Origin of the sequence: Rhodococcus sp. Leaf247, assembly GCF_001426185.1 — a bacterium.
In the GTDB taxonomy this organism is placed as follows: domain Bacteria; phylum Actinomycetota; class Actinomycetes; order Mycobacteriales; family Mycobacteriaceae; genus Rhodococcoides.
The window spans coordinates 401,299-458,969 of record NZ_LMRP01000003.1; the positions used below are offsets into that span (position 1 = coordinate 401,299).

53 protein-coding genes and 1 tRNA gene (2 of these 54 only partly in view) are annotated in these 57,671 nt (G+C 67.9%); 29 read left to right on the top strand and 25 right to left on the bottom strand.

Annotated features, from left to right (window positions below):
* The 5 genes from ASG64_RS17190 to ASG64_RS17210 all read right to left on the bottom strand — a co-directional run.
* Positions 1 to 678, bottom strand: the 5' portion of a protein-coding gene (locus ASG64_RS17190; RefSeq protein ID WP_056075154.1) for a CoA transferase. The gene continues 699 nt to the left of window position 1, outside the view; 678 of the gene's 1,377 nt are visible here — the first part of the coding sequence; the start codon lies at positions 676 to 678; its stop codon lies beyond the left edge, outside the window.
* 5 nt (positions 679 to 683) lie between these two features.
* Positions 684 to 1,949: a saccharopine dehydrogenase family protein gene (locus ASG64_RS17195; RefSeq protein WP_042572502.1), complete on the bottom strand. Its 1,266-nt coding sequence runs from the start codon at positions 1,947 to 1,949 to the stop codon at positions 684 to 686.
* A 20-nt stretch (positions 1,950 to 1,969) separates the two neighbouring features.
* Positions 1,970 to 3,466, bottom strand: coding sequence for a glutamate-cysteine ligase family protein (locus tag ASG64_RS17200; protein WP_056074798.1), 1,497 nt, complete (start codon positions 3,464 to 3,466; stop codon positions 1,970 to 1,972).
* Positions 3,467 to 3,490: 24 nt separating this feature from the next.
* Positions 3,491 to 4,948, bottom strand: a complete 1,458-nt coding sequence (locus tag ASG64_RS17205; RefSeq protein ID WP_056074800.1) for an SDR family NAD(P)-dependent oxidoreductase — start codon at positions 4,946 to 4,948, stop codon at positions 3,491 to 3,493.
* Between the two features lie 78 nt (positions 4,949 to 5,026).
* Positions 5,027 to 5,112 (bottom strand) — tRNA-Leu (locus tag ASG64_RS17210).
* Between the two features lie 195 nt (positions 5,113 to 5,307).
* Between ASG64_RS17210 and ASG64_RS17215 the strand changes: the two genes are divergently transcribed.
* Complete coding sequence (locus tag ASG64_RS17215; protein WP_056075157.1) at positions 5,308 to 6,621, top strand: M20/M25/M40 family metallo-hydrolase; 1,314 nt, start codon at positions 5,308 to 5,310, stop codon at positions 6,619 to 6,621.
* Between the two features lie 38 nt (positions 6,622 to 6,659).
* On the top strand, positions 6,660 to 7,187 hold the full coding sequence (locus ASG64_RS17220) for a YbhB/YbcL family Raf kinase inhibitor-like protein (RefSeq protein WP_056074802.1): 528 nt from the start codon (positions 6,660 to 6,662) through the stop codon (positions 7,185 to 7,187).
* A gap of 4 nt (positions 7,188 to 7,191) precedes the next feature.
* On the opposite strand, the gene ASG64_RS17225 is transcribed toward ASG64_RS17220, so the two are convergent.
* Genes ASG64_RS17225 through ASG64_RS17235 form a run of 3 tightly spaced genes read right to left on the bottom strand, consistent with a single transcriptional unit; the run spans position 7,192 to position 9,526 of the window.
* The gene (locus ASG64_RS17225) at positions 7,192 to 8,274 is read right to left on the bottom strand and encodes a quinone-dependent dihydroorotate dehydrogenase (protein ID WP_268793339.1); all 1,083 of its coding nucleotides are present in this window, start codon (positions 8,272 to 8,274) and stop codon (positions 7,192 to 7,194) included.
* A 26-nt stretch (positions 8,275 to 8,300) separates the two neighbouring features.
* Positions 8,301 to 8,540, bottom strand: a complete 240-nt coding sequence (locus ASG64_RS17230) for a DUF5703 family protein (protein WP_156148720.1) — start codon at positions 8,538 to 8,540, stop codon at positions 8,301 to 8,303.
* A 20-nt stretch (positions 8,541 to 8,560) separates the two neighbouring features.
* Positions 8,561 to 9,526, bottom strand: coding sequence for a YncE family protein (locus ASG64_RS17235; RefSeq protein WP_056074804.1), 966 nt, complete (start codon positions 9,524 to 9,526; stop codon positions 8,561 to 8,563).
* A gap of 220 nt (positions 9,527 to 9,746) precedes the next feature.
* Between ASG64_RS17235 and ASG64_RS17240 the strand changes: the two genes are divergently transcribed.
* Positions 9,747 to 10,088 carry a hypothetical protein gene (locus ASG64_RS17240; protein WP_042572519.1) on the top strand — a complete coding sequence of 114 codons (342 nt, stop codon included), beginning with the start codon at positions 9,747 to 9,749 and terminating at the stop codon, positions 10,086 to 10,088.
* Here ASG64_RS17240 and ASG64_RS17245 read toward each other — a convergent pair whose 3' ends face one another.
* Positions 10,089 to 11,018 (bottom strand): aldo/keto reductase, encoded by a 930-nt coding sequence (locus tag ASG64_RS17245; RefSeq protein WP_056074806.1) that lies wholly within the window; start codon positions 11,016 to 11,018, stop codon positions 10,089 to 10,091. It lies immediately after the preceding gene.
* 164 nt (positions 11,019 to 11,182) lie between these two features.
* Here ASG64_RS17245 and ASG64_RS17250 point away from each other — a divergent pair, with 164 nt between their 5' ends.
* The 5 genes from ASG64_RS17250 (at position 11,183) to mshC (ending at position 15,542) form a co-directional block, all read left to right on the top strand.
* The gene (locus ASG64_RS17250; protein WP_200933495.1) at positions 11,183 to 12,028 is read left to right on the top strand and encodes an undecaprenyl-diphosphate phosphatase; all 846 of its coding nucleotides are present in this window, start codon (positions 11,183 to 11,185) and stop codon (positions 12,026 to 12,028) included.
* Positions 12,029 to 12,043: 15 nt separating this feature from the next.
* Entirely contained in the window at positions 12,044 to 12,760 is a 717-nt protein-coding gene (locus ASG64_RS17255; RefSeq protein ID WP_042572495.1) for a histidine phosphatase family protein, read from the top strand.
* Positions 12,761 to 12,827: 67 nt separating this feature from the next.
* Positions 12,828 to 13,424: a DUF3090 domain-containing protein gene (locus ASG64_RS17260; RefSeq protein ID WP_056074808.1), complete on the top strand. Its 597-nt coding sequence runs from the start codon at positions 12,828 to 12,830 to the stop codon at positions 13,422 to 13,424.
* The gene (locus ASG64_RS17265; protein WP_268793344.1) at positions 13,421 to 14,257 is read left to right on the top strand and encodes an SCO1664 family protein; all 837 of its coding nucleotides are present in this window, start codon (positions 13,421 to 13,423) and stop codon (positions 14,255 to 14,257) included. The genes ASG64_RS17260 and ASG64_RS17265 overlap by 4 nt, the downstream gene beginning before the upstream one ends.
* Positions 14,258 to 14,303: 46 nt before the next feature.
* Complete coding sequence (gene mshC / locus ASG64_RS17270) at positions 14,304 to 15,542, top strand: cysteine--1-D-myo-inosityl 2-amino-2-deoxy-alpha-D-glucopyranoside ligase (RefSeq protein WP_056074809.1); 1,239 nt, start codon at positions 14,304 to 14,306, stop codon at positions 15,540 to 15,542.
* A gap of 168 nt (positions 15,543 to 15,710) precedes the next feature.
* Here mshC and ASG64_RS17275 read toward each other — a convergent pair whose 3' ends face one another.
* From ASG64_RS17275 to ASG64_RS17315, 9 genes are all read right to left on the bottom strand, one after another.
* On the bottom strand, positions 15,711 to 16,100 hold the full coding sequence (locus tag ASG64_RS17275; protein WP_156388451.1) for a hypothetical protein: 390 nt from the start codon (positions 16,098 to 16,100) through the stop codon (positions 15,711 to 15,713).
* A complete protein-coding gene (locus ASG64_RS17280) occupies positions 16,101 to 20,243 on the bottom strand; it encodes a TIGR02680 family protein (RefSeq protein WP_056074813.1) in 4,143 nt (1,380 codons plus the stop codon). It lies immediately after the preceding gene.
* A complete protein-coding gene (locus ASG64_RS17285; RefSeq protein WP_056074814.1) occupies positions 20,240 to 21,571 on the bottom strand; it encodes a DUF2398 family protein in 1,332 nt (443 codons plus the stop codon). Before ASG64_RS17285 ends, ASG64_RS17280 begins: the two co-directional genes overlap by 4 nt.
* The gene (locus ASG64_RS17290; RefSeq protein WP_235579641.1) at positions 21,568 to 23,058 is read right to left on the bottom strand and encodes a TIGR02677 family protein; all 1,491 of its coding nucleotides are present in this window, start codon (positions 23,056 to 23,058) and stop codon (positions 21,568 to 21,570) included. Before ASG64_RS17290 ends, ASG64_RS17285 begins: the two co-directional genes overlap by 4 nt.
* Positions 23,059 to 23,075: 17 nt before the next feature.
* Positions 23,076 to 23,393: a Rieske (2Fe-2S) protein gene (locus ASG64_RS17295; protein WP_042572489.1), complete on the bottom strand. Its 318-nt coding sequence runs from the start codon at positions 23,391 to 23,393 to the stop codon at positions 23,076 to 23,078.
* Positions 23,390 to 25,909, bottom strand: coding sequence for a nitrite reductase large subunit NirB (nirB, locus tag ASG64_RS17300; RefSeq protein ID WP_056074816.1), 2,520 nt, complete (start codon positions 25,907 to 25,909; stop codon positions 23,390 to 23,392). The genes ASG64_RS17295 and nirB overlap by 4 nt, the downstream gene beginning before the upstream one ends.
* Positions 25,909 to 26,256, bottom strand: coding sequence for a hypothetical protein (locus ASG64_RS17305; protein ID WP_042572487.1), 348 nt, complete (start codon positions 26,254 to 26,256; stop codon positions 25,909 to 25,911). The genes nirB and ASG64_RS17305 overlap by 1 nt, the downstream gene beginning before the upstream one ends.
* Positions 26,257 to 26,346: 90 nt before the next feature.
* Complete coding sequence (locus tag ASG64_RS17310) at positions 26,347 to 27,480, bottom strand: MFS transporter (protein ID WP_056074818.1); 1,134 nt, start codon at positions 27,478 to 27,480, stop codon at positions 26,347 to 26,349.
* A gap of 16 nt (positions 27,481 to 27,496) precedes the next feature.
* Entirely contained in the window at positions 27,497 to 28,408 is a 912-nt protein-coding gene (locus ASG64_RS17315; protein WP_056074819.1) for a PAC2 family protein, read from the bottom strand.
* Positions 28,409 to 28,495: 87 nt separating this feature from the next.
* Between ASG64_RS17315 and metH the strand changes: the two genes are divergently transcribed.
* Genes metH through hisG form a run of 4 tightly spaced genes read left to right on the top strand, consistent with a single transcriptional unit; the run spans position 28,496 to position 33,928 of the window.
* Complete coding sequence (metH, locus tag ASG64_RS17320; protein ID WP_056074821.1) at positions 28,496 to 32,065, top strand: methionine synthase; 3,570 nt, start codon at positions 28,496 to 28,498, stop codon at positions 32,063 to 32,065.
* The gene (locus tag ASG64_RS17325; RefSeq protein WP_156388452.1) at positions 32,058 to 32,726 is read left to right on the top strand and encodes an HAD family hydrolase; all 669 of its coding nucleotides are present in this window, start codon (positions 32,058 to 32,060) and stop codon (positions 32,724 to 32,726) included. The genes metH and ASG64_RS17325 overlap by 8 nt, the downstream gene beginning before the upstream one ends.
* Before the next feature lie 39 nt (positions 32,727 to 32,765).
* Complete coding sequence (locus ASG64_RS17330) at positions 32,766 to 33,029, top strand: phosphoribosyl-ATP diphosphatase (RefSeq protein ID WP_042572482.1); 264 nt, start codon at positions 32,766 to 32,768, stop codon at positions 33,027 to 33,029.
* A gap of 47 nt (positions 33,030 to 33,076) precedes the next feature.
* Positions 33,077 to 33,928: an ATP phosphoribosyltransferase gene (gene hisG, locus ASG64_RS17335; RefSeq protein ID WP_042572481.1), complete on the top strand. Its 852-nt coding sequence runs from the start codon at positions 33,077 to 33,079 to the stop codon at positions 33,926 to 33,928.
* A gap of 6 nt (positions 33,929 to 33,934) precedes the next feature.
* Here hisG and ASG64_RS17340 read toward each other — a convergent pair whose 3' ends face one another.
* Positions 33,935 to 34,741 (bottom strand): thioesterase family protein, encoded by an 807-nt coding sequence (locus ASG64_RS17340; RefSeq protein ID WP_056075170.1) that lies wholly within the window; start codon positions 34,739 to 34,741, stop codon positions 33,935 to 33,937.
* Positions 34,738 to 35,616 carry a RecB family exonuclease gene (locus ASG64_RS17345; RefSeq protein ID WP_056074824.1) on the bottom strand — a complete coding sequence of 293 codons (879 nt, stop codon included), beginning with the start codon at positions 35,614 to 35,616 and terminating at the stop codon, positions 34,738 to 34,740. The genes ASG64_RS17340 and ASG64_RS17345 overlap by 4 nt, the downstream gene beginning before the upstream one ends.
* A gap of 137 nt (positions 35,617 to 35,753) precedes the next feature.
* Between ASG64_RS17345 and ASG64_RS17350 the strand changes: the two genes are divergently transcribed.
* Positions 35,754 to 36,635 carry a tRNA (adenine-N1)-methyltransferase gene (locus ASG64_RS17350; RefSeq protein WP_056074827.1) on the top strand — a complete coding sequence of 294 codons (882 nt, stop codon included), beginning with the start codon at positions 35,754 to 35,756 and terminating at the stop codon, positions 36,633 to 36,635.
* A 116-nt stretch (positions 36,636 to 36,751) separates the two neighbouring features.
* The gene (arc, locus tag ASG64_RS17355; protein ID WP_042572478.1) at positions 36,752 to 38,551 is read left to right on the top strand and encodes a proteasome ATPase; all 1,800 of its coding nucleotides are present in this window, start codon (positions 36,752 to 36,754) and stop codon (positions 38,549 to 38,551) included.
* 9 nt (positions 38,552 to 38,560) lie between these two features.
* Here the strand turns inward: arc and ASG64_RS17360 are convergent, their stop codons facing one another.
* Positions 38,561 to 39,061, bottom strand: a complete 501-nt coding sequence (locus ASG64_RS17360; protein ID WP_056075174.1) for an NUDIX hydrolase — start codon at positions 39,059 to 39,061, stop codon at positions 38,561 to 38,563.
* Between the two features lie 74 nt (positions 39,062 to 39,135).
* Between ASG64_RS17360 and dop the strand changes: the two genes are divergently transcribed.
* The 4 genes from dop to prcA all read left to right on the top strand — a co-directional run bounded on the left by dop (position 39,136) and on the right by prcA (position 42,550).
* Entirely contained in the window at positions 39,136 to 40,635 is a 1,500-nt protein-coding gene (dop, locus tag ASG64_RS17365; protein WP_056074829.1) for a depupylase/deamidase Dop, read from the top strand.
* A 114-nt stretch (positions 40,636 to 40,749) separates the two neighbouring features.
* Positions 40,750 to 40,941 carry a ubiquitin-like protein Pup gene (locus ASG64_RS17370; protein WP_042572476.1) on the top strand — a complete coding sequence of 64 codons (192 nt, stop codon included), beginning with the start codon at positions 40,750 to 40,752 and terminating at the stop codon, positions 40,939 to 40,941.
* Positions 40,938 to 41,816, top strand: coding sequence for a proteasome subunit beta (gene prcB / locus ASG64_RS17375; RefSeq protein ID WP_056074832.1), 879 nt, complete (start codon positions 40,938 to 40,940; stop codon positions 41,814 to 41,816). The genes ASG64_RS17370 and prcB overlap by 4 nt, the downstream gene beginning before the upstream one ends.
* Positions 41,813 to 42,550 (top strand): proteasome subunit alpha, encoded by a 738-nt coding sequence (prcA, locus tag ASG64_RS17380; RefSeq protein WP_056074833.1) that lies wholly within the window; start codon positions 41,813 to 41,815, stop codon positions 42,548 to 42,550. The genes prcB and prcA overlap by 4 nt, the downstream gene beginning before the upstream one ends.
* Positions 42,551 to 42,560: 10 nt before the next feature.
* Here prcA and ASG64_RS17385 read toward each other — a convergent pair whose 3' ends face one another.
* On the bottom strand, positions 42,561 to 44,048 hold the full coding sequence (locus tag ASG64_RS17385) for a bifunctional phosphatase PAP2/diacylglycerol kinase family protein (RefSeq protein ID WP_235579642.1): 1,488 nt from the start codon (positions 44,046 to 44,048) through the stop codon (positions 42,561 to 42,563).
* Between the two features lie 59 nt (positions 44,049 to 44,107).
* Between ASG64_RS17385 and pafA the strand changes: the two genes are divergently transcribed.
* The 7 genes from pafA (at position 44,108) to ASG64_RS17420 (ending at position 52,513) form a co-directional block, all read left to right on the top strand.
* Positions 44,108 to 45,466, top strand: coding sequence for a Pup--protein ligase (pafA, locus tag ASG64_RS17390; protein WP_197074639.1), 1,359 nt, complete (start codon positions 44,108 to 44,110; stop codon positions 45,464 to 45,466).
* Between the two features lie 95 nt (positions 45,467 to 45,561).
* A complete protein-coding gene (locus ASG64_RS17395) occupies positions 45,562 to 46,584 on the top strand; it encodes a helix-turn-helix transcriptional regulator (protein ID WP_056074835.1) in 1,023 nt (340 codons plus the stop codon).
* Positions 46,581 to 47,549, top strand: coding sequence for a helix-turn-helix transcriptional regulator (locus ASG64_RS17400; RefSeq protein ID WP_056074837.1), 969 nt, complete (start codon positions 46,581 to 46,583; stop codon positions 47,547 to 47,549). The genes ASG64_RS17395 and ASG64_RS17400 overlap by 4 nt, the downstream gene beginning before the upstream one ends.
* Before the next feature lie 124 nt (positions 47,550 to 47,673).
* Positions 47,674 to 47,973 (top strand): Sec-independent protein translocase subunit TatA, encoded by a 300-nt coding sequence (gene tatA, locus ASG64_RS17405; protein WP_042572470.1) that lies wholly within the window; start codon positions 47,674 to 47,676, stop codon positions 47,971 to 47,973.
* 31 nt (positions 47,974 to 48,004) lie between these two features.
* A complete protein-coding gene (gene tatC / locus ASG64_RS17410) occupies positions 48,005 to 48,949 on the top strand; it encodes a twin-arginine translocase subunit TatC (protein ID WP_042572513.1) in 945 nt (314 codons plus the stop codon).
* A 41-nt stretch (positions 48,950 to 48,990) separates the two neighbouring features.
* Entirely contained in the window at positions 48,991 to 51,747 is a 2,757-nt protein-coding gene (locus ASG64_RS17415; protein WP_442971160.1) for a DEAD/DEAH box helicase, read from the top strand.
* Positions 51,737 to 52,513, top strand: a complete 777-nt coding sequence (locus ASG64_RS17420; RefSeq protein WP_235579643.1) for a DUF4333 domain-containing protein — start codon at positions 51,737 to 51,739, stop codon at positions 52,511 to 52,513. Before ASG64_RS17415 ends, ASG64_RS17420 begins: the two co-directional genes overlap by 11 nt.
* A gap of 3 nt (positions 52,514 to 52,516) precedes the next feature.
* Here the strand turns inward: ASG64_RS17420 and ASG64_RS17425 are convergent, their stop codons facing one another.
* Positions 52,517 to 53,479 (bottom strand): 5'-3' exonuclease, encoded by a 963-nt coding sequence (locus ASG64_RS17425; protein WP_056074839.1) that lies wholly within the window; start codon positions 53,477 to 53,479, stop codon positions 52,517 to 52,519.
* A gap of 42 nt (positions 53,480 to 53,521) precedes the next feature.
* Here ASG64_RS17425 and ASG64_RS17430 point away from each other — a divergent pair, with 42 nt between their 5' ends.
* On the top strand, positions 53,522 to 54,646 hold the full coding sequence (locus tag ASG64_RS17430; protein ID WP_042572468.1) for a M24 family metallopeptidase: 1,125 nt from the start codon (positions 53,522 to 53,524) through the stop codon (positions 54,644 to 54,646).
* Positions 54,643 to 55,401, top strand: coding sequence for a maleylpyruvate isomerase family mycothiol-dependent enzyme (locus ASG64_RS17435; protein ID WP_056074841.1), 759 nt, complete (start codon positions 54,643 to 54,645; stop codon positions 55,399 to 55,401). Before ASG64_RS17430 ends, ASG64_RS17435 begins: the two co-directional genes overlap by 4 nt.
* Before the next feature lie 2 nt (positions 55,402 to 55,403).
* Here ASG64_RS17435 and ASG64_RS17440 read toward each other — a convergent pair whose 3' ends face one another.
* Positions 55,404 to 56,243 carry an alpha/beta fold hydrolase gene (locus ASG64_RS17440; RefSeq protein ID WP_042572466.1) on the bottom strand — a complete coding sequence of 280 codons (840 nt, stop codon included), beginning with the start codon at positions 56,241 to 56,243 and terminating at the stop codon, positions 55,404 to 55,406.
* Between the two features lie 129 nt (positions 56,244 to 56,372).
* On the opposite strand from ASG64_RS17440, the gene ASG64_RS17445 reads away from it, so the two are divergent.
* Positions 56,373 to 56,915 carry a TetR/AcrR family transcriptional regulator gene (locus tag ASG64_RS17445; RefSeq protein ID WP_082518571.1) on the top strand — a complete coding sequence of 181 codons (543 nt, stop codon included), beginning with the start codon at positions 56,373 to 56,375 and terminating at the stop codon, positions 56,913 to 56,915.
* A gap of 1 nt (position 56,916) precedes the next feature.
* Here ASG64_RS17445 and ASG64_RS17450 read toward each other — a convergent pair whose 3' ends face one another.
* The gene (locus tag ASG64_RS17450) at positions 56,917 to 57,318 is read right to left on the bottom strand and encodes a PPOX class F420-dependent oxidoreductase (protein ID WP_042572510.1); all 402 of its coding nucleotides are present in this window, start codon (positions 57,316 to 57,318) and stop codon (positions 56,917 to 56,919) included.
* 32 nt (positions 57,319 to 57,350) lie between these two features.
* Between ASG64_RS17450 and ASG64_RS17455 the strand changes: the two genes are divergently transcribed.
* Positions 57,351 to 57,671: the 5' portion of an SDR family NAD(P)-dependent oxidoreductase gene (locus tag ASG64_RS17455; protein WP_056074845.1), read on the top strand. It continues 444 nt past the right edge of the window; only the first 321 of its 765 coding nucleotides appear in the window; it begins with the start codon at positions 57,351 to 57,353; its stop codon lies off the right edge, out of view.

Below are 57,671 nucleotides of genomic sequence, written 5' to 3' on the forward strand. Positions count from 1 at the left end.
CAGTGCCAGGTCCCGCGTCGCCACGGGGCCTGCGATGACCCGCGTGAAGTCCAGGACACGCAGTCCGGCGAGGGGACGTCGTGTGTCGGTGGACGGGTCGATCGGGGACGGTGCACCATCGGGCCTGACGGTCGAGGCGACCAGGGGGCCGGTCCGCGAGAATCTGCCCGCTGGAGTCCCGAACCAATCGGCCTCCGTGCGTACCGCCACCACCAGAGCGCCGGCGTCCGCAGCGCGCTGCTCGAGTTCGAACGCCGGTGCGCGCGCCACCGCGGCAGCCACGCTGTCGCGATCGGACGGATCCGGCAAGCCCAGAACCGACAGCAGGCGTCGACGGTGGTGGTCGTAGTTGGCGTGCGTGCGGACCCACCCGTCGGCCGCGCGGAAGAACCCGGACAACTCGGCGAAGCCGGGAACGGCGCGACCGTCGACACGTAGAAGTCGGTCGCCCGCGAACGATGCCGCCACCCGGTCACCGGAGATCGACCAGGCGCGCGACTCGAGCCCGACGACGCTCCGGTAGCGGTCCACCGCCGTGCACAGCGCGGCTACGGATCCGGTGGCGAGCTCGGCGACGGGCAGGGTCGAGGCGAGCACGCCGCCGGACACCGGAGTGACGGCGATCTCGCCGATCGGTTCGAGACCGAGATCGGCCTGGTACCGACCGACGAGCGACATCGCGGTCACACCTTGCGTGCGGTGATCTCCATGCCTGCCCCGCGCAGTCGGTCCACCAGCGCGTCACCGATTCCCGACGCCGGTGTCAGCACGCCGCCGCCGAGGGACGGCAATGCGTCGCGGTCGAGCGCCAACGCGAGGGCGGACTCGCCGAGCATCATCGCCGTCGCGGCGTATCCGGGGTCGCCCTTGGCCTTGACCCGCGACACGTAGTGCTCGTCGGTGCTGGTCGTGGTGTAGATGTCGATGGTGAAGTGACCCTTCTGGCGGGTCTTCTCGCTCGGGCCGTCACCCGGCTTGGGGAGCACCTTGTCCAGCAGGAACCGAGTGGGCTTGAACGCCATACCGGCCACGAAGGCGCCGAGACCCGCCAGCACCGCACCGGCGATCACCGGCGACGCGGGAGACGAGCCCACGCTCATGACCTCGCTGTAGCGGAAGTTCTTGCCGTACGCGTAGCCGCGGAGCGCATTCGACCGCCGCACCACGCGGGTGTTGTAGGACGCCATGACGAACGGCGCCTTCCAGCCCTTCAGCGACGGGTGGATGTCGGACCCCTTCTTGAGGGGCATGTCGTTCTGACGGCCGAGGTCGGGTTCGATCGACCGGTCCGGGCTCAGCGAGTACGGGCTCGCCGCCATCTTCGCGGCAGCACGGTCCTTCGTGATCTCGTCGATCTGGCCGCGGAGGGAGTCGATGGTGCCGCCGCTGACACCGCCGCTCATCGACGTGACCACCAGCGTGGTGTCGGTCAGATCGCCGGCGCCGTCGCCATTGACCTTCGAGTACAGCGCGTGCACGCCCAGATCGGAGGGCACCGAGTCGAACCCGCAGGAGTGCACGATGCGGGCACCCGTCGTGCGAGCCAGCTCGTGGTTCTCGTCGGCACTGAGGCGGGCGAACAGTACCTCGCCGGTGAGGTCGACGTAGTCGGTTCCGCCGGCCGCGCACACGTGCGCCAAGGTGCGTCCGAACTTCGCGTAGGGGCCCACGGTGGTGATGACGACCTGCGTGCGCGAGGCCATCTCCGTCAGAGCGGCCTCGTCGTCGGCGTCGGCCACGACGAGCTCCCAGTCGGCTGCTCGCGCCGGGAGGCCGGACCTGGTCGACTCCAACTTCTGCCGCGAACGCCCTGCCAGAGCGATCCTGGCGTCGGCGGGAGCGTGGTTCGCGAGGTACTCCGCCGTCAGCGCTCCGACGAATCCTGTTGCGCCGTAGACGACGACGTCGAGTTCGCGATCGTGCGTGCTCGTATGCGATGTGTCGGTCATTCCCCGACCCTACAAGCCGGTCACCAGGACCAGGTGTGCACCGGTTCGCCCTCGTGCATCAGCTCCAGGTAATCGGACAGCATGCCGGCGACGGCCCGTTCCCGACTCTCGCCCGCCCGCTCACGGGCCACGACGGCGTTGCGTTGCCACACGGACCCCGATTGCCGACGCAGACATCTGCCCTCGATGACGCCGAGGTACCGGTCGCGGACCTCGGTGTCCACCCCGTACGACGCCAGTCCCGCCTCCGCCATCGGAAGCAGACGACGCAGGACGAGTTCCTGCGGGGAGATCCATCCGACCTCGGGCCAGTACAGGCGCGAGTCGAACCCGCTGCGCGCCGCCGAGTGGAGATTCTCCACGGCGGCATCGAACGACATCTGGGTCCACACCGGCCGGTCGGCGTCGACGAGTGCGCGCAGTGCCCCGTAGTACAGGGCGGCATCGGCCATGACGTCGAGCACGGACGGGCCGGCGGGCAGAACACGGTTCTCGAGTCGGATGTGGTGTTCGCCGTTCGAGGTGTCGTAGATCGGCCGGTTCCACCGGTAGACCGTGCCGTTGTGCATCCGCAGCTCCGTCAGGGCCGGGGTGCGACCGGCCGCCAGCTCCGCCATCGGATCCTCGTCGGAGACCACCGGGAGCAGCGCGGGGAAGTAGCGGGAGTTCTCCTCGAACAGGTCGAAGATCGAGGTGATCCACCGTTCACCCATCCAGACACGCGGCCGCACTCCCTGATTGATCAGTTCCGGCGGACGGGTGTCGGTGGCCTGCTCGAACAGAGGGATACGCGTCTCGTGCCATAGCGCTTTGCTACCCAGGAACGGGGAGTTCGCGGCGAGTGCCACCTGGACACCCGCGAGCGCCTGGGCCGCGTTCCAATGGGCCGGGAATTCCGCCGGAGCGACCTGCAGATGGAGCTGGACCGACGTGCACGCCGCCTCGGGAAGAATGGTGTCCGAGAACTCCTTCAACGACTCGACGTCGGTGCCGCCCGGGAGCGGCACACCCGTGATCGAGAGTTCGATGTCCTCGCCGCGTGCCGCGAAGATCTGCTGGTTCAGCAGGTCGTACCGAGGGTTGCTGGAGAGCCACTGGTGAGCGAAGTGCTCGGAGGTCAGGGTCGGCAGCATGCCGATCATGGCCAGAGCGCAGCCCGATTCCTTCGCGCGAGCATCCGCGGTGTTCAGGGATTCGCGCAGCCCCATTTCGAGCTGGTGCATGCGGTCGCCCGCGAGTGGCTCCGGGGCGACGTTTATCTCGATGTTGAACTGACCCAGCTCGGTCTGGAAATCCGGGTCGGCGATGGCTTCGAGGACGGCCGCGTTCGCCATGGCCGGCTGCATGTCCTCGTCGACGAGGTTGAGTTCGATCTCCATGCCCAGCCGGGGTTCGTCGACCTGGAAGCTGTCGTCCGCGAGCATCGATGCCAACGCGTCCAGACACTCCTGCACCTTGTGCCGGAACCGCTGCCGGTCCTGACGGCTGAACGTGCGCTGCTCGACCTCGTCGCCCATTCTCTCATCACACCATGTGACGGATCACCAGGGTGAGGCTGCGTAGTCCTTCAGGAACTTGCCGTGCAGATCCAGACCCAGCTCGCCCTGGACGATCGGGTCGTACACACGCGCGGCGCCGTCCACCAGATCGAGCGGAGCGTGGAACCCTTCGTCGGCCAGACGGATCTTGGTGGGGTGCGGACGCTCGTCGGTGATCCACCCCGTGTCCACCGCGCTCATCGAGATGCCGTCGTCCATCATCTCGTTCGCGCTGGTGCGGGTCAGCATGTTGAGCGCCGCCTTGGCCATGTTCGTGTGCGGGTGGCCGGGACCCTTGTAGCCGCGCCCGAACTGCCCTTCCATTGCCGAGACGTTGACGATGTAGGCCCTGCGGTACGACGACGCAGCCAGCGCGGAACGCAGTCGGGAGACCAGGATGAACGGCGCGACGGAGTTGCACAGCTGCACCTCGAGCAGTTCCACCGGGTCGACCTGATCGACGGTGTGCACCCAACTGTTGGTGGGGGCCTCGTCCGGAACGAGTCCGCCGGCGTCGATCGCCGTACCGGCAGCCATGCGCTGCAGGGAGGACGAACCGGCGACCAGCGCCATGGAGGTCACCTGCGACGGCCCCATGTTCGCCATGACAGCGGTGTCGAGGGCGACGCTCTCTCCGTCGGTCTCGCCGAAAGCCCCGACCAGCGCGGCCGGGTGGGCATCGCTCGTGGCGCCGAACGTGCGCACCCCGAGCGCGGCGAGATCGACGCCGTGCTCACCGTCCTCGAGGGCGGTGTAGGAACCGGCGGACCGCTTGACCGTCTGCGCGGCGTTGTTGATCAGGATGTCCAGCGGGCCCTCGGCGGCCACCGCATCGGCGAAGGCCACCACCTGGGCAGGGTCGCGCAGATCGATACCGACCACGGACAGCCGATGCATCCAGTCGTGGCTGTCGTGCATGGACGAGAAGCGGCGGACAGCGTCGGCGGGGAAGCGGGTGGTGATGGTGAGGTGGGCGCCGTCGCGCAACAGACGCAGGGCGATGTACATGCCGATCTTGGCGCGACCGCCGGTGAGCACCGCCCGACGACCGGTGAGATCCGTTCGCGCATCGCGCTTCCGGTGGTTCAGGGCTGCGCACGCGGGGCAGAGCTGATGGTAGAACGCGTCGACGACGGTGTAGCGCTGCTTGCAGATGTAGCAGGGTCGAGCGCGCTGCAACGTGCCCGCGCTGTCGCTGGTGGTGGCCGATGTCAACGCCAGACCCGCGGTCTCGTCGTCGATCCGTTCGGGGGAGCCGGTAGCCGTGGCGGCCACGACGGCGCGGTCCGCCTCGGCCACCCTCGCGCGCGAGTCGAGCCGCCGACGCTTCTTGACGGCCTTGAAGAGGCCGGCGGTGGCTCGCCGCACCGCGACGGAATCGGGGTGGTTCTCGTCGAGAGCGGCGGCGCGGTCGAGAACGCGGATGCAGGCTGCCAACTCGTCGGGGTCGATACCCGTCATCTCTTCCTCACCCTTCGCAGAAGGACCGTCACATGACAAAGCCCCGACTCCGGGAGGAATCGGGGCTGTCGTTTTCGGTGTCCGAGGGGGGACTTGAACCCCCACGTCCGTTAATAGGACACTAGCACCTCAAGCTAGCGCGTCTGCCATTCCGCCACTCGGACATCACGCGTCACATGATGCTCGTGACCGCGCCGCACCCATGTTCTCGGTGCGGTCGCTAAATCTAGCCGATGCGCGGCTGTGGACCAAAACCGCACGTCGGAGGCGCGCCGGACGCGTTCGAATGGTAGGAACGAGCTGTGCCTACACACGGAGAACAGTTGCCCGACGCTGCACCGAACGGCGCCACCGTGGCGGTGGAGGAGGTCGTCGACCTCGTCGCCTCGCTCATCCGATTCGACACGTCGAACACCGGTGAGCTCGAGACCACGGTGGGGGAGCGCGAGTGCGCCGAATGGGTGGCCTCGCAGCTCGAGGCCGTCGGGTACGAGACCGAGTACGTCGAATCCGGGGCGCCCGGCCGCGGCAACGTCTTCGCACGGCTGTCGGGCGCGGACAGCTCCCGCGGCGCTCTGCTGGTGCACGGCCACCTCGACGTCGTTCCCGCCGAACCTGCCGACTGGAGCGTTCACCCGTTCTCGGGTGCCGTGGAGGACGGCTACCTGTGGGGCCGCGGCGCCGTCGACATGAAGGACATGGTCGGCATGGCCCTGGCGTTGGCTCGCCAGTTCAAATCCACCGGCACCGTTCCGCCGCGCGACCTGGTCTTCGCGTTCCTCGCCGACGAGGAAGCGGGCGGCAAGTACGGGTCGCACTGGCTCGTCGAGAACCGCCCGGACCTGTTCGACGGAGTCACCGAAGCGGTGGGCGAGGTCGGCGGGTTCTCCCTGACCGTCGCGACACCCGAGGGCGACGAGCGACGGCTCTACCTCGTCGAGACCGCCGAGAAGGGCCTGGCCTGGATGCGTCTCACGGCGAAGGCCCGCGCCGGACACGGGTCGTTCCTGCACGAGGAGAACGCGGTCACGTACCTCGCGGAAGCCGTTGCGGCACTGGGTAATCATCAGTTCCCCCTCGTCATGACCGACTCGGTGACCGAGTTCCTCGCCGCGGTCAGCTCGGAGACCGGCCTCGAGTTCGATCCCGCGTCGCCGGACATCGACGGCACCCTGGCCAAGCTCGGCAGCATCGCGCGCATCGTCGGTGCCACGCTGCGCGACACCGCCAACCCGACCATGCTCTCGGCCGGATACAAGGCCAACGTCATCCCGCAGACCGCGTCGGCCACCATCGACTGCCGGGTCCTGCCGGGCCGTAAGGCCGAGTTCGAACGCGAGGTCGACGCTCTCATCGGACCCCACGTCGAACGGTCCTGGATCACGGACCTCGAGCCGTACGAGACCACGTTCGACGGTCATCTGGTCGACGCGATGAACGACGCGATCCTGGCGTTCGACGACAACGGCCGCACCGTCCCGTACATGCTCTCGGGAGGAACCGATGCGAAGGCCTTCGCGAAACTGGGCATCCGGTGCTTCGGATTCGCGCCCCTCAAACTGCCCCCGGAACTCGACTTCGCGGCGCTGTTCCACGGCGTCGACGAACGGGTACCCGTCGAGTCGTTGATCTTCGGGACGAAGGTCTTCGAACACTTCCTGATGCACAGCTGACCAGCAGCCTGCTCCACCGATCCCGAAAAGGACCCTTCATGCCGCACGATCCGTACGCCGATCTCCCCGCTCTGCCCTCGTTCGACCTGACGTCCGACAGTTTCACCGACGGTCAGCCGCTGCACGACGACCAGGCCAGCGGGATCATGGGTGCCGGCGGTCACGACAACTCCCCGCATCTGTCGTGGTCGGGCTTCCCGGAGGAGACCAAGAGCTTCGTCGTCACCGTCTACGATCCCGACGCGCCGACGGCCTCCGGCTTCTGGCACTGGGCCGTCGCGAACATCCCGGTGACCACGACCACCCTGGTCGCCGGTGCCGGGGACGACGATTCGACGGGGCTGCCGAACCTGGCGATCACCTTGAAGAACGACGCCGGTCAGGCTCGCTACATCGGTGCAGCACCCCCGCAGGGCCACGGGCCGCACCGCTACTTCGTGGCCGTGCACGCGGTCGACGTGGAGAAGCTCGAGATCGACGAGACGGCGTCGCCGGCCTACCTCGGCTTCAACCTCTTCTCGCACGCCATCGCGCGCGCCGTGATCGTCGGAACCTACGAGCAGTAGGTCCTCACGCGGGCCGCCGGTCGTTCGCGCCCGTGCCGACAGCGTCGGCAACGGATGCGAACCCGGCGGCCCGTGCTCGCCGGGCGAGACCCACGGCGATTCGGCGGGCCCAGAACGGCCCTCCGTAGACGAATCCGGTGTACCCCTGCACCAGGGTGGCCCCGGCGAGGATGCGTTCCCAGGCGTCGTCTGCGGTCTCGATCCCGCCGACGGAGATCAGCGTCATGTTGTCGCCGACTCGTGTGCGGAGTCGACGCAGTACCGCGAGCGACCGGTCCGCGACATACGGGCCGGACACCCCGCCGGGGCCCAGGTCTGCCGCACCGGGTGTCGACAACCCCTCGCGGCCGATGGTCGTGTTGGTCGCCACGATGCCGGCCGATCCCAGTTCGAGCGCGAGATCGGCGACAGCGTCGACGTCCTCGTCCGACAGGTCGGGTGCGATCTTGACCAGAACCGGGACCGACACCGAACTGGCCACGGCGGCGAGGAGCGGTCGCAGGGACTCGACCGCCTGGAGGTCGCGGAGGCCGGGCGTGTTCGGTGAGCTGACGTTCACGACGACGAAGTCGGACAACGGTCCGAGCAATCGTGCACTGGTGGTGTAGTCGACAGCGGCGTCGGCCGCGGCCACGATCTTCGTCTTGCCGATGTTGGCGCCGATCGGGATGTCGCCCCGCCGGCGGCGGAGCCTGTCCGCGACGGCATGTGCGCCCGGGTTGTTGAACCCCATGCGGTTGAGCAGACCGCGATCGTCCGGCAGGCGGAACAGTCGCGGCTGCGGGTTGCCCGGTTGGGCCTGCGCGGTGACGGTGCCGACCTCGGCGAACCCGAAGCCGAGCGGACCCCACGCGTCGACACCGTGACCGTTCTTGTCGAATCCGGCGGCCAGCCCGACGGGCGTCGGGAAGGTGACACCGAAGGCGGTCGTCACCAGGGCCGGATCGCGCACCGCGAGTACTCGTGCCACCAGAGCGCGCAGGGGAGCGAACCGCGTCACCCACACCATCGCCGCGAAGGCGAGATGGTGGATGCGCTCGGGAGGCAGCAGGAACATCGTGCGCAACAACAGCCGGTAGGGGCTCACAACCGGGTCACCTTTTCATCTCGAGGTCACATTCCCGGTTCCGGGATGTGCTGAGTCGTCTTGCGTCGCTTGAGAAGTACTCGTCGACTTCCATCGGTGTAGAGACGGACGCGGGAAAGTTCCCAGCCGCCGAATTCGGCCGAGATCGCCAATCGCATCGACGCCGTGACGCGCGTGACGTCGGGGGGAAGTTTGATGGGGACGTACTCCCAGTCGTCGGACTGGGTCTCCCAGCCCACGGGCAGCGCCCGGTTGTGTCGGTTCACCTGTCCCACTCTCATCAGGGTTACGTACGAGTCGGAATCACCTGGACTCCGGCACCAGTGTTCGAGCCTACGAAAAGATTGCCGCTCTGCGAATCGACGGCGAGCGAATCGGGCTGGCGCACCGTAGGGAACCGTGCCGACTCGACGGGCATTCCTGACGAGATGTCGAAGCCGATCACCTCGTTCAGCGCCGTCGCGGTGATCCAGACGGTGCCGTCGTCGCTGCACGCGACCGCGAACGGCGATCCCGGCACGGGGAAGCGCTGGCGCATGATCAGGTCGTCCCCGGTGAAGATCAGCAGTTCGTCGTCGGTGGTGTCGGCGACGACGATCGCGCCGTTCGCGCAGCCCGTCATCCTGGTCGCACCGTCACCGGCTCGCAGTGCCTCGCCGAGTCGCTCCGCGTCGACGTCGACGGCCGTCACCGACGTCTGGCGGGTGTCCAGCGACACCAGTTCGTCCCCGGCGCGCACCAGGGCGTCCACCGATGCCTGACCGGGGACGGTCGAGTCCACCGATCCGTCGGCGGAGAGGATGACCACGGTGCCCGTGGGTGTTCCGACGGCATAACCGTCGTCCCACACGACGGCCGACGCCGCCCCGCCGTCGACCGGAACGTCCGTGCTCTCGCCGGACTCGACGTTCACCCGGACGATCCCGTCCGGTGTGGTGACGAGGACCTCGCCGTCCCGACCGGGCGAGACCGATGTGCCCGCCGCGGACAGGCGCACGACGCGGGGCGAGCCGTCGCCGGCCGCATCGGCCAGTGTCAGCGTCGTGCCGTCGTCGGTGAGGACGGCGACGGTGCGCGTGGACGGCTCGACGGTGAGAGCATCGACCGTGCCCGCAGGGCCGAATCGGGGATCGGCGACCACGCCGGCCGGGGTCACCACCGCGTCCGGAGACACGGCAGCGGTCTCGGGCTCACGCGTGTTCAGTTGTTCCGGATCGTCGTTCGACGAACACCCGACTGTGACCGTCGTCACTACCGCAAGGGTGACGGCGAGGAAACGGGTACGGCTGACGCGACGGGGGCGCGCGAGGGGCATAGTTCTCCGATCGTCGGCGCGGGGGTCGGCTGCGCCGGTTCCTATCCGATCACCCGACCGGGGTGGGGGAATCACGGGGGATGGCGGGGGATACCGCGATCACAGTTCAGTACCGTCCGAGAGGACCATGACGCAGGTGTCAGGAGCATCGATCGTGATGAACGACTCACAGGGGGACTTCACCGTGGACGACGTGTCCCCGGGTGCCCATGCCCACGGTTTCGGAACCACGGCGGACGGCCGGAACTTCGCGTTCCGCGTGCGCGGCAAGACGCTCCACCTGGAGGTGTACCGGGCCGACATGGTCGACGCCGTACCCAGTTCGACCGACCTCGAGGCGGTCGCCGAGACGGACGTCACCGACGTCGATCTCTGCGACGAACGGTCCATCGTCGCGGCCGTGCGCGATCTGGCGCCGACGGCCCGACCTGTCGATCCGACCCATTCCCCGGACACGACACTGATCCGGTCGCTGTGGGGACGGCTCGGCGGGTCCTGATCAGGAGCTGACGTCGTCGAGCGCCGAGGTGATCGCCGTCGGCAGTTCGACGTCCTCGGCCGCGAGCACGCCCGTGAGCTGACCGATGTTGCGCGTTCCGACGACGGTCGAGGAGATGCCGGGACGGTCACGCGCCCAGGCCACCGCGACGGCCAGCGGGGACGTCCCGAGCCCGTCGGCGGCAGTGATGACGGCCTCGACGACCTTCGCGGCGTCGTCACCCAGGAAGGGCATCAACGAGCGCACCCGCTGATCGTCGGCACCTCGCGAATCGGCCGGAACGCCGTCCCGGTACTTGCCGGTGAGCACTCCGCCCGCCAGCGCCGCCACCGCGATCACACCGACACCGTGGTGTTCGGCAGCCGGAAGCAGGTCGTCCTCGATGCCGCGGGCCATCAGCGAGTACTCCGCCTGCGCGGCGACGATCGGCGTCTGCGCTGCAGCTGTCGCCACCTGCCACGCGGTGAAGCCCCGCACACCCGCGTATCGCACCCGACCCGAGGTCACCGCGTAGTCCACGGTGGCCGTGACCTCCTCGAGCGGCGTCTGCGGATCCCACGCGCCGACACTCCACAGGTCGAGGTGGTCCGTCCCGAGGTCACGCAGCGTGTGATCCAGTTCGCGCAGGAGAGCTCGGCGGGAGCAGTCGACGGTCCAGCGCCCGGTCTCGTCCGGACGGGACACCCCCGCGTCGACACTGAGGACGAGGTTCTCGCGGGGAACGACGTCGTCGAGCAGTTCGGAGAGAACGCGCAGGGCGCGGCCGTCGCCGTAGGCCGCCGACGTGTCGACGAGACTTCCGCCCGCCTCGGCGAACGCCGTCAGCTGAGCGGCCGCGTCGTCACCGTCCACGCCGCGACCCCACTCGCCGGTCCCGAGCCCGAGCCGTGACACGCGCAACCCACTGGTCCCGACCGTTCTGTGCTTCATGAGGGCAACGCATCCGTTTCGCCGTTTTTCGGTCGTGTCATGTCCTGCCGACACGATGGTCGAGGCACGACCCTAGTACGGTCGTCCCTCGTGACTGCGACAGGAAACCATGTGCGACATGGCATCGCCCGGCTCGACTCCTCGCTCCGGGCCGGTGCACGATGATCGCCGAGTCCATGTCCTGGGTCCAGGCACTGGTCCTGGGTGCCGTGCAGGGACTGACCGAATTCCTTCCCGTGTCGTCGTCCGCGCATCTGCGCATCGTGTCCGAGGTGTTCTTCGGTGACGACGCCGGCGCGTCGTTCACGGCCGTGACGCAGCTGGGCACCGAAGCCGCCGTGCTCCTCTACTTCGCGCGCGACATCGGTCGGATCATCGCGGCGTGGTTCCGCGGTATCGCGGACAAGTCGCAGCGGGACACCCTCGACTACCGGATGGGGTGGTACGTGATCTTCGCGACCATCCCGATCGGTGTCCTCGGGTTCCTGTTCAAGGACGCCATCCGCACCGGCGCCCGCAATCTGTGGATCACGGCGACGCTGCTCATCGTGTTCGCCGTGGTCATCGCGATCGCCGAGAAGGTCGGTCGCCAGACCCGACCGATCGAGAAGCTCACCACTCGTGACGGCCTGGTCATGGGCGCCGCGCAATGCCTCGCCCTGATCCCCGGTGTCTCTCGGTCGGGCGCCACCACCAGCGCAGGACTGTTCATGGGGCTCACCCGCGCCGCGGCCGTCCGCTTCTCCTTCCTGCTGGCCATTCCCGCCGTGACGGCCTCCGGCCTCTTCTCGCTTCCCGACGCGTTCGAACCGGCCGGAGAAGGACTGCAGGCATCGGGAGCCCAGTTGATCGTCGCCACTCTGGTGGCCTTCGCGTTGGGCTACGCCTCCATCGCGTGGCTGCTGCGGTTCGTCGAGAACCATTCGCTCTACTGGTTCGTCGGATACCGCATCGCGGTCGGCGCAGCGGTTCTCGGCCTCCTGGCGACGGGCGTCGTCGCAGCCAACTGACACTAGGCTGGACTCATGACCGTCATCCTCCTGCGCCACGGACGTTCCACGTCCAACACGGCCGGCACCCTCGCCGGCCGATCGGAGGGCGTCGAGCTGGACGATCTCGGTCGGCAGCAAGCCGACCGCGTCGTCACGCGGTTGGAGGGCCTGACCATCGGCGCGATCGTGCGATCGCCGCTGCTGCGGTGCGAGCAGACGGTGGCACCGCTGGCCGCAGCCCTCGGCCTCGAGCCCGTGGTCGAGGACCGCCTGCTCGAGGTCGACTACGGCGACTGGACCGGCAAGCCCATCAAGGACCTGCTCGGTGAGCCGCTGTGGAAGGTCGTCCAGCAGCACCCGTCGGCCGCGGTGTTCCCGTCGGGCGAAGGGCTGGCCGACGTCCAGACCCGTGCCGTCCGCGCGATCCGTGACCACGACGCGCGACTCGCCGCCGAGAACGGAGCGGACGTCGTCTGGGTGGCGTGCTCGCACGGCGACGTCATCAAGTCGATCCTCGCCGATGCGCTCGGCTCGCACCTCGACCAGTTCCAACGCATCGTGGTCGATCCCGCGTCGATCAGTATCGTTCGGTACACCGAGACAAGGCCGTTCGTGCACCGGGTCGGCGACCTGGGCGGGGATCTGTCGCAATTCGTGCCGAAGCCGCCGTCCGACGACGACAAGACCGACGCGGACAAAACCGAGGCCTCGGAATCGGACGCCGTGCCCGGTGGTTCCACCGGTAGGTAGACAGCACGCGGATAATGGATTCAACAGCCGCTGTAGTTCGTGCGGCGCGATCTCAGGAGGTGCATGCATGCCACGCGCGATTCACGTCTTTCGCACCCCCGACCGGTTCGTCGCCGGAACAGTGGGTGAGCCCGGCGACCGTTCCTTCTTCCTCCAGGCCGTCCACGATGCCCGAGTGGTGTCCGTAGCCCTGGAGAAGCAGCAGGTCCAGGTCCTGGCCGATCGTGTCGGGTTGCTTCTCGACGAGGTGGCGCGGCGCTTCGGCACCGACGTTCCGCCCGAGGAAGCGGACCCGACGGACATCGACCCTCTCGTCATGCCCGTCGACGCGGAGTTCCGCGTCGGCACCATGGGGCTCGGCTGGGATGCCGACGCGGGTGCCGTCGTCGTCGAACTGCTGGCCGTCACGGAGACCGAGCTCGACGAATCGGTCGTTCTCGACGACACCGACGAGGGGCCGGACGCCGTCCGCGTCTTCCTCAGCCCGGAGCAGGCCCGCGAGTTCGCGGCCCGCAGCGAACGTGTGATCGCGGCAGGCCGACCGCCGTGTCCACTGTGCGGTGAACCGCTCGCACCCGGGGGCCATATGTGTATCCGCACCAACGGGTACCGCCGGGGAATCACGCTCGGCACCGATACCACCGAGTTCGGGGACGAGTCCTGACGTCCGGCGACGGCGCCACCACGTGGACCGCCGACGACGCCGCTCTCCTCGCGGACGGGGAGATGACCATCGTCGGCCGAGTGGTGCAGGCGAGCAACGCCACGCTGGTGTGCGAGATTCCGCGAGCCGAATCCGACGTGCCTCTCCGGTGTGTCTACAAACCGGTTCGCGGCGAGCAACCGTTGTGGGACTTCCCGGACGGCACCCTTGCCGGGCGGGAGGTGTCGTCGTACATGATCTCCGACGCCCTCGGCTGGGACGTGGTGCCGACGACGGTACTGCGCGACGGCCCCATCGGGCCGGGCATGGTGCAACGCTGGATCGACACCGTCGAGCGGCTCCCCGAGAAGGGTGAGGGCATCGACCTCGTCGACCTGTGCCGCCCGGACCTCGTCCCGTCGAGCTACATTCCGGTGCTCCGTGCGTACGACGACAACGGCGACGAGGTCGCGCTTGTCCACGCGGACGATCCGCGGCTGAACCGGATGGCCGTGCTCGACGTCGTCATCAACAACGCCGACCGCAAGGGCGGCCACGTTCTCGAGTCCCCGGACGGGAGCGTCTACGGCGTCGATCACGGCATCGCGATGCACAGCCAGAACAAGTTGAGGACCGTCCTGTGGGGGTGGGCAGGTCGGCCCATCGACGCAGCCCTCGTCGCCGATCTGGTCGAGCTGTCCCGCGAGCTGCGCGGCGATCTCGGTGATCGTCTGGCGCCCCACATCACCGATGTAGAGATCGCGGCACTCGCCGCTCGCGTGGCCGGGATCCTCGCCGATCCCGTCATGCCGGCGCCGTCGTCCAGTCGCCCCATTCCGTGGCCTGCGTTCTGACCGGGCACGCGCGGAACCGGTGAGCGCCACCGGATAGTCTGGCGGCATGCAGTCGTGGCCCGAAGTGGACGTTCCCAGCGTGCCGGGCGAGGGCCCGCCGCTCCGCCTGTTCGATACGGCCGATCGTGCCGTCCGGCCGGTGTCGCCCGGCTCGACGGCCACCATGTACGTCTGCGGCATCACGCCGTACGACGCCACGCACCTCGGTCACGCGGCCACCTACCTGACGTTCGATCTGATCAACCGTGTGTGGCGCGATGCCGGACACGACGTGCACTACGTCCAGAACGTCACCGACGTCGACGATCCGCTCTTCGAGCGTGCGGCACGTGACGGCGAGGACTGGGTGTCGCTGGGGCAGCGTGAGACGGATCTGTTCCGGTCCGACATGACCGCTCTGCGCGTCATTCCGCCCCGCGACTACATCGGCGCCGTCGAATCGGTGACCGAGGTGGTCGAGCTCGTGGAGAAGCTGGTGGCCTCCGGCGCCGCCTACGTCGTGGACGATGCCGAGTACCCCGACGTGTACTTCCGCGCCGACGCCACCGAGCAGTTCGGGTACGAGTCCGGCTACGACCGCGCCACCATGGACACGTTCTTCGCCGAACGCGGCGGAGATCCCGACCGCCCCGGCAAGCGCGACCCTCTGGATGCGCTGATCTGGAAGGCCGAGCGTCCCGGCGAGCCGTCGTGGCCGTCGCCGTTCGGCCCCGGTCGCCCCGGCTGGCACATCGAATGCGCCGCTATCGCCTTGAACCGCATCGGCTCCGGCTTCGACGTGCAGGGTGGCGGCAGCGACCTCATCTTCCCGCACCACGAGTTCTCGGCTGCGCACGCCGAATCCCTCACCGGTGCAGAACGATTCGCGCGTCACTACGTCCACACGGGCATGATCGGTCTCGACGGCGAGAAGATGTCGAAGTCGCTCGGCAACCTCGTCCTGGTGTCCAAGCTGACGGCCGCCGGTGTCGATCCCGGTGCCATCCGCCTGGGCCTCCTCGCCGGTCACTACCGGCAGGACCGCACGTGGACCGATCAGATCCTCTCCGACGCGCAGGATCGACTCGCCCTGTGGCGCAAGGCCGTCGCGCTCGAGTCGGGCCCGTCCGCGGACGACACCATCGCCCGCGTACGTCAGCACCTCGCCGACGATCTGGACTCCGCCAAGGCCCTCGACGCCCTCGATGCGTGGGCTCGCGACGCCCTGTCGCTCGGCGGATCCGACTCCGGAGCGCCGGGGTTGGTGGCGTTGGCAGTGGATGCGTTGCTGGGTGTGACGCTCTAGCTCGCAGGGTGGTGTTTCTGCTCCTCTCGGCGCGCGTCCGAGCGGGATCCCGCCGGTTCCGGGCGCGAGGGGAGCAGAAACACCGCATCCACAGATAGATCGTTGATCCCCGGGTCGACGATCGCCGCAGGTCGCGGTCTTCGCCGCCGAGCGCCGACGAGCCAGCGTTCAGGACATGCTGACGCCACGGGTCTCCTCGCTCTCGGATTTGCTGGCTGCCGGTATGTCGGCCACGACGATTCGCCGACGCTTCCACCGCATCCTGCCCGGGGTCTTCTGCCAGGAGGAGCCCACCTGGTTCGACCGCTGCATGGCCGTGACTCTGTGGCGTCCCGACGCCCTCCTCAGCCACAGGACTGCCGCCAGGTTGTACGGGTGGATCGACGAGCCGACGACCGTCGAGGCCCTTGTCGACGCCTCCGCGAGACTGCGGCCGCCGGGGTGGCTGACTCTCCGCGGACGCACGCAGGGTGCCTGCGACGAGGTGCTGGGGCTACCGGTCACCACCCGGGAGCAGACCCTGATCGACTGCGCCGTGGTGCTGACCGCTGACGCCACCTACACCTCCGCGAAGTCCAGTCCACCCACCGCCGGCGCCGTCACGCGTCGGGTGAGCGGCGACCCGAGTGCCGCGGCCAGGTCGCTGCCGTCGTGCTCGGCGAGCAGCTCCCCGTTCTCCCAGACGAGAAGGGCTGCGCTGACGGTGTTCTCGGCGGTGGAGTGCGCCAGGTCGTAGTGCGCGCAGCCGGGAACGTCGCCGTAGGTGATCCACAGGTCGTAGCCGGTCATGAAGAGGTCGAGGTCGAATTGCACGCTGAGACCGAGAAGTTCGCTGCGGCCGTTGTCGTCGACGCCGGCGAAGGCCTCGTCGAGAGCGAGCAGCCGGGGGGAGTGCGGATCGGCCGACGACAGCATCACGTGCGCTGCCGCGAACAGCGGAAGGTGCAGCGAGACGGACTGTTCGCCGCCCGACAGTGCGCTGTGGCGTGCCACGGTCAGTCGGTCCTCGGCGCCGTCCGAGCCGATGAGGGTGAACGCGAAGACACGCCACTGCCGGTAATCCAGTGCGGTCGAGAGAATCTCGGGGTACGAACGCTCAGAGTGCTGTGCACGGGCGGTCCGGATCTGCGCGGCGAAGTGCATGCGCATCTCGGCGAGTTCGTCCGGTCCCAGAGCCGACGCGTCGCGCTCGAGCAACTTCGACACCGCGCGGGTGCTGTCGTCGAGAGTGTCGGCCAGGACCCAGTGCACACCGATGGTGTTGCCCGAGGACATCCGCCGCTGCTTCATCTCCGACCCCATGCGCGCGATCAGTTCGCGGGCATCGACGGTGCGCTCGTGGATCTGCTGAGCGAGACCGGTGAGCAGGGCATCTTCGAGGATGCGGCGCTCGGCGTCGGTGAGCAGGGTTTCCTGGTCTCGTCGCGCCGCATCGATGCGATCGGCGAAGTCGGCGATGGTCGCATGTCCCTGCTCGTCCTGTACTCGCACGACCGTGACGCCGTCCGCTGCGTCCCAGCTGAGGCGGAAGTCCTGACCGGATGCCGCGAGCTGGGCGTCGAATTCCTGGAGCGCGGCCGTGAGTGCGCTGCGTGTGGACCGCCGCGACGCGTCGCCGGCCTTCACCCGCTCGGTTGCGGTGCTCAGCTCGAGGTGCAGACGGCGGACTTCGACCGGCAGCACGTCCGGAGCATCGTCGGGGCCTGCGGCCGAGTCGATGCGGTACAGGAGTTGCTCGACGGTGGACCATGCCGCATCACTCGCAGGCCATGTGCAGTCGCGGGCCGCGCCGAGGACGGTCAGCAGATCACGGTGTGCGTACGGTGCCAGCCGGCCCGCATCGGTCAGGGCTTCGGTGAGCGCCGTCGTCAACCCGGCGACGGCGGTCTCGTGGGCTCCCTCTGCCTTGCCGATCGCTTCTCCCGATTCACGGTCCGCCTTGGTCGCGGCCCGCTGCTCCGCCTTGCAGGCCTCGATCCGTCGGCGTACCGCGTCGAGTTCGGCGTCGATCTTCTCGGCTCCGGCACCCAGCGCATCCCGCAAGGTCTCCAGCTTGGTGAACTGCTGCTCGTACTCCGTCTCGGCTATCGCCGCTTCCTCGGCGTATTCCTCCGCGAGAATCTGCGCCTCGTCGAGGCGACCGGACGCCTCACGGTCGCGCTCGGCGGACCGATCGGAGTCGCCCCGGTAGCGCAGTATCGACGACCCGGTGTTCTCGAAATGCCGGATCGCAGCGGCGAGTGCATCGAGGTCGCGAGGAGTGTACGGCGCACGACGGGCCACGGCGTCACTGCGAAGGCGACGCTCGGCAGCGGTCAGGTCGGCCACGGCACGATCGAGTTCCCGGTCGGCTGCGGTCGCGGCGTCCGCGGTCGAGCGCAGTGCGCCCGCAGCGGACGCGACGGTGCGCAACGCCGAGGTGACGGTCGATGCACGGGGCACTGCGCCGACCGCAGCGCGGATTCCGTCGAGATGCGCGCGGGCGTCCTCGGCGATGCGTTCGGCGTCGTCACGGCGCGATTCGGCCGCCTCGAGAGCCGCATCGATCTCGGCGATGCGCGCCGCGCGACGTGCGGCGCGAGCCGTTGCACCGATGTATTCGGCGGTCGGTTTGTGGTGGCGACCGAGGACGACGCCGTGTCGGAAGGTTCCGTCGCGTCCGACGCGGACCCGGTCGCCGTCCGCAGACAGCGATACGGACGTGAGGATGCGCTGCACCAGATCATGCGGTACAGAGATGTCGGTTTCGACGAGCAGGACGTCCGCCAGCGACGGTCCGTCGACGGCATCGGCCGGAACGAGGAACTGTTCGGACTCCGAGCCCGCCGGAACGGTCTCGGCGACCCACGCATCGAGCATCCCGGAGGCTTCGAGCGCCGCCTCGACGCCCGCTGCCTCGTCGGCCGGGACGCTGTCGGCGAACCGCACGAGCGTCCAGAACGGGGCGCCCGAGAGCCCGGACCTGTCACCGGTCCGAGTCGCCGGCGGCGCCGGAGCATCGTCGTGTTCGGCTGCGATCGACGCTCGTTCGGCCGTCAGGTCGGCGATGGTGCTCGCGGCGTCGTCACGCGTCTGCAGGGCTGCTGATCGTCGATCACGCACGGTGTCGAGAAGATCGCGCACACCGTCGCTCAGCACCTCGGCCGGTGACGGAGCGTCGTCCTGCCCGACGGTCGCGACCGCGTCGGTCACCGACTCGATCAGTCCGGGGACGCCGAGTCGTGCCGAATGCTGTGACCACCACGCGCGCAACGATTCCGCGTACGTCGATCGGGCGATCTCGACGGCTGCCTCCGCCTCGTGAACCGCCGCCGACGACGCATCGTGCGACTCGTGGGCACGCGACGCTGCGCGTTCGGTTCGCGTGCGTTCGGTAGTGGCGCGGTCGACGACCGCCAGCGCTGCACGCACGGCGCGGACGTCGCCGTCCCGTTCCTCCGCATGACCGCGCACGGCCGCGGTGATCTGATCCGTTCGGGCGTCGCGGGGGAGCGGCGTCCAGGCGATGCCGGCGTCTTCGGCGGCTGCCAGAAGTTCGTCCTCGGCGCGGGAGATGGCGGCGGTGGCCTCACGCAACGACGCTGCCGCAGCCTCGGATTCACGACGCCGGACATCGACCGACTCGAGTGCCTTGCTCGCCTTGTCCCGTTGTTGCCCGGTGGACACCTCGAGCTTGCGCACCGCGTCGGCCAGATCGTCGAGTTGTTGCTTGCCCTCGTACGCCGTCGACCGTTGCAGGGTCTGCTGATCGGCGACCGCGAGATCGAGTGCGCGCTCGGCTGCCTCGAACCTCGTCTCCGCCTCCACCCGCTCGATTCGACGCCGCTCCCGTAACTCCTTCGCGGCGAACAGCGCGACGGTGGCGTGGTCGACAGCCTCGAGCCGACGCGTGACCTGGTCGACGTCGGTTTTGGCCTGGACGCCGAGGTAGGTGGAGTAGACGCCGACGAAACGCTTCGACGCGAGATCCGCCTGCACCAGGCCCTCGAGGGCGCGGCCGACCTCCTCCATGTCGCTGAACGACCGTGCCGCCTCCAGGACGAGGTGTTCGTCGAGGGGGCGGAGGCCGTCCGACAGCGCGCGCGACAATCCCTTCGGGTCCAGATTCTTGGCCAGCTGCGGGCGGCGCAAGGTCAGGATGAGGGTGATCAACTGGTCGTAGCGTTCCGCGCCCAGTCCGAACATGCGGGCGTCGATCGCGGCCCGGTAGTCCACCGGGCGGTCGACGATGGCGTCGGTGCCGATGAGTTCTGCGAGCTGCTTCTTGGTCAGCGGGCGGTCGTCGGCGCCGAACAGGGAGAAGTCGACCCCGACGCGCCCCTCCGCGACGAAATACCAGCGCGTGACCTTGTCCGCGGACTTGGTGGCGCGCATGCCGATACCGACAGTGACCGCTTCAGGATCGTCACGGTCACCTCGGGCGAACTCCATCCACACGTACGAGTGCGCCGAATCCTGGCCCCGGTACAGGAGGTTGGACTTCATCGTCCGCTCCTCGCCGGCGAACGGGTTGAGTCGACGGGGTTCGATACGGCCGTCGAGGACGAAGGGGAAGAGCACCTCGAGCGCCTTGGTCTTGCCCGATCCGTTGGGTCCGCGGAGCACGAGGCGACCGTCGGCGAACGAGAACTCCTGATCGCGGTAGTCCCACAGGTTGACGATTCCGGCGCGCGTGGGCTTGAACCTGGTACTCGACGTCACGGGGTGAACTCCTGGAACTCGGACTGCCCGATGCCGGACGGTGGGAAAAGTTGGATCGTGGCGTGCTCGCGGACCGTGACGACGACGCCCCGGTAGCGAGCGAGGGCAGGGAGGGCGACGATTCCACCGCGGACCGGCGCGACGAGCGACAGGTCGGTGAGGAGTCGGACTGCCGCTCGGCGAACTCCGAGACGGTCGGACTGCCACTGGGCGGCGAAGGTACGGCCGTACGCGTCGACGAGCGCTCCGACCGTGTCGTCGATCCACTCGTCGGCGAGGAACGAATGCCGGCCGGGCTCGATGTCGTCCGCGTCGTGCTCGGACTCGTCGTCGGCGAGATCGTCTGCGAGAGAATCGAAGACGCTGCCGTCGGGGATGGCGGAGTCGAGGGCGTCGATCAACTCCGCGGTGCGGTCGGCAGGCGCCTCGACAGTGCGTCCGTCCTCGACGTCGGGGTCGAGCACGCGGTCGGCGATCTCGCCGGCCAGGAGCAGAGCGACCTGTGCGACGGTGCCCGTGGACGGGAACCTGGTGTCCGACAGTCGGCCCGACGTGTCGATCAGGGCCACTCCTTCGGCGCGACGTTCCGCCGCGAGCCCGGTCAGCAGGCGCACGTCGTCGATCGATGTGGGGTCGAGTACAGCGTCGGTCAGGTAGACCACGGGCCGTTCGACCAACGCCCGCCTGGCCCGTCGAGAGTCGTCCGTCGGGTCGGCCAGAAGCCCTGCGGCGCTGCGCAGATGCTGGACGGCGCGCGGTGGTCGGAACAACGCGACGACGACGGATCGATCGATGTCGTACAGGGCTTCGCCGGCGTCGGGATTGCTCGCCCAGCCACCGGCGTCTCCGTCGGCCAGGGTGATGGCGCCGCGGGCGGACAGCCAACCGACGGCATCGACGAAGGCGTCGCGATCGGCGGCACGCTCGGTGTCCAGGTCCACGCCGACGACGCGGCCGGCTTCGGCGGCAACGTGATCTGCCAACTCCGACAACGTGATCTGGTCACCGGCGCGGCCCAGGGCAGCGAGGGACAACGCGAGGAACGAGTACCGGCGGCGGTCGAAGACCCGGTCGGACGCGGTGCGAGCAGGTTGGGTCGGGTCCAGGCGGTCCAGCACCGGGTACAGCCGAGCCGTGGTCTCGGTGACCTCGAGCCGGTACCCGAACATCTCCAGCATGTCCTCCCGCAACTCCGTCGCCCAGCGGCGGACCAGGGGTAAGGCGATGCGGTCGGGATACGTGCGGGTGATCAGGTGGTGGGACAACACTGTTCGCGCAGCACGCTGGTACGAGTCGAGCGCGAGGCTCGGGATCGTCCGCGCCCTCATCGCCGCGTACCGATGGTCAGGGACAGTCGATCGAGGTGCAGCAGTCCACGTTCCGTGCGGACGACGGTGGACCGCTCGTGCGGAGCCAGAGTCAGGGTCACGCCGCCCTCGGAGCCGGTGGAGGAGCCGACGCGACCGGACACGGGAACACGGGCAGTCAGTGCAGCATTGAGCAGGCCGAGCAGCACGTCCGTTTCCTCACCGGTCAGGTCGCGGTCGTACACACCGTGATCGGCCAGGGACCGGGCGGCGTCGGCTCGCTGCCTCTGCACGCTCAACTGCTGTTCGCGAAGGCGTCGTACACCGGAATCGTTGCGCTGCACTCGCGCCGGTGCACCGGCTGCGGGCGGTCGACCGGTCTCCGCCAGCGTGCGCGAGATCTCCACCGGCGGTGCGTCCCACCACGACCGGGACACGGGAACGATGTCGTCGTCGGGGTGGACCATCGAGAGGTGGCGTGGTCTCCCCAACCCGAACACGGCGCCGAACAGGGCGTGGGCGGCGTCCTCGGTGGGTGCGGACGCGAACCACCCGGCCAGATGTCGCAGCTGGGACTCGCGACTGACCCCGCCCTTGCGGGTCTCGGTGACGCGGCGCAGCAACGACAGCACCGCCGCGATGGCACTCATCGTGCCCTCGCGGAGTCGATCCGACTCGGTCGGATCACCGTCTGTCGAGCTGAACCAGTGAACGAGTCCCGTCCACCGCCCCGCCCAGTCGGCGCGCCGCTCGTCGGGGGTCAGGAACACTCTCTCGTCGCTCGCAGCGGCGCGATCGAGCAGGGCCTCGAGCCCGGTGGCGTCCACCTTCTCGATCGCCGCCGTGAGCTTGGGTCCGAAACGAGCCAGGTCGAGGCTGAACTCGCGCATATGCGAGAGCAGAGCGTCCTTGTGCGCGAGGAACGATTCCGGGGTGACATCCGTCGTCCGCACCAGGTCACCGAGTGAGAGGTAGAAGTGCGCGGCGCGAGTGGCCATGTCGCCCAGCGCCGTGTCCAACCGGTTCAGCTTGCGGTAGACCAGATCGGCATCGCCGGCGCTGTTCGCCGCGGCCAGCTCGGCGAGGTCTCCGAGCAACTCCGGCAGGACCAGCCGCGACAACGAGGCGTCCTCGGGACGAGCCGCGAGCACGTCCTCGACTGCGCGGTATGCCTGATATCCGACCTGTCCGAACTGGTAGACGTAATGCCGGTTGCGGTACTCGGCGAGGGTCGCCGCGCGCGTGCCGTCGTAGCTCCGTTCGAGCACTCCCCAGGTGTGCAGCTGTTCGAGCAGCGGGCTGATCTCCACACCGGTGAGAACGTCGGCGCCCTCGGTGCGGGCCAGGATGTCGGACACCTCACCGGCGTGCAGGAGCACGACGTATCCGGCGCGGGCATGGTCGAACGCTCGAAGAACCCGCAGGTAGTCGGCACGTTTCTCGGCTGTGGCGAACGAGAAGAGCCGGAGCCTGTCGTCCACCACGTAGGAGTCGGCGGATTCGGTCACTGCAACAGGGTAGGCGGTCAGGACAGTCGGACAGCCACCTGCCCGTCGACGACGTCGGCGCTGTAGGTCGCGACCGTTCCGATGCCCTCGGTGGTGCACCGGCCGGTGTCCAGGGAGAACTGGTACTGGTGCAGGGGACACACGACGACTGCTCCGTCGATCTGCCCGTCCGCCAGCGGCCCGCCGCGATGTGGGCACACCGCGTCCATCGCGCGCACCGTCCCGTCGGTCAGGAGGAAGACGGCGATCTGTCGCCCGTCGACGACGTACGTACGGCCTTCGCCGGGGGTGAGATCGTCGACGGTCCCCACGACGGTCGCCTGTGCTGTCGTCATCGGATTGCGGGAAGGCCGGAGGCCGGTCGGGGTCGAACCGGCACCTGAGGCAGCGGGAGCAGGGGGAGGGAGGGTGCGAACTGGGCGGGTGACCGCGGCGCCGCACGTTCCTTCCACGGATCGGTGTAGCCGTCGATGGAGATCTGGATGCGCTCGTCGAGTCCTGCACAGAGGCCCTCGGCATCGTCGACGAGCAGTCGCTGCAGCGTTTCGAGGCCGACCCGCGGCACGAAGGCGTAGGTCCGCTCGAGCCACTTGGCCTCCTCGCGGTAGTACTGGATGAACCGGCCCGCGAGGGTGAGGACTTCCTCGGGGGAGTCGACGGTCGCGAGAACGTCGCCCTTGCGGATATGTGCGCCGGCCGCGCCGCCGACGTAGATCTCCCACCGGCCGTCGCCGACGGCCACCACACCGAAGTCCTTGCAGAGCGCCTCGGAGCAGTTGCGGGGGCATCCGGCTACGGCCAACTTGAGCTTCGCGGGCGTTTCGAGACCCTGGAACCGTTCCTCGATGGCGATGCCGAGTGCTGTCGAATCGCCCAGCCCGAAGCGGCAGAAATCGCTACCGACACACGTCTTCACGGTGCGCATGCTCTTGCCGTAGGCGTATCCGGACGGCATGTCGAGATCGCCCCACACGTTCGGCAGGTCTTCCTTCTTGATGCCGAGCAGGTCGATGCGCTGACCACCGGTGACCTTGACCAGTGGGACCCCGTACTTGTCCGCGACGTCCGCGATCTTCCGCAGCTGGTCCGGGGTGGTCACGCCGCCCTTCATCTGTGGAACGACGGAGAAGGTGCCGTCGCGCTGGATGTTGGCGTGTACGCGGTCGTTGATGAACAGCGCGCCTCGCTCGTCGACCCAGTCGGGTCCCCAGACCACGCGCAGCAACGAGGCCAGCGGCATCTTCGCTGTCGCGTCCTCGGCATCGGCCAGCGCATCGAACACTGCGGAGACGGATCGGAGGTTCTGCGAGCGGACGGCCTCGATGAGCTCGGGCTTGGACATCGGGATGCAGGGGACGTACCAGTCCGCCGCAGGATCGACGGTGAGTGCCCCACCGGCGGCGCAGGCGACGATGTCCGCGACCAAGCCCTTGCAGGATCCGCATCCTTTGCCCGCACGGGTCTTTCCCACGACCTCGGAGACAGTGGTGGCCCCGCCGTGCACGCACGCGACGATGTCACCCTTCGTGACCCCGTTGCAGTTGCACACCTGCACGTCGTCGGACAGCTCGGCCGCGCCGGTCTCGGCGCTGGGTGTGCCCATGTCGAAGAGCATGCTGATGCGCTCGTCGGGAAGCGGCACCTTCTCGTCGAACGCCTGGGTCAGGAAACTCACCTTGCTGATGTCACCCAGCAGCATCGCGCCGATCAGCTTGTTGTCGCGCACGACCACCGACTTATAGGTGCCGCTTCGGGGTTCGTAGAACTGCACGAACTCGTCGGTGTCCCGCTCGGGGCCCTTGACGCCCATCGCGGCGACGTCGACGCCCGCGACCTTGAGCTTCGTCGTCAGCCGCGAACCATGATATGCCGCAGCCGGATTCGCACCGGTCAGCACGTCGGCCAGGACCGACGCCTGCTCCCACAAGGGAGCCACGAGGCCGTACACCTCACCGCGGTGCTGGCAGCATTCTCCGACCGCGTGGATCGCCCCTTCGTCCTCGCACCGCATCTGATCGTCGACGACGATGCCGCGCTCGATCACCAGTCCGGCACGCCGCGCGAGGTCGACGTTGGGGCGGATGCCGGCAGTCACGACGATCATGTCCGCGGGCAGGGTGGAACCGTCGTTGAACGCGACCCCGGTGACTGCGCCGCTGTCGTCCCGCAGCACCGCCGTGGTGCGCTTGGACGTGTAGACGCCGACGCCGAGGTCCTCGATCTTGTTGCGCAGCACGCGTCCACCACGTTCGTCGAGCTGCTGGTTCATCAGGTGACCGGGGGAGTGCACGACGTCGACGTCGATGCCTTGAGTGCGCAAACCGTAGGCGGCTTCGAGTCCCAGCAGTCCGCCACCGATGACGACGGCGCGGATGCCGTCGCGGGAGGACGCCATCTGCAGCATCCCGTTGGTGTCCTCGATCGTCCGGAAACCGAAGACGCCGCGCGCCAGTCTGCCGTCGGCCTCTCGAAGTCCGTCCATGTTGGGAAAGAACGTCGTGCTCCCGGTCGCGATGATCACGGTGTCGTACGGGACGACTCGCCCGCTCTCGCATGTCACGTTCTTGGCGAATCGGTCCAGCGCGACCGCCCGGTCACCGACGTGGAGGGTGACGCCGTTCTCCCGGTACCAGGCCATGGGGTTGAGCATCAGATCGTCGTCGTCGATGGACGACTCACCCGAGAGCACGTGCGAGAGCATGATCCGGTTGTAGTTGCCGTACGGCTCGTCGCCGATCATCGTGACGTCGAACTTGTCGGGGTCGCGGCCGAGGATCTCCTCGACGGTGCGAGCCCCCGCCATTCCGTTGCCGACGACGAGCAGTCGGTGCCGTCCTGCTGCAGGCGACATCAGAAGATCATCATCCCGAAGTCGACGACGACCTCGCCGCTGCAGCCGTCGGGTGCGGCGACGGTGAGTTCGAGAACCGAGTCCGGATCGACGTCCTCGACGACGCGCAGCGGAACGTTGACGCTCGCCTTCGCGCCCATCGGGAACACGCGCATCGACTCTCCGTCGCGCGTGAGCGTGACGACGACCAGTTCGTCGGAGGAGTTACCGCCGCGGAAGTAGAGCGGCTGGGCGGTCAGGCCCGACGGAACGGTGTATGCCGTGGCGGCGTCGAGAAGCTCGGACTTACCCAGGCCGTGCCCGACGAAGGGGAAGACGCCTTGGATGAACTTCGGAGTGCTGGCCATGGGACGACTGTCCGTGCACGCGGTGACGGCACTGCTGCGCTCGTGTTACGGCGGCGTCATCATTCACTCTCGAGCGCGACCGGCGCTCTGTCAGGTCTTCGGCCCGGTCATCACCAGCGGCGCGACGACTGCCAACAGGACGGCGGGGATGACGAACGCCAGCGTCGGGTGCACCCCGTACAGCGGGGTCAGCGCGAGCGGAGCGAAGGCCGCCCCCGAGAACCGGAACGACTGGACGACCGAGACGGCGCCGCCGCGGTTCGCCCCCGACGAGCCGAGGACTGCGGCGTTGACGCCGACCAGGATGAACTGGCTCGCGACACCCGCTGCTGCCCAGACGAGGCCGACAACCACCAGGCTGGGCATGGTGCCGGCGAGGGTGACGAGGACCGCGCCGACAGGAGCGGCGCCCACGATCGCTCGACGTGGACCGATGCGGTCGATCAGTCCACCGACGCGTCGTGCCACCAGGATTCCGGCGACGCCGAACACGGTCAGCAGCAGTCCGCGCTGGGTGGAGGACAGGCCGAACGTGTCCTCGGCGCGGAAGGCGACGAGGAAGTTGAGGCCTCCCAGGGCGCCCCAGCCGAGGAGCGCGACCACCGCCACGCGCAGGACCGGGACGGTGAGGGCGTCGCGGAGGCGTTCGGGACGACCGCCGGGGGTGGACGGCGATGTCGCCGGGGGAAGTCCGACGAATCCGAGGATCGCAGCGACGACGGCCAGCACGACGAACGCATACCGCCAGTCGAACTCCGCGGCGAGGCCACCGACCAGCGGAGCGCTGGTCTGACCTGCTGCCTGCAGGGCGCCGAACGTGCCGAGAACCCGTCCCAGGCGCTCGCGCGGAGTCACGGCAGCCAGTGACGCGAGAAGCAACGGCGTCGTGAAGGAATTGCCGATGCCCTGGAGAGCGCGCGCACCCAGCAGCAGGTCGAGCGTGGGCGCGACCGCGCACAGGAGCGAGGAGACGACGTAGAGAAGGTAGGCGAGGCGCACGGTGCGCACGCGGCCCCACCGCGCGCCGAGGGTGCCCGACACGAGCATGGCCAGCGCGAACGGGAACAGGTACGCACTGAGGGTGGATGCCGCCGACCCGGTGGACACACCCAGGTCTGCCCCCATCTCGGGCAGCATCGACGACACCACTCCGCCGCCGAACGGGCCGAGGAAGCCGCCGGCGTACAGAGCGCCGATGCGGAGCCGTGCGAGTCGCGAGCTCACCGGTGACGAGCGCGCGTCACAACCCGAAGCTTCCGGGACCCCGTCGGCGTAGGTAGCGCTCGAACTCGGCGGCCAGCGCGTCACCGTCCACCTTGGAGACGGCCTCGGACATGTCGACCTCGGCGTCGCCGCGCTCTTCGAGAGTGCGGACGTACTCGGCGATCTCGTCGTCGTCCTTGGTCATCTCGGTGACCGACTCCTCCCAGTCCTCGGCCAACGAAGGAAGTTCGCCGAGAGGCACCTCGATGTCGAGGACGTCCTCGACGCGCTGCAGCAGGGCGACGGTGGCCTTCGGGTTGGGCGGCTGCGAGACGTAGTGCGGAACCGCTGCCCACAGGGACACGGCCGGGATGCCTGCCTTGACGCATTCGTCCTGAAGCACTCCGGTGATGCCGGTCGGGCCCTCGTACCGGGTCTGCTCGAGGTTGAACTGCTCCGCCGACTCGGTGCTGTACGCGGTGCCGGTCACCGGAACGGGCCTGGTGTGCGGTGTGTCGGCGAGCAGCGCGCCGAGAATGACGACCGTTTCGACGCCGAGCTGGTCGATGAACTCGAGCAGGTCGTCGCAGAAGCTCCGCCAGCGCATGTTGGGCTCGATACCGCGCAGGAGAACCACGTCGCGGTCGCTGCCGGGAGGCGAGCACACCGACAACCGCGTCGACGGCCACTCGATCTCGCGGGTGACACCGTCGACCTGGCGCACGGTGGGCCGGTTCACCTGGTAGTCGTAGTAGTCCTCGGAGTCCAGCTCCGCCAGAGGTGTCGCGTCCCAGATGAGCTCGAGATGCTCGACGGCACCGCTCGCGGCGTCACCCGCGTCGTTCCACCCTTCGAAGGCGGCGACGAGAATCGGGGCGCGCAGGGTAGGGAGGATCTCGCCCAGCTCGGAATCGACCGTTTCCTGGATCTCACTGGGGTCTCGAACCACGGGGGAATCGCCCTGGGGCGTTTCTGGCGCACTCACCCACCCAGCCTACGACCAGAGGTGTCGGGACCGACCACTACTGTTGAGCACATGCCAGTCGAATTCCGTTCACGCCTGCTCGATGCGCTCTCTCAGCGCGTTGTCATCGGAGACGGTGCCATGGGAACAATGCTGCAGGCAGCGGACCTGACCTTGGACGACTTCAACGGTCTCGAGGGCTGCAACGAAATTCTCAACGACACCCGCCCCGATGTGCTCCGTCACATACATCGCGCATATTTCGAGGCGGGCGCCGACGCGGTCGAGACCAACACGTTCGGCTGCAACCTGCCCAACCTGGCGGACTACGACATCTCGGACCGCATCCGTGAACTGTCGTACAAGGGCACTGTTCTGGCCCGTGAGGTCGCCGACGAGATGGGACCCGGTCGCGACGGCATGGGCCGTTTCGTTCTCGGATCCATGGGCCCCGGAACCAAGCTCCCGACGCTGGGGCACGCACCGTTCCGCGCACTGCGCGACGCGTATGCCGAGGCGGCGCTCGGCATGATCGACGGCGGCGCCGACGCGGTGTTGATCGAGACGTGCCAGGACCTGCTGCAGGTCAAGGCAGCCATCCTCGGCAGCCAGGCCGCGATGGAGCAGCTCGGCATCCGGATCCCGATCATCACCCACGTCACGGTCGAGACCACGGGCACCATGCTCCTGGGAAGTGAGATCGGCGCGGCTCTGACGGCGATCGAGCCGCTCGGGGTGGACCTGATCGGCCTGAACTGCGCCACGGGTCCTGCCGAGATGAGCGAGCACCTCCGCCATCTGAGCAAGCACTCCACACTGCCGATCTCGGTCATGCCCAACGCAGGACTGCCGCAGCTCGGAGCTCACGGCGCGGAGTACCCGCTGGGTCCGGAAGAGCTGGCCGAGGCACTGAGCGGCTTCGTCACCGAATTCGGGCTCGCGCTCGTCGGCGGCTGCTGCGGCACCACGCCGGAGCACATCCGCCAGGTCGCCGACGCCGTGCACGATGCGCGCAAGGGTGTGCGCAACCCGAAGCCCGAGCGAGGCGTGTCGTCCCTCTATGCGGCCGTGCCGTTCGAGCAGGACGCCAGCATCATGATGATCGGTGAGCGCACCAACTCCAACGGCTCCAAGGCGTTCCGCGACGCCATGCTGTCCGAGGACTATCAGAAGTGCCTCGACATCGCGAAGGACCAGACACGCGACGGCGCCCACATGCTCGACCTCAACGTCGACTACGTCGGCCGCGACGGCGCCGCGGACATGTCCGCCCTGGCATCACGGTTGGCCACGTCCTCGACACTGCCGATCATGCTCGACTCCACCGAGCCGGCCGTGCTCGAAGCGGGCCTCGAACATCTCGGTGGCCGCAGCGCGGTCAACTCCGTCAACTACGAGGACGGCGACGGCCCGGAATCGCGGTTCCAGCGCATCATGACGCTGGTCAAGCGGCACGGTGCCGCTGTCGTGGCCTTGACCATCGACGAGGAGGGCCAGGCCCGCACCGCCGACTGGAAGGTGCGCATCGCCGAGCGCCTCATCGCCGACATCCGGGACAACTGGGGACTCCCCGAGTCGGACATCATCCTGGACACGCTCACGTTCCCCATCTCCACCGGCCAGGAGGAGGTCCGCCGCGACGGCATCGAGACCATCGAAGCCATCCGCCGGCTGCACGAGAGTCATCCCGAGGTCCACTTCACCCTGGGCATCTCGAACATCTCGTTCGGGCTCAACCCTGCGGCACGGCAGGTGCTCAACTCGGTGTTCCTGCACGAGTGCACGCAGGCCGGTCTGGACACGGCCATCGTGCACGCCTCGAAAATCCTGCCGATGGCGCGCATTCCCGAGGAGCAGCGCCAGGTCGCTCTCGACCTCGTCTACGACCGTCGCCGCGAGGGATACGACCCGCTGCAGGCGCTGATGGCGCTGTTCGAGGGCGTCTCGGCGGCATCGGCTCGCGAGACACGCGCCCAGGAACTGGCCGGACTCCCGCTGTTCGACCGGCTCGAGCGTCGCATCGTGGACGGTGAACGCGCCGGCCTCGGCGACGATCTCGACGAGGCGATGACGGAGAAGCCGCCGCTCGCGATCATCAACGAGACCCTGCTGTCCGGTATGAAGACCGTCGGTGAGCTGTTCGGATCCGGACAGATGCAGTTGCCGTTCGTCCTGCAGTCCGCCGAGGTCATGAAAGCTGCTGTGGCACATCTCGAGCCGCACATGGAAGCGTCGGACGAGGACGGCAAGGGGCGCATCGTCCTGGCCACCGTCAAGGGCGACGTCCACGACATCGGCAAGAACCTCGTCGACATCATTCTGAGCAACAACGGCTACGAGGTGGTCAACCTCGGCATCAAGCAGCCCATCTCGGCGATCCTCGACGCCGCCGTCGACAAGCGGGCGGACGTCATCGGGATGTCCGGTCTGCTGGTGAAGTCGACAGTGGTCATGAAGGAGAACCTGCTCGAGATGAACGCCAAGGGCGTCTCGGAGCAGTTCCCGGTGATGCTGGGAGGCGCAGCACTCACGCGCTCGTACGTCGAGAACGACCTGGCCGAGGTCTACGACGGTGACGTGTCGTATGCGCGTGACGCCTTCGAGGGTCTGCGCCTGATGGACACCATCATGAACACCAAGCGTGGTGTGGCACCGGCGGAGAACAGCGAGGAAGCGCTCGCCGCGAAGCAGAAGACCGCCGAGCGCAAGGAACGTCACGAGCGTTCGCGGCGCATCGCGGAGAAGCGCAAGGCCGCCGAAGCACCCGTGGTCATCCCCGAGCGGTCCGACGTCTCCGTCGAGAAGGAACTGCCGTCGCCGCCGTTCTGGGGCAGCCGCATCGTCAAGGGGATCTCGCTGTCCGAGTACTCGGGTCTGCTCGACGAGCGTGCACTCTTCCTCGGCCAGTGGGGACTGCGCGGAGCCCGCGCGGGGGAGGGCGCCACGTACGAGGATCTGGTGGAGACCGAAGGCCGGCCGCGGCTGCGGTACTGGCTGGACCGTCTGAGCACGGACGGCATCCTGGCGCACGCCGCGTTGGTCTACGGGTACTTCCCGGCGGTGTCCGAAGGTGACGACGTCGTCGTGCTGGAATCTCCCGAACCCGATGCGGCGGAACGTTTCCGCTTCACCTTCCCGCGTCAGGACCGCGGCAGGTTCCTGTGCATCGCCGACTTCGTGCGCTCCCGCGAACTTGCTCGGCAGACCGGCGTCGTCGACGTGCTCCCGATGAACCTGGTGACGATGGGTCAGCCCATCGCCGACTTCGCCAACGAGCTGTTCAAGGCAGACGCGTACCGCGACTATCTGGAGGTGCACGGCATCGGCGTCCAGCTCACGGAAGCCCTGGCCGAGTACTGGCACCGCCGTGTGCGCGAGGAGCTCGTCCTTCCCGACGGCAGGTCGCTGGTGGATCAGGATCCGTCGAACGTCGAGGGGTACTTCAAGCTCGAGTACCGCGGTGCGCGCTACTCGTTCGGCTACGGTGCGTGCCCCGACCTCGAGGACCGCATCAAGCTGGTCGCGATGCTCGAGCCGCAGCGCATCGGAGTGGACCTGTCCGACGAGTTGCAGTTGCATCCGGAGCAGTCCACGGATGCCTTCGTTCTGCACCACCCGGAGGCGAAGTACTTCAATGTCTGAGCTCCAGGCCGTCTTGTTCGACATGGACGGGACGTTGTTGGACTCGGAGCGCCTGTGGGACATCGCGGTGTACGAGCTGTCGGCGTCGTTCGGCCGTGAGCTGACGCCGGAGGTGCGCGAGTCCACTCTGGGCAACTCCATGATGGGTGCCCTGGCGAAGGTGTTCGCCCATGTCGGTCGTGAGGCGACGCCGGAGAATCTGGCGGAGGCGGCGCAGTGGCTGAACACTCGGGTGGTCGAGCTGTTCGGTGAGGGGCTGCCGTGGCGCCCGGGTGCCGAGGCAGCGCTGGATCTGGTGAAGTCGGCCGGTCTGGGGTGCGCGTTGGTGACCAACACCGAGCGCATGCTGACGGAGATCGCACTCGAGACGCTCGGACGGCACCGCTTCGACGCCACGGTGTGCGGCGACGAGGTCGAGCATGCGAAGCCCGCTCCGGATCCGTATCGGCGGGGTGCCCACTTGCTGGGCGTGGACGCGGGGTCGTGCGTGGCCGTCGAGGACTCGCCGACGGGTACCGAATCGGCGATCGCTGCCGGGTGCGCGGTCGTGGTGGTGCCGTCGGAGGTCCGGGTGCCCGACGGTCCGGGTAGGACCTTCCGGACGACGCTCGAAGGGCTGACGCTGGACGACCTGAGGTCTGCGCGCGCTCGAGGACACTGATGGCGGTGGGTCGGCGCCGCCGTGGAACAATCATGACCCGTGAAGAACTTCGAGTCCCTGTTCGCCGAGCTCACCGATCGCGCTGCCACCAGGCCTGAGGGCTCCGGCACCGTCGCCGCGCTGGACGCGGGAGTGCATCAGCAGGGCAAGAAGATCCTCGAAGAGGCCGGCGAAGTGTGGATCGCCGCCGAGCACGAGAGCGACGACGCTCTCGCCGAGGAGATCTCGCAGCTTCTGTACTGGGTCCAGGTGTTGATGGTGGGCAAGAACCTGTCGCTCGAGGATGTCTACCGACATCTGTGAGCACGTCCGCGTTCCTCACCCACCTCTCTCACCACAGGATGTAGATCATGCTTCGCGTAGCAGTGCCCAACAAAGGTTCCCTGTCCGAACTCGCCGGTGAAATCCTGAGCGAAGCCGGCTACCGCCGCCGTGCGGATTCGCGGGACCTCACCGTGCTCGACCCGTCGAACAACGTCGAATTCTTCTTCCTCCGCCCCAAGGACATCGCGATCTATGTCGGGTCGGGTGAACTCGATCTCGGCATCACCGGTCGGGATCTCGCGCTCGATTCCGGCGCCCCCGTGGCGGAACGCCTCGCTCTGGGCTTCGGCAACAGCTCGTTCCGCTACGCCGCGCCCGCCGGCAAGGAATGGACGCCGGAGGATCTGGCGGGCCTCCGCATCGCCACCTCGTACCCCAACCTGGTTCGTCGTGACCTCGCAGCGCGTGGCCTCGAGGCCACCGTGATCCGTTTGGACGGCGCCGTCGAGATCTCGATCCAGCTCGGTGTCGCCGACGCGATAGCCGACGTGGTGGGTTCGGGACGCACTTTGCGACAGCACAATCTGGTGGCCTTCGGTGAGTCGCTGTGCGACTCGGAAGGTGTGTTGATCGAACGGGAGGGTTCACCCACCGACGACAAGGCGCGCAACCAACTGATCGCACGTGTTCAGGGCGTGGTCTTCGCGCAGCAGTACTTGATGCTCGACTACGACTGCCCGCGAACGATTCTCGACGATGCCGTCAAGATCACGCCCGGCCTCGAGTCGCCGACGCTGTCGCCGTTGGCCGACGAAGCCTGGGTCGCGATCCGCGCGATGGTTCCCCGCAAGGGCCACAACGCCGTCATGGACGAACTCGCCGACCTCGGTGCCAAGGCGATCCTGGCGTCCGACATCAGGTCCTGCCGAGCGTTCTAGTTCCGCTCAGCGTCGGGCGCGCACCTCGAGCGTCTGGAACGTGCGACCCACCGCTCCCGTCGCGTCGTACAAGGTCGAGGTGCACAGCCCGATACCGTCGTCGCCGATCGCCGTACGGGCCTGCACGCCCACCCATTCGCCGACGGGCTCCCGCACGATCTGCACCGTCAGGTCGGTGTTGAGGAACGTCCATTCGGTCGGGTCGAGGAGCGCGGCGACGCCGTTGGCGATGTCGGCCACGGCGAAGAGTCTCACGATCGGCGACGTCGACTCTCCCGCCACCACGGGGTACCTCGGGCGTGCCCACACACGCCCGGGCTCGGTGTCCGTGACCGGCCGGGCACCCCGGAACTCCAGGCTGTCGAGGAAACCGCCGTGCCAGTGATCCGGGAAGGCCCAGCCCGCCTCGGACTCGTCCGGGCCGGGAACCAGCGGCGGGTCGAGGGTCTGTCCCGCCGAGGACGTGTCGGTCATGGCCACTCGCCAGGCTGTGGCGCGCGCGACCGCCCGCGTGGACCCGTCCGGCAGGTCCGCGACCAGTTCGGCAGACAGCATGCTGACCCGACGACCGGGGCGTTCGACGCGGGCGGACACGGTGATCTCGCCGACAGGAACCGGTCCGAGAATTTCCATGGTGACCCGCGCCAGACGCGTGCCCGGCGTCGGCGAGCACTGCTCGAGCGCACGCGCCAGCAGTGCCGACGGGGGAGCGCCGTGCTGCATCGTCTCCGCCCACACGCTGGTGGTGAGCCGAGTGGCGCGGAAGCGCTCCGCGCCGTCGACGACACGGACGAAGAGTGCGTCCTCGTTCACGCGGTGACCTCCACCGGCTCGCTCGGCCACCCCGGGTACTCGGGCGGGGTGCCGCCGAACGACGGGCACAAAGCCTGGAAGTCGCACCACCCGCACAGCTTTCCGGGCTTGGGCCGGAAGTCGCCCGTCTCCCCGGCTGCGCGGATGGCTGTCCAGATGGCGGAGAGAGTGCGCTCGAAGCGGCGCAACTCGTCCTCGTCCGGCGAGTACGTCAGAATCTGACCGTCCTTCAGGAACAGGAGCCTGAGCTGGGCGGGCACGATCCCGCGCGTGCGGCGCAGGACCACTGCGTAGAACTTCATCTGGAACAGCGACTTCGCCTCGGCGATCTCGCGCGGAGCACGCCCCGTCTTGTAGTCGACGACGCGGACCTGTCCTGTAGGCGCGACATCGATGCGGTCGATGTAGCCGCGCAGCAGCACCCCGTCGTCCAGTTCGGTCTCGACGAGTTGCTCGCAGGACTCCGGATCGAAGCGCGTCGGATCCTCCAGCGTGTAGTAGGACGCGACGAGAGCCTGCGCCTCGGCGAGGAAGCCGGCGCGGTCCTCGTCCGCGACCAGCCCCGACGCGAACTCGTTCGTCGAGAGCATCTCGGCCCACGCATCGTCCACCAGAGCGAGTGCGCGGGCCGTGACCCGATCCGCTGCGGGCAGGCCGTACAGATTCTCCAGAGCGGAATGGACCAGCGTGCCCCGCAACTGCGCCTTGGACGGTGGTGCCGGCAGCCGATCGATCGCCCGGAAGCGGTAGAGCAGCGGGCACTGCTTGTAGTCGGCGGCACGGGACGGAGACAGTGCCGGGCGTCGACGCGGGCGTGAGTCGCCGGTCGCAGCAGCGGGTTCGACGGACGGACGGTGTTCGGTGGAGATGCTCACGCCGGCGACACTATGCCCGACCCCCGACATTCCGGATTCGCGACATGCCCGAATTCCGGGACGCGCCTGCATCTGCCCTACAGTTCCCTGGGCACGTCGCGTGGCGTGCACACACCTGTGCAGGAACGAGGACCACCGTGGAACCGACCGACTCCGACCCGTCGCCCCGTGCGAGCGGACCGTTCCGCGTCGGCGATCGCGTCCAGCTGACCGACGGCAAGGGCCGTCACTACACGGTGGTCCTGGACGCGGCGAAAGAGTTCCACACCCACCGCGGCGGCATCCGTCACGACGACCTCATCGGTGTCGACGAGGGCAGCGTGGTGAAGTCGGTCAACGGCACTCCGTACCTCGCTCTGCGGCCGTTGCTGGTGGACTACGTGCTGTCGATGCCCCGTGGGGCGCAGGTCATCTACCCCAAGGACGCCGCGCAGATCGTGCACGAAGGCGACGTCTTCCCCGGCGCACGGGTTCTCGAGGCCGGCGCGGGGTCGGGCGCTCTGACCTGTTCGCTGCTGCGGGCGGTGGGCCCGGAAGGGCGCGTCATCTCGTACGAGGTGCGCGACGACCACGCCGAGCACGCGGTGCGCAACGTGGAGACCTTCTTCGGCGGGCGACCCGACAACTGGGATCTGGTGATCGGCGACGTCGCGAACTTCGACGTCGCACGCCACGAGGGAATGGTCGACCGGGTGGTCCTGGACATGCTCGCACCGTGGGACGCGCTCGAGTCCGTTGCAAGGGCGCTCGTCCCGGGTGGCGTTCTGATCGTCTATGTGGCGACGGTCACTCAGCTCTCCAAGGTGGTCGAGGCTCTGCGTGCGCAGGAGTGCTGGACCGAGCCGCGGTCATGGGAATCGATCGTCCGCGGCTGGCACGTCGTCGGTCTCGCGGTGCGCCCGGAGCATCGGATGCAAGGTCACACCGCTTTCCTCGTCAGCGCGCGGCGGCTCGCGGAGGGAACGGTCACGCCCAAACCCCAGCGCCGAGCGGGCAAGACGCCGGTGGAACCCGCCTGACACCGGCCGTTCATCCGGACGTTGTCGGACCCTCCTCGTAGCCTCTGAGCACGGACGTCACACACGTTTGCGTTTCGCCCGGTAGCGTTGAGAAATCGCTTTGGGAGGAGTCCTACATGAGCCCTACAGACACGCCGGACAACACTGCCGACACCGACCGCACGTCGCTACTGGCAGAACTCGACGCGGTACGCGCCGAGGCGACTGCACTTCGCCGCAAGCTCGACGCCGCGCGCAGCGGATCGTCCGGAACATCGGACGTCCGTGATCTGGAGACGCGGGTCGACACGCTGTCCATCCGCAACACCAAGCTCATGGAGACGCTGAAGGAAGCACGCCAACAGCTGATCGCACTCCGCGAGGAGGTCGACCGGCTCGGTGCGCCGCCCAGCGGCTACGGCGTCCTGGTCCACGTCTACGAGGACGAGACCGTCGACGTCTTCACCTCCGGCCGCAAGATGCGACTGACGTCCTCGCCGAACGTCGACTCGAGCGCTCTGCGTCCAGGTCAGACGGTGCGCCTCAACGAAGCGCTGACCATCGTCGAGGCCTGCGAGTTCGAGCGCGTCGGTGAGATCAGCTCGCTGCGTGAGATCTTGGAGGACGGTCGCCGCGCACTGGTGGTCGGACACGCCGACGAGGAACGCGTCGTGTGGTTGGCCAAGCCCCTGCAGGAGATGGCCGACGACGAGGCACCGGAGGATCCGGACGGCCCGTCCCGTCGTCTGCGTCCCGGCGACTCGCTTCTGGTCGACACCAAGGCCGGCTACGCCTTCGAGCGCATCCCCAAGGCCGAGGTCGAGGACCTGGTTCTCGAAGAGGTCCCGGATGTGGGCTACGAGGACATCGGTGGACTGGGCCGGCAGATCGAGCAGATCCGCGACGCCGTGGAACTGCCGTTCCTGCACAAGGATCTGTTTCGCGAGTACTCGTTGCGGCCGCCGAAAGGCGTGCTGCTCTACGGTCCTCCCGGGTGCGGCAAGACGCTCATCGCCAAGGCCGTGGCCAACTCGTTGGCGAAGAAGATCGCCGAGGCACGCGGTCAGGATGCTCGCGACGCCAAGTCCTACTTCCTGAACATCAAGGGCCCGGAACTGCTGAACAAGTTCGTCGGTGAGACCGAGCGTCACATCCGCCTGATCTTCCAGCGGGCGCGCGAGAAGGCCTCCGAGGGCACCCCGGTGATCGTGTTCTTCGACGAGATGGACTCGATCTTCCGTACACGTGGATCGGGTGTGTCGTCCGACGTCGAGACCACCGTGGTTCCGCAGCTCCTCGCGGAGATCGACGGCGTCGAGGGCCTCGAGAACGTCATCGTCATCGGCGCATCCAATCGCGAGGACATGATCGACCCCGCGATCCTGCGACCGGGACGTCTCGACGTGAAGATCAAGATCGAGCGTCCGGATGCGGAGTCCGCCCTGGACATCTTCTCGAAGTACCTGGACGACTCGTTGCCCGTGAACGCGGACGATCTCGCCGAATTCGGCGGCGACCGTGCAGCGTGCATCCGCGGGATGATCGAGCGGGTCGTCGAGCGCATGTACGCCGAGAGCGACGACAACCGTTTCCTCGAGGTCACGTACGCCAACGGCGACAAGGAAGTTCTCTACTTCAAGGACTTCAACTCGGGCGCCATGATCCAGAACATCGTCGACCGCGCCAAGAAGTACGCGATCAAGGCCGTTCTCGACACGGGCACGAAGGGTCTGCGCGTCGGACACCTCTTCGACTCCATCGTCGACGAGTTCGCCGAGAACGAGGACCTGCCCAACACCACCAATCCCGATGACTGGGCACGCATCTCGGGCAAGAAGGGCGAGCGGATCGTCTACATCCGCACGCTCGTCACCGGGAAGAACGCGAGCGCCAGTCGTTCCATCGACACCGAGTCGAATACGGGTCAGTACCTGTAGTCGACCGTGTCACCGACGCAGTAGCTCCTCGACGATTGCTCGAGTGTCCGGAACGAAGGGCCATTCGGGATCGTCGAGGTGTTCTCGAAGTCGAAGGTCCGTCCACCACCAGCCGTCCGAGATCTCGGACGGCTGGTGGTGCATCGGGCCGTCGTGGTGGATCACGTAGGCGAAGAGATGGCAGCGGATGCGAGCGGACCCCGACCGTCCCGTCCAGCGTCCGACGACGGGCGAGCCGACGACGTCGCAGGTGATGCCCAGCTCTTCCGACAGTTCCCGCACCGCGGCGTCGTGTGGTGTCTCGCCGGCGTCGACCACACCTCCCGCCAGACAGTCGTGCATGCCGGCGAACACCGATTTTGTCTCCGTCCGTCGATGCACGTAGACGCGGCGACCGTCGGTGGACCGCACCAGAACTCCCGCACTCGCGTGCCACAGCCCGTCGGCATAGACCGTGGAGCGTGGGGCGGAGCCGACGACGGTCGCGTTCTCGTCGAAGACCGTGACCATCTCGTCGTCGGAAGCAGTCGTCGGCGTTCGCACTCGATCGGGGCACACAGGGCCGATAGCATAGGCTCGAAATCATGCAGCGCATCATCGGCATCGAGGTCGAGTACGGAATTTCCTCCCCGACCGAACCTTCCGCCAATCCGATCCTGACGTCCACCCAGGCGGTGCTGGCCTATGCCGCCGCTGCCGGTGTACCTCGGGCGAAGCGGACCCGGTGGGACTACGAGGTGGAGTCGCCGCTGCGCGACGCCCGGGGATTCGACCTCGGCCGATTCAGCGGGCCCGCCCCCATCATCGACGCCGACGAGGTCGGCGCGGCCAACATGATCCTGACCAACGGTGCGCGGCTCTACGTCGACCATGCGCATCCGGAGTACTCGGCTCCCGAGGTACGTGACCCGTTGGACGCCGTCATCTGGGACAAGGCCGGCGAGCGCGTCATGGAAGCCGCTGCACGCCACGCCTCCAGCGTGCCCGGTGCGCCGAAGCTGCAGTTGTACAAGAACAACGTGGACGGCAAGGGCGCGTCGTACGGCACGCACGAGAACTATCTGATGTCGCGGGAAACGCCGTTCTCGGCGATCATCGCCGGGCTGTCCCCGTTCTTCGCGTCCCGCCAGGTTTTCACCGGTTCCGGACGCGTGGGTATCGGTCAGTCGGGAGACGAGCCCGGCTTCCAGCTGTCGCAGCGGGCGGACTACATCGAGGTCGAGGTCGGCCTCGAGACCACCCTCAAGCGCGGCATCATCAACACACGCGACGAACCCCATGCCGACGCCGACAAGTACCGCCGACTGCACGTGATCATCGGGGACGCGAACCTCGCCGAGATGGCGACGTACCTCAAGGTGGGCACCACCGCGCTGGTCCTCGACATCGTCGAGGCGGGAGTGGATCTGTCGGATCTGCAGTTGGCTCGCCCCGTCACCGCCGTCCACCAGATCAGTCACGATCCGACGCTGCGACGGACCGTGGCGTTGGCCGACGGTCGTGAGTTCACGGCTCTGGCCTTGCAGCGCATCTACCTCGAGCGGGTGTCGGCTCATCTCGATCGACAGGACGAGCAGGATCCGCGCGCCGCGGACGTCGTCGAGAAGTGGGCGATGATCCTGGACAAGCTCGAGCGCGACCCCATGGACTGCGCCAACCTGCTCGACTGGCCCGCCAAGCTACGACTGCTCGAGGGCTTCCGTAACCGCGAGAACCTGGGATGGTCAGCACCCCGTCTGCACCTGGTCGATCTCCAGTATTCCGATGTCCGGCTGGACAAGGGTCTGTACAACCGACTCGTCGCCCGCGGCTCGATGGAGCGGTTGGTGTCCGAGCAGGAGGTGCTCGACGCCGTCTCGAACCCGCCGACGGACACACGCGCGTACTTCCGGGGCGAATGCCTGCGCAAGTTCGGTCGGGACATCGCAGCCGCCAGTTGGGATTCGGTGATCTTCGATCTGGGAGGCGACTCCCTCGTGCGCATCCCGACGCTGGAGCCGTTGCGTGGCAGCAAGGCGCATGTCGGCGCTCTGCTCGAATCGGTGGACTCCGCTGCGGAACTGGTGGATCAGCTGACCACCTGATCCGACGGTTCCGCGACCGCACGGTGGGTTGTCACCCTCTACGGTCGCACGCTCGGTAGGCTGAAGTTTCGCCGCGTGTCGAGAGAACACGCAGCACGTACGAGGAGGTCGGCTATGGCACAAGAGCAGACCACACGCTCCGGCGGTGGAGACGACGACGAAGGTTCGGCCGAAGGCGCATCCGGCCAGGAACGCCGCGAGAAGCTCGCCGAGGAGACGGACGATCTTCTCGATGAGATCGACGACGTGCTCGAGGAGAACGCGGAAGACTTCGTCCGCGCCTACGTGCAAAAGGGTGGCCAGTGACGGACGGCAATTCCGGTTCCCGTCCCTACGAGAGCGAGACGTCCCTCCGTTATGGGTCTCCCTTCTCGTCCTTCAGTGACCACCTGCGTGCGTACGCGCCGCATCTGTTGCCGGAGAACAGATTCCGCTCGGACCTCGCCCTGACGGCGGAGGCCGCCATGCAGTCCGACATCGCACCGCACGGCACGACGATCGTCGCTGTCGCCTTCGACGGCGGGGTCATTCTCGCCGGTGATCGACGCGCGACGATGGGCAACCTGATCGCGAGCCGTGACGTGGACAAGGTCTACATCACCGACGATTACTCGGCTGCCGGCATCGCCGGCACGGCCGGGATGGCTATCGAACTGGTCCGCCTGTTCGCCGTCGAGCTCGAGCACTACGAGAAGATCGAGGGCGTCTCGCTGACGTTCAACGGCAAGTCGAACAAGCTCTCGTCGATGGTGCGCGCCAATCTCGGTGCGGCCATGCAGGGTCTCGCTGTCGTTCCCCTCCTGGTGGGATACGACCTCGATGCAGCGGATGCTCGTCGGGCCGGCCGCATCGTCTCGTACGACGTAGTGGGCGGACGGTACGAGGAACGGGCCGGATATCACGCGGTGGGATCGGGCTCGCTGTTCGCGAAGTCGGCGATGAAGAAGCTCTACCGCGACGGCATGACCGAGGACGAGGCGCTGCGTGTCGCCGTCGAATCTCTGTACGACGCCGCGGACGACGACTCGGCCACCGGCGGTCCCGACGTGACTCGCGGGATCTACCCGACGGCGGTCGTCATCGGTGCCGGGGGAGCGAACTTCGTCACCTCCGAGCGCTCGGAGGCACTGGCACGCGCGGTCCTGCAGGACCGTTCGGAAGAAGGGGGACCGCGCCGATGACCATGCCGTACTACGCGTCAGCCGAACAGATCATGCGCGACCGTTCGGAGCTCGCCCGTAAGGGCATCGCGCGCGGACGCAGCGTCGTCGTCCTGACCTACGCCGACGGTGTGCTCTTCGTCGCGGAGAACCGGTCGTCCGCGTTGCACAAGGTGAGCGAGCTGTACGACCGTCTCGGCTTCGCCGCGGTGGGCAAGTACAACGAGTTCGAGAATCTCCGCCGTGCCGGCATCGTCCACGCCGATACCAAGGGCTACACCTACGACCGGGCGGACGTCACCGGTCGTTCGCTGGCCAAGGCGTACGCGCAGACGCTGGGCACGATCTTCACCGAGCAGCTCAAGCCGTACGAAGTGGAGATCTGCGTCGCCGAGGTCGGCAACTTCGGTGAGGCCCCCGGGGCGCAGCTGTACCGGATCACGTACGACGGCTCGATCGTCGACGAACGTGACTTCGTGGTGATGGGTGGGGCGACCGAGCCCATCTCGACGGCGCTGAAGGAGAAGTACCAGCCGGGTCTCGGGCTCGAGGCAGCGGTGGCGTTGGCGGTCGACGCTCTGCAGGACACCACGTCCGTGACGCCGACCAACGGGGCAGCGGCGGAACCTGCGGAGAAGCGGGTTCTCGAAGTGGCGAGCCTGGAAGTGGCCGTGCTGGAACAGACTCGCCCCCGTCGTGCTTTCCGACGCATCTCCGGCGGTGCACTCGACGCGTTGCTGCCGAGCGCCGAGTAGACCGACGCGATCAGCCCCGAGCGACGACAGGCGTACCGGGACCGTAGAGCGTGAGCAGTGAAGGCCGGGCCTGGTAGTCGAAGGTCCGGCCTTCGCTCGCTACCTCCCCGTCGACCGCGACGGCGACAGGCGTGCCCTTGTTGGCGACCGACAGGGCGGGCACGCGCAGGTGACGGTAGGTCGGCGACGACCCCAGGGTTCCCGTCAGGGCAGCGATGGCCAAGCGAGTGCGGGAGAAGCGCATCCGGGCGCGGAGATAGCGGACGTCCAGGACACCGCCCGCGATCGACGGTCGCGACATGGGGATCTGGTCGCCGGGGGTGTACGTACCGTTTCCGACGAAGAGCATCCACACCGAATCCGGGCTGCCGTCGATGTCGACATCCATCGGTTCGGCGACCGCCAGAACCGCGATCATCGCCGCGGCGGCGGCGGGCCACTTGCCGATGCGAGGGCTCCACTTGTCCCGCAGCCGCACCGAATCCGGGTACCCGCCGATGCTGGCGGTGTTGACGAAGAGGGTGGCGTCCGCGCCGTCGACGCTGACACTCCCGACGTCGACGCGGTACGAGTCCCCGTGCGTGACGGCGTCGGCTGTGACGGTCATGTCGACCGCACCGACGTCTCGGGCGAAGTGGTTGAGGGTTCCACCGGGGAAGACCGCGAGCGGGAGTCCGGTCCGGACCGCCGCGGCGACTGTGGCCGCGACGGTTCCGTCTCCGCCGCACGCTCCCAGCGCGACGCTCCCCGTCCGCTCGGCAGCCTCGGTCAGCTGCTCGGTGAAGTCCCGATCCGGATCCGGCTCGAAGAACTCGGCGTCCGGCAGGGCTGTCGCGACGTCCGCGACCACGTCCGAATTGTGCGTTCCGGCACCGGGATTGACCATGACCAGCAAGCCGCGACCCGCGGGCAGTGCGGGCGCCGATCCGGGTGCGCCCAGTTCGGCGGACGCCGCCGACCGCACCGCCCACCAACGACGGGTGGACACGGCCACCGCTGCGCCGAGCGCCGCACCGGCGACGACGTCCGACGGCCAGTGCACGCCGACGTGCACACGCGAGTACGCCACCGCGACGGCCAACGGTGCGACGACGAGCCCCGCGACCGGGGCCTCCAGTGCGACTCCGGTGGCGAACGCTGCCGCCGACGCGGCGTGCCCGGACGGGAAGGACGACGACACGGGAGGTGCGAGGAGCCGTCGCAACGCGGGGACGTCGGCCGCCAGGGGGCGAGCACGGGGGAGCAGCGGCTTCAGAACACCGTTGGCGAGCGAGCTGGCACCGACGACGGCGAGGAGACCGCGCACCGCGCCGCGTCGACGCGGACCACCGGACGCCGCCAGGGCGCCCCCGACGAGTGCCCACAGAACGCTGTGGTCGGCCAGCCCCGTGAGGGTGCGCAGAACGGGATCGACCACCGACGGCCGCCGCGCGAAACTGGCGTCCACCAGCGCCAGATCGAGAGAACGAGTACGGCCGCGCAGCGATCGGGGGTTCACCCGCGCAACACTACGGGCGACAGCCGATGCTGCACTCGAAGCCGTTGTACTGTCGAAGTGTGCAGCGACGAATCATGGGGATCGAGACCGAGTTCGGTGTGACGTGCACGTTCCACGGACATCGCCGACTGAGCCCCGACGAGGTGGCCAGGTACCTCTTCCGGCGAGTCGTGTCCTGGGGCCGTAGCTCGAACGTCTTCCTGCGGAACGGCGCACGGCTGTACCTCGACGTCGGGTCCCACCCCGAGTACGCCACCGCGGAGTGCGACAGTCTCCTGCAGCTCGTCACCCACGATCGGGCAGGCGAGCGTGTCCTCGAGGATCTTCTGATCGACGCCGAGCAGCGCCTCGCCGAGGAAGGTATCGGCGGGGACATCTACCTGTTCAAGAACAACACCGACTCCGCGGGCAACTCCTACGGCTGCCATGAGAACTACCTCGTGGTCCGCGCAGGGGAGTTCTCGCGCATTTCCGACGTCCTGCTCCCGTTCCTGGTCACCCGCCAGTTGATCTGCGGCGCCGGCAAGATTCTGCAGACCCCGAAGGCTGCGACCTTCTGCCTGTCCCAGCGCGCCGAGCACATCTGGGAAGGTGTCTCCTCGGCCACCACGCGCTCGAGGCCCATCATCAACACCCGCGACGAGCCCCATGCCGACGCCGAGAAGTTCCGGCGCCTGCACGTGATCGTGGGCGACTCCAACATGGCCGAACCCACCACGATGCTCAAGGTCGGCACCGCGGCCCTGGTCCTCGAGATGATCGAAGCGGGCGTCTCGTTCCGGGACTTCGCTCTGGACAACCCCATTCGAGCCATCCGCGAGGTCTCCCACGACTCGACCGGTCGACGTCCCGTGCGTCTCGCAGGTGGTCGCCAGGCCAGTGCGCTCGAGATCCAGCGCGAGTACTACTCGCGGGCAGTCGAGCATCTGCGCAACCGGGAGCCCGATCCTCAGGTCGAGCAGGTGGTGGACCTGTGGGGTCGCACGCTCGACGCCGTCGAGGCTCAGGACTTCGCAAAGGTCGACACCGAGATCGACTGGGTGATCAAGCGGAAACTGTTCGACCGGTACCAGGACAAGTACTCGATGGACCTGTCGGACCCGAAGATCGCCCAGCTGGACCTGGCGTACCACGACATCAAGCGCGGCCGCGGCGTGTTCGACATCCTGCAGCGCAAGGGACTCGCCAAGAGGATTACCGAGGATGAGCAGATCGACGAGGCCGTCGAGACGCCGCCGCAGACGACACGCGCGAAGTTGCGCGGCGAGTTCATCTCCGCGGCGCAGGCAGCGGGTCGTGACTTCACGGTCGACTGGGTGCACTTGAAGTTGAACGACCAGGCGCAGCGGACCGTGCTGTGCAAGGACCCCTTCCGGTCCGTCGACGAGCGCGTGGAGCGACTGATCGCCTCCATGTAGCGCCGGTCCGTCCACAGGCCGGCGCAGTCGAGCCGTTCGTCCACAGCCCGGCGATGCGCAGGGGAGCGACCGCCGCGAGCCACTAGGCTGGTGCGGTGGCGATCTCCAAAGTCGAGCGGTTGATGAATCTGGTCATCTGCCTGCTCTCGACGCGGCAATACCTGACCGCCGAACGCATCCGCGAGTCCGTGGCGGGTTACGAGGACTCGGCGAGCGACGAAGCGTTCAGTCGCATGTTCGAACGCGACAAGAACGAGCTCCGTGATCTGGGCGTCCCGCTCGAGACCGGACAGATCTCGCGGTTCTCCACCGTCGAGGGCTACCGCATCAACCGTGATCGGTACGAACTCCCGGACATCGATCTGGCCAGCGACGAGGCTGCCGCCGTCGCGGTCGCCGTCCAGTTGTGGGAGTCCCCGGAACTGACGTCGGCTGCGCAGAGCGCGATGCTCAAGCTGCGGGCCGTGGGAGTTCAGGTCGACACCGACAATTCGCCGGCCGCGGTCACCGCGATCCCGTCGCGGAGCCGAGGGTCGGAGCCCGCTCTGGGCAAACTGCTCGCCGCCATCGACGCCGGCCGATCGGTCCGCTTCGCGCACCGCGCGAGTCCGACGGCGCAGTTCCGTGAACGAACGGTCGAGCCGTGGGGCGTCGTGACCTACTCCGGCCGGTGGTACCTCGTCGGCCACGACACCGACCGCGACGCCGTGCGTACCTTCCGGTTGTCGCGCATCGGTGACGACGTGACGGCTTTCGGTCCCGTCGGGTCGGTGAAGAAGCCCGACGACGTGGATCTCGCGGTCATCGTCGCCCGCGCCGCAGACCGCGGCGACGTGGCCGGCACCGCGGACGTCTGGGTGTCGGAAAGCCGCGGGCTCGAACTGCGACGCCTGGGCGACGAGGTCGACTCGCGGCTGCTGGCCGGTCGGCGTGGCTCGGTCGTCCGCATCCCCGTCCGCTCCTGGGACTGGATCGCCCGTGTGGTGGCCGGACACGGCGCCGATGCCATCGTCCTGTCGCCGAAGGAACTGCGCGACGACGTGATCGCGACCTTGTCGGTGACGGCGCACCGTGCCCCGGCAGATGCCGGCTCGCTCTCGACGGGGGGACTCGCATGAGCGTCAGACTGTCGTCGCGATTGGCGCGACTGCTCAATCTCGTGCCCTACTTCATCGCCAATCCCGGCATCAGTGCCGCCGACGCCTCCGCGGAGCTGGGCGTCACCACCAAGCAACTGATGGACGATCTCAACCAGCTGTGGCTCTGCGGCCTTCCCGGATACGGGCCGGGTGACCTGATCGACCTGTCCTTCTCCGAGGACAGCATCGAGGTCACGTTCTCCGCGGGCATCGACCGTCCGCTGCGTCTGACGTCGACCGAGGCCACCGCGCTTCTCATCGCCCTGCGTTCTCTCGTCGAGATGCCGGGCATGGTGGACCCGTCGGCCGCGCACCGTGCTATCGCGAAGATCGAGGCGGCAGCCGGTGTCGCAGCATCCGGAGATCCGTCGGACGAGACAGTCGATCCGCCGTCGGAAAGCCCCACGGTGTCGACGGTGCGCGGCGCGCTCGCCCGCAGCCACGCCCTGGACATCACGTACTACTCCGCATCGCGCGACGTCGTGTCCGAGCGGACGGTGGATCCGATCCGCATCGTCCTCGTCGACGACCAGAGTTATCTGCAGGCGTGGTGTCGGGCCGCGGAAGGTGTGCGGTTGTTCCGACTGGACCGGATCGACGCCGCCACCGAACGGGAGGATGCGTCGTCACCTCCGGCCGGGGCCATGAACGACGGCGACGCGCTCGACCTGTTCCACGACGATCCGTCGCTTCCGCTCGCGCGGTTGGTCGTTGCGCCCGATCACGTGTGGATCCTGGACTACTACCCGATGAATCGCACGTCGGAGCTGGCCGACGGATCGATCGAGGTGTCGATGCGGTTCGCCACCCTCGACTGGATGTCCCGTCTGGCGCTGGGCCTCGGCTCGGGTGTCCGGGTCCTGGGTCCGCCGGCGCTGGTCCGGGAAGTCACCGTTCGAGCGCGTGATGCTCTGGACGTCTACCGCGCAGCGGCGCAGATCTGACGGACACCCTCGGGAAGCGGAGGGTGAACAGACGGGAAACCGTCAGCTCCGAGCGGCTGCGGGAGCCCGGCGAACGACAGTAGGTCCGGTAGCATCGGGTCCAACGAAACTGGGAGGTTTTTCAATGGGTGCGTTACAACCCTGGCACTGGATCGTCTTGATCGTGGTGCTCGTGCTGCTGTTCGGATCGAAGAAGTTGCCCGAGGCAGCTCGCGGTCTCGGTCGTTCCATGCGCATCTTCAAGAGTGAGGTGCAGGAGATGCAGAACGACGGCAAGAAGTCCGAGGGAACGTCGGCCGCGCCTGCACCTCAGACCCAGCTGCCCGCGAACCCGACTGTCGCCAACCCGACTGTCGCCAACCCCGGCGTCGTGAACCCGACTGTCGCCGATCCGACGCAGGAGCAGCACCCGCGCTCTGCCTGATCGTTCCTGCTGATCTACACAGAGAGTGACCGTGCGCATTCCGTTCGATCCGCGTCAGCGCAAGCGTCGCGTCAACCCCGACGGCACCATGTCGCTCATCGACCATCTGTACGAGCTCCGCACGCGGTTGCTCTGGTCGATGCTCGCCATCGTGCTGACCACTGTCGTGGGCTTCTTCTGGTACTCGCACTCGATTCTCGGGATCGAGTCGCTCGGCGATCTGCTGCGCGGTCCGTACTGCTCGCTTCCGCAGGAAAGCCGCGCGAACCTGACCCAGGACGATTCCTGCCGATTGCTGGCAACGGGTCCGTTCGAGCAGTTCATGCTGCGGTTCAAGGTGGCCATCACGGCCGGTGTGGTGTTGGCGTGCCCCATCTGGCTGTACCAGATCTGGGCGTTCATCACCCCCGGTCTGTACCGCAACGAGCGTCGATACGCGGTGGCGTTCGTGACAGCCGCGGCCGTCCTGTTCGTGGCCGGCGCGATTCTCGCCTACGTGGTGGTCGCGAAGGCGCTGCACTTCCTTCTCACCATCGGTGACAACGTCCAGATCACCGCCCTCAGCGGTGCCGAGTACTTCGGCTTCGTCATCAATCTGTTGATCATCTTCGGCGTCAGCTTCGAGATTCCCTTGCTGATCGTCGCTCTCAACGCCGTCGGAGTGCTGCGCTACGAGAAGCTGCGGGGGTGGCGGCGCGGACTCATCTTCGCGATGTTCGCGTTCGCGGCAGTCGTCACTCCGGGCGGTGACCCCTTCTCGATGACCGCGCTCGCCGTGGCACTGAGCATCCTGGTCGAGGTCGCCATCCAGGTCGCCCGCGTCAACGACCGCCGACGCGCGAAGCGCGACCCGGAGAAGTGGGACGACGTCGACGACGACGAGGCCACCCCGCTGGACACGACGACCACCCCCGTCGCGCGTCCCGCACCCGTCGGCAGCCACGACGCGGGCACCGACTACTCCGACACTCTCTGACCTGGCGGCGGCAACTCCGGGATACGCACTAACCTGGAGACGTGGCCACTATTTCCGGGCATCGTGAACCGACCGGGCCCAAGTTGGCGGAGTTCGCGTCGACGCTGCCGTTCCCGCTCGACCCATTCCAGATACGCGCCTGCACCGCCCTCGAGGACGGACACGGAGTGCTGGTGTGCGCGCCCACGGGCGCGGGCAAGACCGTCGTCGGTGAGTTCGCCGTCCATCTCGCGCTGACCAGCGGCGCCAAGTGTTTCTACACGACGCCCATCAAGGCCCTGAGCAACCAGAAGTACGCCGAGCTGGTCGCCCGCTACGGCAAGGGCTACGTCGGTTTGTTGACAGGTGATCAGAGCATCAATTCCGACGCCCCGATCGTCATCATGACGACCGAGGTGCTGCGCAACATGCTGTACGCGGAATCGCCTGCGCTGCGCGGTCTTTCGCACGTGGTCATGGACGAGGTGCACTATCTCGCCGACCGGTTCCGCGGGGCCGTGTGGGAAGAGGTGATCCTGCATCTGTCCGAGGACGTGCGGTTGGTGAGCCTGTCGGCCACCGTGAGCAATGCCGAGGAGTTCGGCGCCTGGATGGAGACGGTGCGCGGCAACACCACCGTGGTGGTCGACGAGACCCGTCCCGTTCCCCTCTGGCAGCACATCCTCGTCGGACGCCGACTATTCGACCTGTTCGACGTCGAGGCGAACAACGGGGCCCCCGGCGGAGTCGTCGTGGACAAGAATCTGGTCCGCCACGTCAAGGAACGCGTCCAGGCCGAGCGGATGGGGTCGTGGGAGGCACCGCGAGGGCGTGGTCCCCGATCGGGGCGTGGGGGCGGGCGACCCGGCCGACCGGAAAGTCGACCCATCCCTCGACCCGACGTGATCAAGCTGCTGGACGAGGAAGGCCTGCTTCCGGCCATCACGTTCATCTTCAGCCGCGCGGGCTGCGACGGTGCCGTCAACCAGTGTCTGCGATCGGGACTGCGACTGACGTCCGAGGAGCAGGCGCAGGTGATCGGCGAGGTGATCGACCGACACACCGCCGAGATTCCTCGCAGTGACCTCGAGGTCCTGGGGTACTGGGAGTGGCGGGACGCGCTCGAGCGCGGCATTGCCGCACACCACGCCGGCATGCTTCCCGTCTTCCGCCACACCGTCGAGGAACTGTTCGTGCGAGGACTCGTGCGAGCGGTGTTCGCGACCGAGACGTTGGCCCTCGGCATCAACATGCCTGCCCGCACCGTCGTGTTGGAACGACTGGTCAAGTTCAACGGGGAGACGCACGCCAACCTGTCGGCGGGGGAGTACACCCAGCTCACCGGCAGGGCGGGCCGCCGAGGAATCGACGTCGAGGGTCACGCCGTCGTCCTGTGGCAGTCGGGTGTCGAGCCCACCGAAGTGGCCGGCCTGGCGTCCACTCGCACCTTTCCGCTGCGCAGTTCGTTCCGGCCGTCGTACAACATGGCGGTCAACCTGGTCGATCGGATGGGTGTCGACGCGTCCCGCATGTTGCTCGAGCGGTCGTTCGCGCAGTACCAGGCCGACGCGTCGGTCGTGAGTCTGGTGCGGGGCATCGAGAAGAACGAGGCCACCAGGACGCAACTGCTGAGCAAGCTCGGCGGCGCCGACTCGCCGTACGTGGAGTACACGAACCTGCGTGCACGACTAAAGGACCGCGAACGCGAACTGGAACGTCAGGGCCGTAGCGACCGTCGCAACGACGCGGTCACCTCACTGGTCTCGCTCCGCCGTGGCGACGTCATCTCGATACCGTCCGGTCGCCGTTCGGGCCTGGCGGTCGTGTTGGAGACGGACGCGAATGCGGTCGACCCGCGACCGTTGGTGCTCACGGAGGACAAGTGGGCAGGTCGTGTGTCGTCCGCGGACTTCCCGACTCCCGTGTCCGCGTTGGGGCACATGCGTCTGCCACGACACGTCGACCACCGGACCGCGCGCACCCGTCGCGATCTGGCGTCGGCGCTGCGGGGAACCGGCATCACCCCGCCGGGACGCGGTCGTCGGCACCAGTCGTCTGCCGGAGACGATCGCGAACTCGGTGTCCTGCGTCGCGCCGTCCGCTCGCATCCGTGCCACACCTGGCCGGACCGAGAGCACCTCGCACGGCTGGCCGAGAAGTACAGCAGAGTGGAACGCGACACCGAGTCGATGCGCCAGAAGGTCGCCTCGACGACCAACTCGTTGGCGCGGACGTTCGACCGCATCCTGGAACTGCTGACCGAACGCGGCTATCTCGCGGCCGGGGCGGACGGCGACGTCGCCGTCACCGAGCGGGGCTCGAAGCTCGGTCGCATCTACTCCGAGTCGGACCTGCTCGTCGCCGAGTGCCTGGCCGAGGGCATCTGGCGGGGACTCGGACCGGCGGAGTTGGCCGCCGTGGTGTCCACGGTGGTGTACGAATCGCGTCAGGACGGTGAGAGTTCGGAACAGGGCCCGACCGGCAACATCCGACATGCGCTCTCCCGCACGGTGGCCGCGTGGCACGACCTGCGCGCCGACGAGATCCGGTTGAAACTGCCTCCCACGCGTGAGCCCGACACCGGCTTCGCGCTCGCCGTCTACAAGTGGGCCCGTAAGGAATCTCTCGAGGACGTGCTGTTCGCTGCCGGTCAGCAAGGCCGCGCGTTGTCGGGAGGCGACTTCGTCCGGTGGTGCCGCCAGGTCATCGATCTGCTGGACCAGATCCGGTCGGCGTCGCCCGACGACGAGGTGACGGCGACAGCGACGAAGGCGATCTCGGCCATACGGCGCGGAGTCGTCGCCGTGGATGCCGCATGATGAACATGTCCGACGCGGCTACCGTGTCTCCGACACCCTGCACGACGACCAGTTCGACAACCCGATACCACCGGAGGCGACGATGAGCGGCCCGTACAACCCCGACGAACGGTCCTCGTCCCCTGACCCCGACCAGACCGGCCAGTACCCCGCTGGTCAGTATCGCGGTGGCCAGTACCCCGCCGGTCAGTACCCCAGTGGCCAGAACGCGTACGGGCAGGATCCCTACGGTCAGCAGCAGGCCTATGGTCAGCAACCCCAGGGTCAGCAACCCCAGTACGGCCAGCCTCAGTATGGACAACAGCCGTACGGCCAACCCCAGTACGGGCAGCAGCCCTACGGCCAGCAGCCCCAGTACGGGCAGCAACCGTACGGGCAGCAACCCTACGGATATCAGCAGCCGCAGCAGGGGTACCCGCAGGGCAATCAGCAGTGGAACGCCACGCCGCCGGCCAAGTCGTCGAAGGTGCCGTTCATCGTCGGCGGGGTCGTGATCGCGGTCATCGTCGCGGCGGGTGTGGTCTACGGCGTGACGACGCTGGGCGGGGACACGTTCGACAACTCGGCCGTGCAGGACGGCGTCGCGAGGATCGTCACCCAGTCGTTCGGCGCGATCGACGTGTCCGACGTGTCGTGCCCGTCCGGCCAGAAGGTCGAGACCGGCGCCATCTTCACGTGCGACCTGACGGTCGACGGCGAATCGCGGTCCGTCACCGTGACGGTGAAGGACGACCAGGGCACGTACGAGGTGGGTCGTCCCCAGTAAGTCCTACCGGGCCATGGCCTTGATCAGTCGACCGATCGAGTTCTGAGCACCGAGGTCCTCGGCGATGGCAGTCAACCGCGGCAGATCGACGGGTTCGCGCGGAATGGCGTCGGATCGCGAGAACATGATGTCCGCGTCGGTGACCACGCGTACGACGGGGAGCGCCGCCTCGATGTAGTCGCGTGCGGCCATGATCTTGGCGCGTACTCCGGCGGCCATCTCCTTGTCGCCCGAGTCCGCCGCCGCCAGGATCGCCTCGAGCGAGCCGAATCGTGTCATGAGTGACGACGCGGTCTTCTCGCCGATTCCCTTGACTCCGGGCAGACCGTCGGACGAATCCCCACGCAGGAGAGCCAGTTCCGCGTATCCGGGGCCCGGTCGGTCGGCCGGTACGCCGTAGCGCTCCGCCACTTCGGCGGGCCCGAACAGTTCGGCCTTGGCCAGTCCCCGGCCTGCGTACAGGACGCGCACCGGCACCGGGTCGTCCGAGACCACCTGCAGCAGATCGCGATCGCCGCTGACGACGACCACCGGGTCGGTCCGCTCCGTGGCGGCGAGCGTGCCCAGGACGTCGTCCGCCTCGAGCCCTTCGGCTCCGGCTGTCGCGATGCCCGCCGCCTCGAGAATTTCGAGAATGAGGTTCACCTGCGGCCCGAGGGCGTCGGGTGCCTCCTCGGCATCGGGACCGGAGTCGGACACCTCGAGTACGCGGTGCGCCTTGTACGACGGGACCAGGTCCACACGGAACGTCGGGCGCCAGTCCAGGTCGAGGCAGACGGCGAGTCGGGTCGCACCGGTGCGGGTGATCAACGAGGCGACCATGTCGGTGAAGCCGCGCACGGCGTTCACAGGCCTGCCGTCGGGCGAGGTCATCGACTCGGGCACTCCGTGAAAGGCGCGGAACCACAGGCTTGCCGCGTCGAGGAGAAGTACCGTGTCGCTGTTCTCGGCCGTCATGCGCCACATCCTGCCGCATCGGATGTCGCCACCGGTCGATAGCCTGGCGGTATGACCTCTCGGTTCCCCTCTTCCGTGTATCGCACTCGACTCGACCGGGCGGCCGCTCTCGCCGCCGAGGCCGGTCTCGACGCCCTTCTCATCACGCCCGGGCCGGACCTGCGCTACCTCCTCGGGTCTCGCGCAGAGTCGTTCGAGCGGTTGACGTGCCTGGTGATTCCCGCCGACGGGACGCCGGCGTCTGTCGTCGTGCCCCGCATCGAGCTGGCCGCGCTGAAGGATTCGGCAGCCGCCGAACTGGGGATCGAGCTGCGCGACTGGGTGGACGGGGTGAACCCGCACGGCCTGGTGGCCTCGCTGCTTCCGAGCCCCGCACGCACAGCCGTCACGGACGCGATGCCGGCGCTGCATCTGATCCCGCTCGCCGACGCCCTGAGCGCACTGCCCGTCCTCGCGACACCGGTTCTGCGCGAGCTGCGTATGACAAAGGACGACGCGGAGATCGGCGCACTCCGCACCGCGGGTGCGGCGATCGACCGCGTGCACGCGCGAATGGGGGAGTTCCTCGCGGCCGGCCGGACGGAAGCGGAGGTGGCAGCGGATATCTCGGCCGCCATCCTCGAGGAGGGGCATACCGAGGCGGCGTTTGTCATCGTCGGCTCGGGGCCGCACGGCGCCGATCCGCACCACGAGGTGTCCGAACGCGTCATCGAGGAGGGCGACGTGGTGGTCATCGACATCGGCGGTCCGGTCGAGCCCGGCTACAACTCCGACTCAACGCGGACCTACAGCATCGGCGAGCCGACGGACGCCGTTGCGGCGACCGTGGCGGTCCTCGAACGCGCACAGCAGGCAGCCGTCGATGCAGTTCGTCCCGGGGTCACCGCAGAGGCGATCGACGCCGCGGCGCGCGACATCCTGGTGGACGCCGGGTACGGCGACGTCTTCGTGCACCGCACCGGGCACGGTATCGGCCTGTCGGTGCACGAGGAGCCGTACATCGTGGCGGGCAACGACATTCCGCTCGAGGTGGGGATGGCTTTCAGCATCGAGCCGGGGGTCTACTTCACCGGCGAGTGGGGCGCTCGCATCGAGGACATCGTCGTCGTGACGCCGGAGGGCTGCGAGTCGGTCAACACGCGTCCGCACGGTCTGACCGTGCTGCCGGTCCGATGAGCCTCGACCTGCTCGCCGCGCTGCGGCGCGAGGGTGACCGCCTGGCGTCGATGCCGGTGGACGCCTTGTCGTCGCCCGTGCCGACCGTGCCGGGATGGACGGTCGAGCACGTGGTCCGTCACACGGGCAAGGTCCATCGGTGGGCGAACGCGGTAATCCTGGCGGGGCCGGGCGCGGACACCGGCGCGGTGGCGAAGAGTCAGGTCGAGTCGTTGCCGAAGGGCCCCGACTGCCTTCCCGCCTATCGGGCGGCGCTGGACTCTGTCGTCGCCACGTTCGAGCAGGTCGATCCGGAGTCGACCGTGGAGACTTTCGTGGGCGCCCGGACGGCCGCCTGGTGGCTCCGGCGGCAGGCACACGAGGTCGCGGTGCATCGGATCGACGCCGCCGACGCCGTACACGCCGCCGGGGGACCGGCGCCCGAAGCCATGGATCCCGAGGCGGCCGCGGACGCCGTGGCCGAGCTGACGGAGGTGCAGTATCCGCACCGGTTGCTTCTAGACCGTCTGACGCCCGACTCGATCGGGCGCACGGTGCACGTGCACGGCACGGATGTCGACGACCTCGAATGGACCTTCACCCTCGGCGCCGACGGCCTCGCCAGTACGCGCGGGCACGGGAAAGCCGATGTGGCGCTGCGGGGTACGGCAGAGCACCTGCTGCTGGTGCTCTGCCGTCGTCGACCTCTCGACGTGGTCACCGTCTTCGGTGATACCTCGGTCGCGGAGTCACTGCTCGACGCGTCCCGTTTCTGACCTCACTTCACGAAGTCGAGAAGTGCCGCGTTGACCTCCTGGTAGTGGGTCCACAGGAGGCCGTGCGGTGCACCGTCGACCTCGACGTAGGTCGCCTCGGGGAAGGCGTCGTGGAACGGGCGACCGGTCGAGTCGATCGGCAGGATGTTGTCCGCGGTGCCGTGCAGGATCAGCGTCGGCTTGCCCGACTCCCGGACGGTCTGCACGTCGGCGCGGAAGTCGGTGAGCCATGTCGGGACCACCGCGTATGCCGCGACGGGGGCGCTCGATGCGGCGACGTTCCAGCTGTTGCGCACGGCGGCCTCGCTGATGCGCGTGCCGAGGGTGTCGTCCAAGTTGTAGAAGTCCTTGTAGAACGCGTCGAACCATGCGAAGCGGTCGCCCCTGGCAGCCTCCTCGATGCCGTCGAACACGGACTGCGGGACGCCCGTGGGGTTGTCGTCGGTCTGCAGCAGGAACGGTTCGAGCGACGCGAGGAAGGCGAACTTGGCGACGCGATCGGTGCCGTAGCGGCCGGCGTAGCGCGCCAGTTCCCCTGTGCCCATGGAGAAGCCGACGAGGATGACGTCGCGGAGGTCGAGTGCTTCCAGGACTTCGTTCAGGTCCGAGGCGAAGGTGTCGTAGTCGTACCCCTCGGTGGTCTTGCTCGACTGTCCGAACCCGCGCCGGTCGTAGGTGACGACGCGATAGCCGGCGTCCAGAAGGGCGGCCGACTGCCGTTCCCAGGAGTGTCCGTCGAGCGGGTAGCCGTGGATCAGGACGACGGGTTGTCCGGTGCCGTGGTCCTCGTAGTAGACCTCGACGGGTGTGCTGTTCTCGGTACCGACTGTGATGTGAGCCATGGCCTTATGGCGCCTTTCGACTGATGTGATCGAACGGGACACGAATCGAGAACGATCGTTCTCGGCTCGTGTCGCCTACAGTAGAGAACGATGGTTCTCACCGCAAGTGTTCGACCGAACGGAGGAGCGATGGAACCCGACGACCGCGCCCGCATCCTGACGGCGGCCGACAGGTTGTTCTATGCCCGCGGCATCCAGAGCGTCGGCATGGACGAACTGCGCTCTGCCGCCGGCGTGCCGCTGAAGCGTCTCTACGCCCAGTTCCCGTCCAAGGCGGCGATCGTGGCCGGCGTCCTGGACGGCCGCACCGCTGTGTGGAATACCCGCATCGACCAGGCAGAGGCGGCGCACGAGTCACCGCGGGAGAAAATTCTTGCCATCTTCGACTTCCTCGACGACTGGTTCGCCGAGGACGACTTCCGCGGATGCGCGTTCATCAACTCGTTCGGTGAACTGGGGGCGACGATGCCCGCGGTGTCCGACGCCGCACGCACGCACAAGCTGGCCTTCATCGACCACGTCACCGAACTGGCCGTGGCATCGGGGCATCCACCGGGCGTGGGCCTGCAGATCGCGCTGCTCGCCGAGGGCGCGCAGACCACCGCGGCCATCACCCGGTCGGGCGAGACGGCGCGAGCTGCCAAGGCCGCCGCGGCGCGCTTGCTGGACTGACTCAGTCCCGCAGGGACTGGGACCCGAGCACGCGGGTCACGGTGATCTCGATGACCACTCGCTCCGGGTTCTCCCGCGGTGTCCGGTACCGCTGTGCGTAGCGGTTCTCGGCGTCCCGCACGCTGTCGGCATCCCGCAGGATCCGTGCCGGACCCTCCAACGTCAGCCACCGGGCGCCGTCCACCTGGGTGACGGCCCCGTACGCGCCGCGCTCGGCGTTACGAACCTTCTGCGACCCCTCCCGCGTGATCACCCGAGCCAGTCCGGCCTCGGCGTCCCACGTGAATCCCACCGCGACGACGTGCGGCGTACCGTCCGGCCGCTTCGTCGCCAGGGTCGCGAGATGACGCTCGGTGAGGAACGTGCCGGCGTCGGCATTGAGCGAGGAGGGGGTGGCGGGCATGACCGTCACGATAATCGAGGACACTTGACTACGTGACTCGCCACTCGGTCGAACCTTCCGCGCCAGGAACCCTTCTCCTCCTCGGCGGCCGCAGCGACATCGGTCTCGAGATCGCGGCACGGATGGCACCCGGCAGACATGTCGTGCTGGCTGCGCGCCGGTCGTCGGACCTGGACGACGAGACAGCCCGCGTGCTGGCTGCCGGCGCAGGATCGGTGGCGACCGCCGAGTTCGACGCCGACCGGGTCGACACCCACGAGCAGTTCGTGGCGGACGTCGTCCGCGAGCACGGACCGCTCGACACGGCGGTACTGGCCTTCGGCATCCTCGGCGACCAGACACGAGCAGAGACG

What these genes read in the sequence shown, in the direction of transcription:
- ASG64_RS17425 (WP_056074839.1), bottom strand. Translation starts at nt 53,479, where the DNA reads ATGTGGCGCATGACGGCCGAGAACAGCGACACGGTACTTCTCCTCGAC.
- metH (WP_056074821.1), top strand. Translation starts at nt 28,496, where the DNA reads ATGCCAGTCGAATTCCGTTCACGCCTGCTCGATGCGCTCTCTCAGCGC.
- arc (WP_042572478.1), top strand. Translation starts at nt 36,752, where the DNA reads ATGAGCCCTACAGACACGCCGGACAACACTGCCGACACCGACCGCACG.
- ASG64_RS17445 (WP_082518571.1), top strand. Translation starts at nt 56,373, where the DNA reads ATGGAACCCGACGACCGCGCCCGCATCCTGACGGCGGCCGACAGGTTG.
- ASG64_RS17430 (WP_042572468.1), top strand. Translation starts at nt 53,522, where the DNA reads ATGACCTCTCGGTTCCCCTCTTCCGTGTATCGCACTCGACTCGACCGG.
- tatA (WP_042572470.1), top strand. Translation starts at nt 47,674, where the DNA reads ATGGGTGCGTTACAACCCTGGCACTGGATCGTCTTGATCGTGGTGCTC.
- ASG64_RS17325 (WP_156388452.1), top strand. Translation starts at nt 32,058, where the DNA reads ATGTCTGAGCTCCAGGCCGTCTTGTTCGACATGGACGGGACGTTGTTG.
- ASG64_RS17440 (WP_042572466.1), bottom strand. Translation starts at nt 56,243, where the DNA reads ATGGCTCACATCACAGTCGGTACCGAGAACAGCACACCCGTCGAGGTC.
- ASG64_RS17295 (WP_042572489.1), bottom strand. Translation starts at nt 23,393, where the DNA reads ATGACGACAGCACAGGCGACCGTCGTGGGGACCGTCGACGATCTCACC.
- ASG64_RS17205 (WP_056074800.1), bottom strand. Translation starts at nt 4,948, where the DNA reads ATGACGGGTATCGACCCCGACGAGTTGGCAGCCTGCATCCGCGTTCTC.
- hisG (WP_042572481.1), top strand. Translation starts at nt 33,077, where the DNA reads ATGCTTCGCGTAGCAGTGCCCAACAAAGGTTCCCTGTCCGAACTCGCC.
- ASG64_RS17195 (WP_042572502.1), bottom strand. Translation starts at nt 1,949, where the DNA reads ATGACCGACACATCGCATACGAGCACGCACGATCGCGAACTCGACGTC.
- ASG64_RS17255 (WP_042572495.1), top strand. Translation starts at nt 12,044, where the DNA reads ATGACCGTCATCCTCCTGCGCCACGGACGTTCCACGTCCAACACGGCC.
- nirB (WP_056074816.1), bottom strand. Translation starts at nt 25,909, where the DNA reads ATGTCGCCTGCAGCAGGACGGCACCGACTGCTCGTCGTCGGCAACGGA.
- ASG64_RS17305 (WP_042572487.1), bottom strand. Translation starts at nt 26,256, where the DNA reads ATGGCCAGCACTCCGAAGTTCATCCAAGGCGTCTTCCCCTTCGTCGGG.
- prcA (WP_056074833.1), top strand. Translation starts at nt 41,813, where the DNA reads ATGACCATGCCGTACTACGCGTCAGCCGAACAGATCATGCGCGACCGT.
- ASG64_RS17260 (WP_056074808.1), top strand. Translation starts at nt 12,828, where the DNA reads ATGCCACGCGCGATTCACGTCTTTCGCACCCCCGACCGGTTCGTCGCC.
- ASG64_RS17245 (WP_056074806.1), bottom strand. Translation starts at nt 11,018, where the DNA reads ATGAAGCACAGAACGGTCGGGACCAGTGGGTTGCGCGTGTCACGGCTC.
- ASG64_RS17200 (WP_056074798.1), bottom strand. Translation starts at nt 3,466, where the DNA reads ATGGGCGACGAGGTCGAGCAGCGCACGTTCAGCCGTCAGGACCGGCAG.
- ASG64_RS17400 (WP_056074837.1), top strand. Translation starts at nt 46,581, where the DNA reads ATGAGCGTCAGACTGTCGTCGCGATTGGCGCGACTGCTCAATCTCGTG.
- ASG64_RS17285 (WP_056074814.1), bottom strand. Translation starts at nt 21,571, where the DNA reads ATGAGGGCGCGGACGATCCCGAGCCTCGCGCTCGACTCGTACCAGCGT.
- ASG64_RS17420 (WP_235579643.1), top strand. Translation starts at nt 51,737, where the DNA reads ATGCCGCATGATGAACATGTCCGACGCGGCTACCGTGTCTCCGACACC.
- mshC (WP_056074809.1), top strand. Translation starts at nt 14,304, where the DNA reads ATGCAGTCGTGGCCCGAAGTGGACGTTCCCAGCGTGCCGGGCGAGGGC.
- ASG64_RS17370 (WP_042572476.1), top strand. Translation starts at nt 40,750, where the DNA reads ATGGCACAAGAGCAGACCACACGCTCCGGCGGTGGAGACGACGACGAA.
- ASG64_RS17450 (WP_042572510.1), bottom strand. Translation starts at nt 57,318, where the DNA reads ATGCCCGCCACCCCCTCCTCGCTCAATGCCGACGCCGGCACGTTCCTC.
- ASG64_RS17240 (WP_042572519.1), top strand. Translation starts at nt 9,747, where the DNA reads ATGAACGACTCACAGGGGGACTTCACCGTGGACGACGTGTCCCCGGGT.
- ASG64_RS17220 (WP_056074802.1), top strand. Translation starts at nt 6,660, where the DNA reads ATGCCGCACGATCCGTACGCCGATCTCCCCGCTCTGCCCTCGTTCGAC.
- dop (WP_056074829.1), top strand. Translation starts at nt 39,136, where the DNA reads ATGCAGCGCATCATCGGCATCGAGGTCGAGTACGGAATTTCCTCCCCG.
- ASG64_RS17360 (WP_056075174.1), bottom strand. Translation starts at nt 39,061, where the DNA reads ATGGTCACGGTCTTCGACGAGAACGCGACCGTCGTCGGCTCCGCCCCA.
- ASG64_RS17435 (WP_056074841.1), top strand. Translation starts at nt 54,643, where the DNA reads ATGAGCCTCGACCTGCTCGCCGCGCTGCGGCGCGAGGGTGACCGCCTG.